The organism is Caballeronia sp. LZ032, assembly GCF_031451315.1.
Lineage (GTDB): Bacteria > Pseudomonadota > Gammaproteobacteria > Burkholderiales > Burkholderiaceae > Caballeronia.
This window is the reverse complement of sequence record NZ_JARUXP010000001.1, coordinates 2,232,866-2,288,161: the sequence shown is the minus strand read 5'-3', so window position 1 is coordinate 2,288,161 and position 55,296 is coordinate 2,232,866. Positions and strand designations below refer to the sequence as shown.

The 55,296-nt window shown below is 63.8% G+C and carries 55 protein-coding genes and 1 pseudogene (2 of these 56 only partly in view); 36 read left to right on the top strand and 20 right to left on the bottom strand.

Annotation, left to right across the window (positions count from 1 at the left end):
* The 3 genes in view from QCE69_RS10740 to QCE69_RS10730 are tightly spaced (each overlapping or abutting the next) and all read left to right on the top strand, a layout consistent with a single transcriptional unit that may run on beyond the window.
* On the top strand, positions 1–627 hold the final stretch of the coding sequence (locus QCE69_RS10740; protein ID WP_309930639.1) for an MFS transporter. The gene continues 681 nt to the left of window position 1, outside the view; the window shows 627 of its 1,308 coding nt (coding positions 682–1,308); the start codon falls outside the window, past its left edge; its stop codon occupies positions 625–627.
* On the top strand, positions 624–1,301 hold the full coding sequence (locus QCE69_RS10735) for a response regulator transcription factor (RefSeq protein WP_309812846.1): 678 nt from the start codon (positions 624–626) through the stop codon (positions 1,299–1,301). Before QCE69_RS10740 ends, QCE69_RS10735 begins: the two co-directional genes overlap by 4 nt.
* The gene (locus QCE69_RS10730) at positions 1,282–2,649 is read left to right on the top strand and encodes a sensor histidine kinase (RefSeq protein ID WP_309930637.1); all 1,368 of its coding nucleotides are present in this window, start codon (positions 1,282–1,284) and stop codon (positions 2,647–2,649) included. The genes QCE69_RS10735 and QCE69_RS10730 overlap by 20 nt, the downstream gene beginning before the upstream one ends.
* On the opposite strand, the gene QCE69_RS10725 is transcribed toward QCE69_RS10730, so the two are convergent.
* The gene (locus QCE69_RS10725; RefSeq protein ID WP_309930636.1) at positions 2,627–3,556 is read right to left on the bottom strand and encodes a LysR substrate-binding domain-containing protein; all 930 of its coding nucleotides are present in this window, start codon (positions 3,554–3,556) and stop codon (positions 2,627–2,629) included. The two genes, QCE69_RS10730 and QCE69_RS10725, sit on opposite strands and share 23 nt — an antisense overlap.
* Before the next feature lie 142 nt (positions 3,557–3,698).
* Here QCE69_RS10725 and QCE69_RS10720 point away from each other — a divergent pair, with 142 nt between their 5' ends.
* The gene (locus tag QCE69_RS10720; RefSeq protein WP_309917836.1) at positions 3,699–4,094 is read left to right on the top strand and encodes a RidA family protein; all 396 of its coding nucleotides are present in this window, start codon (positions 3,699–3,701) and stop codon (positions 4,092–4,094) included.
* On the opposite strand, the pseudogene QCE69_RS10715 reads toward QCE69_RS10720, so the two are convergent.
* A pseudogene (locus tag QCE69_RS10715) lies at positions 4,091–4,246 on the bottom strand (LysR family transcriptional regulator); the annotation flags it as partial. The gene QCE69_RS10720 and the pseudogene QCE69_RS10715 overlap by 4 nt on opposite strands.
* Positions 4,247–4,495: 249 nt before the next feature.
* On the opposite strand from QCE69_RS10715, the gene QCE69_RS10710 reads away from it, so the two are divergent.
* Positions 4,496–4,651, top strand: coding sequence for a cupin domain-containing protein (locus QCE69_RS10710; RefSeq protein WP_409021179.1), 156 nt, complete (start codon positions 4,496–4,498; stop codon positions 4,649–4,651).
* Between the two features lie 15 nt (positions 4,652–4,666).
* Here QCE69_RS10710 and QCE69_RS10705 read toward each other — a convergent pair whose 3' ends face one another.
* Entirely contained in the window at positions 4,667–5,572 is a 906-nt protein-coding gene (locus QCE69_RS10705; RefSeq protein ID WP_309930634.1) for an NAD(P)/FAD-dependent oxidoreductase, read from the bottom strand.
* A 93-nt stretch (positions 5,573–5,665) separates the two neighbouring features.
* Between QCE69_RS10705 and QCE69_RS10700 the strand changes: the two genes are divergently transcribed.
* From QCE69_RS10700 to QCE69_RS10690, 3 genes are all read left to right on the top strand, one after another.
* Complete coding sequence (locus QCE69_RS10700; protein ID WP_309917829.1) at positions 5,666–6,112, top strand: Rrf2 family transcriptional regulator; 447 nt, start codon at positions 5,666–5,668, stop codon at positions 6,110–6,112.
* A gap of 203 nt (positions 6,113–6,315) precedes the next feature.
* Positions 6,316–7,830: a CotH kinase family protein gene (locus tag QCE69_RS10695; protein WP_309917826.1), complete on the top strand. Its 1,515-nt coding sequence runs from the start codon at positions 6,316–6,318 to the stop codon at positions 7,828–7,830.
* Positions 7,831–8,032: 202 nt separating this feature from the next.
* Positions 8,033–9,385 carry an MFS transporter gene (locus tag QCE69_RS10690; protein ID WP_309917823.1) on the top strand — a complete coding sequence of 451 codons (1,353 nt, stop codon included), beginning with the start codon at positions 8,033–8,035 and terminating at the stop codon, positions 9,383–9,385.
* Between the two features lie 41 nt (positions 9,386–9,426).
* Here the strand turns inward: QCE69_RS10690 and QCE69_RS10685 are convergent, their stop codons facing one another.
* Positions 9,427–10,491, bottom strand: a complete 1,065-nt coding sequence (locus QCE69_RS10685) for an Ldh family oxidoreductase (RefSeq protein ID WP_309930633.1) — start codon at positions 10,489–10,491, stop codon at positions 9,427–9,429.
* 184 nt (positions 10,492–10,675) lie between these two features.
* Here QCE69_RS10685 and QCE69_RS10680 point away from each other — a divergent pair, with 184 nt between their 5' ends.
* Positions 10,676–11,671 (top strand): LysR family transcriptional regulator, encoded by a 996-nt coding sequence (locus QCE69_RS10680; RefSeq protein WP_309930632.1) that lies wholly within the window; start codon positions 10,676–10,678, stop codon positions 11,669–11,671.
* On the opposite strand, the gene QCE69_RS10675 is transcribed toward QCE69_RS10680, so the two are convergent.
* The gene (locus QCE69_RS10675; protein ID WP_409021178.1) at positions 11,637–12,530 is read right to left on the bottom strand and encodes a LysR family transcriptional regulator; all 894 of its coding nucleotides are present in this window, start codon (positions 12,528–12,530) and stop codon (positions 11,637–11,639) included. The two genes, QCE69_RS10680 and QCE69_RS10675, sit on opposite strands and share 35 nt — an antisense overlap.
* 153 nt (positions 12,531–12,683) lie before the next feature.
* Here QCE69_RS10675 and QCE69_RS10670 point away from each other — a divergent pair, with 153 nt between their 5' ends.
* From QCE69_RS10670 to QCE69_RS10645, 6 genes are all read left to right on the top strand, one after another.
* Complete coding sequence (locus tag QCE69_RS10670; protein WP_309930629.1) at positions 12,684–14,258, top strand: altronate dehydratase family protein; 1,575 nt, start codon at positions 12,684–12,686, stop codon at positions 14,256–14,258.
* 33 nt (positions 14,259–14,291) lie between these two features.
* Positions 14,292–15,215, top strand: a complete 924-nt coding sequence (locus QCE69_RS10665) for a dihydrodipicolinate synthase family protein (protein WP_309930627.1) — start codon at positions 14,292–14,294, stop codon at positions 15,213–15,215.
* Between the two features lie 68 nt (positions 15,216–15,283).
* Complete coding sequence (locus tag QCE69_RS10660; RefSeq protein ID WP_309812896.1) at positions 15,284–16,579, top strand: MFS transporter; 1,296 nt, start codon at positions 15,284–15,286, stop codon at positions 16,577–16,579.
* A gap of 14 nt (positions 16,580–16,593) precedes the next feature.
* Positions 16,594–17,811 (top strand): alpha-hydroxy acid oxidase, encoded by a 1,218-nt coding sequence (locus QCE69_RS10655; RefSeq protein ID WP_309930626.1) that lies wholly within the window; start codon positions 16,594–16,596, stop codon positions 17,809–17,811.
* Positions 17,808–18,758, top strand: coding sequence for an NAD(P)-dependent oxidoreductase (locus QCE69_RS10650; protein ID WP_309917800.1), 951 nt, complete (start codon positions 17,808–17,810; stop codon positions 18,756–18,758). Before QCE69_RS10655 ends, QCE69_RS10650 begins: the two co-directional genes overlap by 4 nt.
* A gap of 90 nt (positions 18,759–18,848) precedes the next feature.
* Positions 18,849–19,487, top strand: a complete 639-nt coding sequence (locus tag QCE69_RS10645; protein WP_309930625.1) for a cysteine hydrolase — start codon at positions 18,849–18,851, stop codon at positions 19,485–19,487.
* Positions 19,488–19,502: 15 nt separating this feature from the next.
* On the opposite strand, the gene QCE69_RS10640 is transcribed toward QCE69_RS10645, so the two are convergent.
* Positions 19,503–20,267 carry a haloacid dehalogenase type II gene (locus tag QCE69_RS10640; protein WP_309930624.1) on the bottom strand — a complete coding sequence of 255 codons (765 nt, stop codon included), beginning with the start codon at positions 20,265–20,267 and terminating at the stop codon, positions 19,503–19,505.
* Positions 20,268–20,481: 214 nt separating this feature from the next.
* Here QCE69_RS10640 and QCE69_RS10635 point away from each other — a divergent pair, with 214 nt between their 5' ends.
* The 4 genes from QCE69_RS10635 to QCE69_RS10620 all read left to right on the top strand — a co-directional run bounded on the left by QCE69_RS10635 (position 20,482) and on the right by QCE69_RS10620 (position 24,459).
* Complete coding sequence (locus QCE69_RS10635; protein ID WP_404987849.1) at positions 20,482–22,101, top strand: amidohydrolase; 1,620 nt, start codon at positions 20,482–20,484, stop codon at positions 22,099–22,101.
* A complete protein-coding gene (locus QCE69_RS10630) occupies positions 22,098–23,084 on the top strand; it encodes a GTP-binding protein (RefSeq protein ID WP_309930622.1) in 987 nt (328 codons plus the stop codon). Before QCE69_RS10635 ends, QCE69_RS10630 begins: the two co-directional genes overlap by 4 nt.
* 41 nt (positions 23,085–23,125) lie before the next feature.
* Positions 23,126–23,794 (top strand): MarC family protein, encoded by a 669-nt coding sequence (locus QCE69_RS10625; protein WP_309812925.1) that lies wholly within the window; start codon positions 23,126–23,128, stop codon positions 23,792–23,794.
* 98 nt (positions 23,795–23,892) lie between these two features.
* Complete coding sequence (locus QCE69_RS10620; RefSeq protein WP_309930620.1) at positions 23,893–24,459, top strand: FcoT family thioesterase; 567 nt, start codon at positions 23,893–23,895, stop codon at positions 24,457–24,459.
* A gap of 14 nt (positions 24,460–24,473) precedes the next feature.
* On the opposite strand, the gene QCE69_RS10615 is transcribed toward QCE69_RS10620, so the two are convergent.
* The 3 genes from QCE69_RS10615 to QCE69_RS10605 form a co-directional block, all read right to left on the bottom strand.
* Positions 24,474–24,743, bottom strand: a complete 270-nt coding sequence (locus QCE69_RS10615) for a DUF1488 family protein (RefSeq protein WP_309812929.1) — start codon at positions 24,741–24,743, stop codon at positions 24,474–24,476.
* 210 nt (positions 24,744–24,953) lie between these two features.
* A complete protein-coding gene (locus QCE69_RS10610) occupies positions 24,954–26,522 on the bottom strand; it encodes a hypothetical protein (RefSeq protein WP_309930618.1) in 1,569 nt (522 codons plus the stop codon).
* On the bottom strand, positions 26,519–27,454 hold the full coding sequence (locus QCE69_RS10605; protein ID WP_309930617.1) for a glycosyltransferase family 2 protein: 936 nt from the start codon (positions 27,452–27,454) through the stop codon (positions 26,519–26,521). Before QCE69_RS10605 ends, QCE69_RS10610 begins: the two co-directional genes overlap by 4 nt.
* A gap of 336 nt (positions 27,455–27,790) precedes the next feature.
* Between QCE69_RS10605 and QCE69_RS10600 the strand changes: the two genes are divergently transcribed.
* Entirely contained in the window at positions 27,791–28,486 is a 696-nt protein-coding gene (locus QCE69_RS10600; RefSeq protein WP_309917775.1) for a class I SAM-dependent methyltransferase, read from the top strand.
* A gap of 83 nt (positions 28,487–28,569) precedes the next feature.
* Entirely contained in the window at positions 28,570–28,941 is a 372-nt protein-coding gene (locus QCE69_RS10595) for a GtrA family protein (protein ID WP_309917771.1), read from the top strand.
* Here the strand turns inward: QCE69_RS10595 and QCE69_RS10590 are convergent.
* Complete coding sequence (locus QCE69_RS10590) at positions 28,935–29,165, bottom strand: hypothetical protein (RefSeq protein ID WP_309930616.1); 231 nt, start codon at positions 29,163–29,165, stop codon at positions 28,935–28,937. The two genes, QCE69_RS10595 and QCE69_RS10590, sit on opposite strands and share 7 nt — an antisense overlap.
* A 215-nt stretch (positions 29,166–29,380) precedes the next feature.
* Between QCE69_RS10590 and QCE69_RS10585 the strand changes: the two genes are divergently transcribed.
* From QCE69_RS10585 to QCE69_RS10575, 3 genes are read left to right on the top strand one after another with little or no spacing between them, the layout of a single operon-like run.
* Entirely contained in the window at positions 29,381–30,277 is an 897-nt protein-coding gene (locus tag QCE69_RS10585) for a glycine betaine ABC transporter substrate-binding protein (RefSeq protein WP_309930615.1), read from the top strand.
* 25 nt (positions 30,278–30,302) lie between these two features.
* Entirely contained in the window at positions 30,303–31,655 is a 1,353-nt protein-coding gene (locus QCE69_RS10580) for an MmgE/PrpD family protein (RefSeq protein ID WP_309930614.1), read from the top strand.
* A 38-nt stretch (positions 31,656–31,693) separates the two neighbouring features.
* Positions 31,694–32,656: a LysR family transcriptional regulator gene (locus QCE69_RS10575; RefSeq protein WP_309917763.1), complete on the top strand. Its 963-nt coding sequence runs from the start codon at positions 31,694–31,696 to the stop codon at positions 32,654–32,656.
* 47 nt (positions 32,657–32,703) lie between these two features.
* Here QCE69_RS10575 and QCE69_RS10570 read toward each other — a convergent pair whose 3' ends face one another.
* From QCE69_RS10570 to QCE69_RS10560, 3 genes are all read right to left on the bottom strand, one after another.
* Positions 32,704–33,042, bottom strand: coding sequence for a chaperone modulator CbpM (locus tag QCE69_RS10570; protein ID WP_309917761.1), 339 nt, complete (start codon positions 33,040–33,042; stop codon positions 32,704–32,706).
* 5 nt (positions 33,043–33,047) lie between these two features.
* A complete protein-coding gene (locus tag QCE69_RS10565) occupies positions 33,048–33,977 on the bottom strand; it encodes a DnaJ C-terminal domain-containing protein (RefSeq protein WP_309930612.1) in 930 nt (309 codons plus the stop codon).
* Between the two features lie 105 nt (positions 33,978–34,082).
* On the bottom strand, positions 34,083–35,330 hold the full coding sequence (locus QCE69_RS10560) for an acetyl-CoA hydrolase/transferase C-terminal domain-containing protein (protein ID WP_309930611.1): 1,248 nt from the start codon (positions 35,328–35,330) through the stop codon (positions 34,083–34,085).
* A gap of 191 nt (positions 35,331–35,521) precedes the next feature.
* On the opposite strand from QCE69_RS10560, the gene QCE69_RS10555 reads away from it, so the two are divergent.
* The 4 genes from QCE69_RS10555 (at position 35,522) to QCE69_RS10540 (ending at position 39,335) form a co-directional block, all read left to right on the top strand.
* Entirely contained in the window at positions 35,522–36,469 is a 948-nt protein-coding gene (locus QCE69_RS10555; protein WP_309930609.1) for a LysR substrate-binding domain-containing protein, read from the top strand.
* 244 nt (positions 36,470–36,713) lie between these two features.
* Positions 36,714–37,580 (top strand): helix-turn-helix domain-containing protein, encoded by an 867-nt coding sequence (locus tag QCE69_RS10550; protein WP_309917748.1) that lies wholly within the window; start codon positions 36,714–36,716, stop codon positions 37,578–37,580.
* A 7-nt stretch (positions 37,581–37,587) separates the two neighbouring features.
* Complete coding sequence (locus tag QCE69_RS10545; RefSeq protein ID WP_309930608.1) at positions 37,588–38,385, top strand: IclR family transcriptional regulator; 798 nt, start codon at positions 37,588–37,590, stop codon at positions 38,383–38,385.
* Between the two features lie 113 nt (positions 38,386–38,498).
* The gene (locus QCE69_RS10540) at positions 38,499–39,335 is read left to right on the top strand and encodes an enoyl-CoA hydratase/isomerase family protein (protein WP_309930606.1); all 837 of its coding nucleotides are present in this window, start codon (positions 38,499–38,501) and stop codon (positions 39,333–39,335) included.
* 42 nt (positions 39,336–39,377) lie between these two features.
* Here QCE69_RS10540 and QCE69_RS10535 read toward each other — a convergent pair whose 3' ends face one another.
* Both QCE69_RS10535 and QCE69_RS10530 read right to left on the bottom strand, forming a co-directional pair.
* Positions 39,378–40,250: a MaoC/PaaZ C-terminal domain-containing protein gene (locus QCE69_RS10535; protein ID WP_309930604.1), complete on the bottom strand. Its 873-nt coding sequence runs from the start codon at positions 40,248–40,250 to the stop codon at positions 39,378–39,380.
* 16 nt (positions 40,251–40,266) lie between these two features.
* Positions 40,267–41,184: an SDR family oxidoreductase gene (locus tag QCE69_RS10530; protein WP_309930602.1), complete on the bottom strand. Its 918-nt coding sequence runs from the start codon at positions 41,182–41,184 to the stop codon at positions 40,267–40,269.
* Between the two features lie 238 nt (positions 41,185–41,422).
* On the opposite strand from QCE69_RS10530, the gene QCE69_RS10525 reads away from it, so the two are divergent.
* Entirely contained in the window at positions 41,423–42,577 is a 1,155-nt protein-coding gene (locus tag QCE69_RS10525) for an acyl-CoA dehydrogenase family protein (protein WP_309930601.1), read from the top strand.
* 87 nt (positions 42,578–42,664) lie between these two features.
* A complete protein-coding gene (locus QCE69_RS10520) occupies positions 42,665–43,066 on the top strand; it encodes an SgcJ/EcaC family oxidoreductase (RefSeq protein ID WP_309930600.1) in 402 nt (133 codons plus the stop codon).
* A gap of 21 nt (positions 43,067–43,087) precedes the next feature.
* Here the strand turns inward: QCE69_RS10520 and QCE69_RS10515 are convergent, their stop codons facing one another.
* Both QCE69_RS10515 and QCE69_RS10510 read right to left on the bottom strand, forming a co-directional pair.
* On the bottom strand, positions 43,088–44,284 hold the full coding sequence (locus QCE69_RS10515) for an acetyl-CoA C-acetyltransferase (RefSeq protein WP_309930598.1): 1,197 nt from the start codon (positions 44,282–44,284) through the stop codon (positions 43,088–43,090).
* 117 nt (positions 44,285–44,401) lie between these two features.
* A complete protein-coding gene (locus tag QCE69_RS10510) occupies positions 44,402–45,301 on the bottom strand; it encodes an alpha/beta hydrolase (RefSeq protein WP_309930596.1) in 900 nt (299 codons plus the stop codon).
* A 176-nt stretch (positions 45,302–45,477) separates the two neighbouring features.
* Here QCE69_RS10510 and QCE69_RS10505 point away from each other — a divergent pair, with 176 nt between their 5' ends.
* Genes QCE69_RS10505 through QCE69_RS10495 form a run of 3 tightly spaced genes read left to right on the top strand, consistent with a single transcriptional unit; the run spans position 45,478 to position 47,989 of the window.
* Positions 45,478–46,227: an electron transfer flavoprotein subunit beta/FixA family protein gene (locus QCE69_RS10505; RefSeq protein WP_309930595.1), complete on the top strand. Its 750-nt coding sequence runs from the start codon at positions 45,478–45,480 to the stop codon at positions 46,225–46,227.
* 2 nt (positions 46,228–46,229) lie between these two features.
* The gene (locus QCE69_RS10500; protein WP_309930594.1) at positions 46,230–47,171 is read left to right on the top strand and encodes an FAD-binding protein; all 942 of its coding nucleotides are present in this window, start codon (positions 46,230–46,232) and stop codon (positions 47,169–47,171) included.
* Positions 47,168–47,989, top strand: coding sequence for a CoA ester lyase (locus QCE69_RS10495; protein ID WP_309930592.1), 822 nt, complete (start codon positions 47,168–47,170; stop codon positions 47,987–47,989). Before QCE69_RS10500 ends, QCE69_RS10495 begins: the two co-directional genes overlap by 4 nt.
* Positions 47,990–47,992: 3 nt before the next feature.
* Here the strand turns inward: QCE69_RS10495 and QCE69_RS10490 are convergent, their stop codons facing one another.
* The 3 genes from QCE69_RS10490 to QCE69_RS10480 are packed head-to-tail and all read right to left on the bottom strand — an operon-like array spanning position 47,993 to position 51,166.
* Positions 47,993–49,171: a CaiB/BaiF CoA-transferase family protein gene (locus QCE69_RS10490; protein ID WP_309930590.1), complete on the bottom strand. Its 1,179-nt coding sequence runs from the start codon at positions 49,169–49,171 to the stop codon at positions 47,993–47,995.
* A gap of 12 nt (positions 49,172–49,183) precedes the next feature.
* Positions 49,184–50,344 carry an acyl-CoA dehydrogenase family protein gene (locus QCE69_RS10485; protein ID WP_309917711.1) on the bottom strand — a complete coding sequence of 387 codons (1,161 nt, stop codon included), beginning with the start codon at positions 50,342–50,344 and terminating at the stop codon, positions 49,184–49,186.
* Between the two features lie 15 nt (positions 50,345–50,359).
* A complete protein-coding gene (locus QCE69_RS10480) occupies positions 50,360–51,166 on the bottom strand; it encodes a MaoC family dehydratase N-terminal domain-containing protein (RefSeq protein WP_309930588.1) in 807 nt (268 codons plus the stop codon).
* Positions 51,167–51,428: 262 nt separating this feature from the next.
* On the opposite strand from QCE69_RS10480, the gene QCE69_RS10475 reads away from it, so the two are divergent.
* From QCE69_RS10475 to QCE69_RS10465, 3 genes are all read left to right on the top strand, one after another.
* A complete protein-coding gene (locus tag QCE69_RS10475) occupies positions 51,429–53,393 on the top strand; it encodes an FAD-dependent oxidoreductase (RefSeq protein WP_309930586.1) in 1,965 nt (654 codons plus the stop codon).
* A 218-nt stretch (positions 53,394–53,611) separates the two neighbouring features.
* Positions 53,612–54,814, top strand: coding sequence for an ABC transporter substrate-binding protein (locus QCE69_RS10470; protein WP_404987840.1), 1,203 nt, complete (start codon positions 53,612–53,614; stop codon positions 54,812–54,814).
* A gap of 21 nt (positions 54,815–54,835) precedes the next feature.
* Positions 54,836–55,296, top strand: the 5' portion of a protein-coding gene (locus tag QCE69_RS10465) for a branched-chain amino acid ABC transporter permease (protein ID WP_309917702.1). Its footprint extends 415 nt past the window's final position; 461 of the gene's 876 nt are visible here — the first part of the coding sequence; it begins with the start codon at positions 54,836–54,838; its stop codon lies beyond the right edge, outside the window.

Sequence of the window (55,296 nt, the reverse complement as noted above, 5' to 3'; positions counted from 1 at the left end):
ATCATGAAGTCGATGGTGCAGAACGCCGGCTTGATTCTCGGCGGCATGGGGCTCGTCATCATGACCACGGCATCGTTCTATCTGATCACCACCTACACGCCGACCTTCGGCAAGAACGTGCTGCATCTGTCGTCGATGGATTCGCTCATCGTGACCGTCTGCGTGGGTCTCTCGAACCTCATCTGGCTGCCGGTGTCGGGCGCGGTGTCGGACCGTTTCGGACGCCGTCCCATCCTCCTGCTCTTCACCGTGCTGACCATCCTCACGGCCTATCCGGCGATGCAATGGCTGGTCGCGGCGCCTTCGTTCGAGCGGCTGCTGGCGGTGGAACTGTGGCTCTCGGTGCTCTATGCGTGGTACAACGGTGCGATGGTGGTCGCGCTCACCGAGCTGATGCCGGCGCACGTGCGCACGACCGGTTTCTCGATGGCCTATAGCCTCGCCACGCTGGTGGGCGGCTTTACGCCGGCCATCTCGACCTCGCTGATTCACTTCACCGGCGACAAGGCCGCGCCCGGCGCGTGGATGGCCGTGGCGGCCGTGTGCGGCGCGGTGGCGACGCTGGTGCTGTACCGCTCGCGCGAGGCCCGCAACGGCTACAGGTGGCACGGCGTGACCGAGCAATGAAACTGCTGCTGATCGAAGACAATCATCAACTGGCGCACTGGCTCGCGAGAACCCTGACCGACGAGGGCTTTCTCGTCGAGCACGCGCCGGACGGCGAAGCGGCCGAGGCGTCGCTCGCCGGCACGCGCTACGACGTCGTGCTGCTGGACCTCAACCTGCCGGGGATGTCGGGCAAGGCGGTGCTGCGGCGCATGCGCGACGGCGCCAACGACACGCCCGTGCTGGTGCTGACGGCCACGGGCGATATCGGCGAGAAGGTCATCTGCCTGAGCGACGGCGCGGATGATTACGTCGTCAAGCCCTTCGATGACCGCGAACTGGTCGCGCGCATCAAGGCACTGGCGCGGCGTCACGCGCCGGTGCGCTCGAACCGCCTGCGCTGCGGCACGCTGCTGTACGACATGGACCGCCGCCAGTTCTTCGTCGACGACGACGCGCTCTCCCTCACGCCGCGCGAGCACGCGGTGCTCGAAGCGCTGATCCTGCAGGCCGGGCGCACGGTATCGAAGGCGGTGCTGGCGGAAGCGGTGGACGACCGCGATGCGCCGCCGAGCGGCGATGCCATCGAAATCTATATCTCGCGGCTCAGGAAGAAGATCGAGAAGAGCACGGCGGCGATCATCACGCTGCGCGGGCTCGGCTATCTGCTGGAACATGAAGAGCCGCACGCGTAGCCTGCGCACGCGGCTGCTGCTCTGGCTCATCGTGCCGATGACGGCCTTCGGCCTGATCGCGGCCTGGATCACGCATGCCAACGCGCGCCGCACCGCCGACCTGCTGCAGGACGCGGCGCTGCTGGCCGCCGCCCGCGTGCTCGCCGCCGATGTGCGCTGGAGCGGCGACGACCTGGTGGCGTCGGTGTCGCCGAGCACGATCCAGATCGTCGGCACGCCGGAGGGCGATCAGGTGTTCTATCGCGTGCAGATTGCAGGCGGCGCGGTGATCGCGGGCACGTCCGATTTTCCGGGCCTGCCGCTCGCCGGCCTGCCGCAGTGGTACGACGCGCGCGTATCCGGACTGCCGGTGCGCGCGGTGTCGCTGACGCGGCCGATGTTCGACGCGGGACGCACCGTCGAGGTGGTCGTCTCCGTGGGACGCACGCAGGCGGCGCGCGACGCGCTCGTCGCCTCGCTGTGGAAGCCGCAGCTCGCCTATATCCTCGGCAGCATCGCCGTGGCGATGGCGCTGATCTGCGCGGGTCTCGCGCTGGAACTGAGGCCGCTGGAACGGCTCGCCGCCGCGCTCACCGCGCGTCCCCGGCAGGGCCGCAACCGCATCGACGCCACCGATCTGCACGCCGAGTTGCAGCCGCTGGTCGCAGCCTTCAACGCGTCGCTCGATGTCATCGAGCAGCAGAGCGCGACGCAGCGGCGCTTCATCGCCGACGCCGCGCATCAGATTCGCACGCCGCTCACGCTGCTCGGCTCGCAGCTTCAGTACGCGCGCCGTCAGCACAATCTCGACGAAGTGCGCGAGACGCTCGCGGCCATGCATCACAGCAATCGCGCGATGGTCGCGCTGATCAATCAGTTGCTGATGCTGGCGCAGGCCGAGTCGGCCGATTACACGCGGTTCGAGCGAGAGTCCGTCGACCTGAAGGACGTGATCGCGCGCGCGGTGGAGAAGCTGGCGCTGGCGGCGAGCCGTCGCGACATAGAACTGGCCGTGTCCTTCGAGGACGCCGCGCTCGTCGTCAGAGGCAGCGAGCCGTTGCTGTCGGCGGCGCTTTCCAATCTTGTCGATAACGCGATCCGCTATTCGCCCGACGGCACGCGCGTCACGGTCGAAGCGCGGCGCGTGGACGATGCGGTGTTTGTATGCGTCCTCGACGAAGGTCCGGGCATTCCGGCGGAACTGCGCGAGCGGGTGTTCGAGCCGTTTTTCCGGGCGTCGGAGGAAGAGGGCAGCGGACTCGGACTCGCCATCGCGCGGGAGATCGTGCGGGCGCATGGCGGGATGATCGAGATCGGTGAAGCTGCGCCGAAGCGGGGCGCGAAGTTCACGGTGATCCTGCGGGGGTGACGGCAAGCGGCGGCGGGCCGCCGTCCGCCACGGACTGCCCCTTCAGCCAGTCGAGCACGGCCTGCGCGCTCGCGGACAGCGTCCGTTCGCTGGAGACGGCCAGATGGTACGTATGGCCGTCGATGCCCGGTCCGAACGGCTGATGCAGATGGCCGGAAGCCAGTTCTTCCGCAACCAGCGCCTGGCTGACCAGCGCGATGCCCTGACCGGCCACGGCTGCCTGAATCGCGTGGCCTTCGTCCGAGAAGCGCAACTCGCCCGCCGATTTCGACACCGCCAGACCCGCCTCGGCAAACCAGCGCTCCCAGGTGGGATTGCGCGGATCGGAGCGATGCCAGTCGAAGCAGATCAGCGGCCAGCGCGCGAGATCATCGACTGAACGCACGCCGAGACGCGGATTGGCCACCGGCGCGAACCAGTCCGCGAACAGCGCTTCGGTGATGAGGCCCGGATAGGGGCCGCGTCCGTAACGAATCGCGATGTCGATGGCGGTCGAGCGCAGATCCACGGGTTCATCCGAAGCCTGCAATTGCAGGTCGATGCCCGGCAGGCTGTCGCGAAACCGCGTCATGCGCGGGACGAGCCATTTCACGGTGAACGCGTTCGTCGCCGAGATGACCACGCGCGGCCGCTGACGCAGCTGCGTCAGCCGGGCGAGCGCCGCCTGGAAAGCGTCGAAACCGTCGCGCAAGACCGGATAAAGCTGCGCGCCCGCATCGGTCAGCGTCACCCGGCGCACCTGACGGCTGAACAGCGACGCGCCGATCTGCTGCTCCAGGCCCCGGATCTGATGACTGATGGCCGTCGGCGTGACGGCGAGTTCGTCGGCGGCGGCCTTGAAGCTGCCGAGGCGAGCGGCGGCTTCGAACGCGCGAAGCGCTGAGAGCGGCAGGGAATGTCGGTGCATGGGCGCTTCGGTAGGCTCGGGATAGATGAGATCGGCTCATCTTACAGCTGACTATTCGTCCTTTGTCAGGCGTGTATCGCATGAGTATCGTCTTCTTGTCGGCGACACTTCCGCCGCCGATATACATGAAAGGAACTCAATCATGCGCGAACGCGTCATCACCCGTCCCGATCCCTATGAGCCCTTCCTGCTGTCGCAGGGCATCAAGGCCAACGGCTGGCTGTTCATCTCCGGCCAGGCCGGCGCGGACGAGGACGGGCAGATCGTGACGGGCGGCTTCATGGCGCAGGGCGAACAGGCCTTCGCCAACTTGCGGCGCGCGCTCGAAGCCGGCGGTGCGAGCCTGCATGATGTGGTCAAGGTGACGATCTTCGTGACCGACATGGGACACTTCGAAGACGTCGTCGCGCTGCGCCGCAAGTTTTTTTCGGCGCCTTATCCCGCCGATACCATCGCCGAGATCCGCGCGCTCTACACGCCCGAGGCGATGATCGAGATCGAGGCGATCGCCGTGGTGCCCGGCGCGGAAGACCGCTAAGCGCCTCCGTCGTCCTGAAACGTGCGTGCCATGAAGTCGACGAACGCGCGAATCCGCGTCGACATCTGGTGACGTTGCAGGTAGACCGCGTAGATATCGGCGTTGGGCGTTTCGTAGTCGGTCAGCACGGGCACGAGGCGGCCACCGCGCAAGTCACCGAAGCGGTCTGCGCACTGCTTCAGAAAGTCGCGGCCGCGGCCTGACAATCTTATTTCGAGCGCCGGCTCCGCGAGGGCACGGCGCCGCCTCGTCCGGAGGAGACACATGCAGAACGACATCGAAGCGCGCGTATCGCGCAAGCTGATGTGGCGCATCATTCCGCTCGTCATGCTGCTGTATTTCGTGAGCTTTCTCGACCGCGTGAACCGTTCAAGGAGCACGAAGGCGAGGAGTTTCTCTTCGTGCATCGCGGCAAGATTGAAATGGAGTTCGCCACGCACAAGGTCGAGCTCGCGACGGGCGACTCCATCTACTTCAATGCACAGATTCCGCACCGGATTCGCTCGGTGGGTGCGGCGGTGGCCGAAGTGCTGCTGATCGTGGCAACCGATCTTTGATGGTCCGCCTGCGGCCTACAACCCGAAGATGAGCGATCGATGCGCGGCGACGCCCGCCGTCACGCCGGCGGCCGAGGCGAACGTTGCGTTGGCCCACTCCGTCGCTGCATCGCCTGCGGCGAAGACGCCCGGGACGCTCGTCTGCTTGCCGTCGTCGACGACGAGGAACGGCCCGAGCGCGCCGTCCTTGAGCGCGCATCCGAGTTGCTGCGCGAGCGGGCTTGCCTGGTGCGTCCGGGGCGCCACGAAGAGCGCATCGATGCCGACGACGCGACCATCGGCGAGACGCACTCCGGTCATCTCCGGCGCATTGCCCAGCACCTCGACGACGCGCGACGGTTCTATCCGCACATGACGAGCTTCGAGCAATGCAGTTTCGTCGGCTGTCGGTTCGACGATGCCTTGCGTGAACCATGTCGTCGGTCCCCAGTCGGGAACCAGCATCGCCTGATGGAATGAAAGCGGGTGCGTCGCCAGCACGCCCAGCTGCTTGTCCGCGACTTCGTAGCCATGGCAATACGGACAATGCAGCACCGAATGTCCCCAGCGTGCTTCGAGTCCCGGCAGGGCAGGCAGGTCATCGCGCATGCCGGTAGCCAGAATCAGGCGGTCCGCGCTCGACGAAGTTCCATCCGCACACGTCACCACGAAACGTCCGGCTTCGTGTTCGGCAGTGAGCGCTTCGGTGATCGCGACTCGCGCAGTCGGGTAGGCCAGCAATTGTGACCTTGCGTCGCGGATGATATCGGCCGGCGTCTTGCCATCCTGTCCGAAGAAGCCGTGCGAATGCGGCGCGAAGCGGTTGCGCGGCCGCCCTCCGTCCAGCACCAGCACGCGCCGTCTGGCACGCGCCAGCTGCATCGCCGCCGAGAGTCCCGCAAAGCTCCCGCCGATCACGATCACATCGAAGTGCGTTTCCATCTGATGTCCTCTCAAGTAACTTCACGAGTTTCATGATAGCCGCATGCTACACTTTCATGCAACTTCAAAAGTTTCGTGAGATGATCGTCCGACATGAGAACCGATAGCCGCCTGTCACGCGTCCTGCATGCATTGATTCACCTGAAGCAGGCGGATGGACCATTGACCTCCGAAGCACTCGGCGAAATGCTCGGCACGAATGCGGTGGTGGTCAGACGCTTGTTCGGCGGGCTGCGGGACAGCGGTCTGGTTGCTTCGGAGAAGGGGCATGGCGGAGGGTGGGCGCTGGCGCAACCGCTCGAAAAGATCACGCTGCTGGATGTTTACCGGGCGGTGGGCGAGCCGCCTCTGTTCTCCGATCTGGTCTCCGAAGATCATCCGGAATGTCTCGTCGAACAGGCCGTGAATGCGCATCTCTCGGCCACCCTGCGCGACGCCGAAGCGGTCATGCTGGCGCGCTTCGAAAAGCTCACGCTTGCGGCGCTGATGCGCGGCGTCAGGCTTCCGGTGTCACGCGGGAGGGCTTCTGGCAAGCGCTGATAACTTCTTCGGTTCGTAACTTTTCCCGCATCGCGAACGGCAATGCTATTGCTCGGTAAATGACGATTCAAATGTAATAGTTCAGTAACCTTCCAGTAACACTCCGAACGTTTCCCTATAGTCATCAAACTGTCATCAACGCGCTATTGAGGCGATCTTTCGTCATCTCATAGCTTTGAATAACAAGGACGGTTTGGAGAATCATGCTGGAAATGTTACCGGGCACACAGACCAAAACGCGCAAGCCTCTGTCGTCGTCGACGCTTGCATCCATGCTCTTGTCGGTTCTTCTCGTTGCCTGCGGGGGCGGAGGCGGCAGCGATGGTTCATCGACTCCTGCAACCAGCGCAAGCGGATCACCGACGAGCTCAGCGAGTGCAACGCCGGAAGCGTCGGCACCTGCTCAAGGCGGCAGCACTGCGCCGGATGACAATCCGCAGGCGAACGACTCCGGATCGTCGACACCGCCTGCCGATAGCGGTACGACTCCAGGCGCAGGCACTGATACCGGCGCTTCAACCCCGGCCACGTCGGACAACGGCGCGTCCACGCCGGTCGTCATCGGCAACATCCTGCTGCCTGCCAAGGTAAGCATCACGACAGACGGCGCCGCACCCATCGCCGACAAAGTGAACTATGTCGGCGCGACGATCAGCATCGCGCAAACCGACAGCAACTATGTCTATTCAGGGCGGGCCTCCATTCGCGGACGCGGCCATAGCACCTGGGACATGCCGAAGAAGCCGTACAAGATCAAGCTCGACGAGAAGGCCGGCTTGCTCGGCTTGCCCAAGGACAAGAACTGGGTCCTGCTGGCGAACTACTCCGACAAGACCTTGTTGCGCAATCGCGCGGCCTTCGAGCTGGGCAAGCGGCTCGGCATGGACTGGACACCGCGTGATCTGCCTGTCGAAGTGACGTTGAACGGCGAATACCTGGGTGTCTACGATCTGGTTGAATCGGTCCGCGTGGACAAGAACCGCGTCAATATCGCTGACACCGATAACACCGTTGCTCCGGAGAATACCGGCTTCATTCTGGAGATCAACGAGCGTCTGGATGGCGATTCGTGCTGGACCACGACGCATGGTGTGCCGCTCTGTATCGATACGCCGTCGCCTGCGTCGGATGCACAGGCGGCCTACATCAGGCAATACGTGCAGGCCGCCGAGGATGCGCTGTTCTCGGATTCCGCCACGGATGCCGCTTCCGGCTATGAAAAGTACTTCGACGTCACCGCGCTGATCAACTGGTATCTCGTCAATGAGCTGTTCAAGAACCAGGATGCGCAAGGTTATGCGAGCATTTATCTCTACAAGGATGTCGGCGGCAAGTTGAAATTTGGTCCGCTTTGGGATTTCGACATCGGCGCCGGCAACGTCAACTATTCGGGCGCGCAGTATCCGCTTGGATGGTGGATCGCGGACAACAAGTGGATCTCGCGCATGAAGAGTGTGGATCCCACCTTCGAGACGCGCGTGCGGGCCAAATGGGTGGCAGCGAAGGCCGCGCAGATCGATACCTTGCCTGCGTATTTCGATACCAGCGCGGCGGCGCTCGTATCGAGCGGAGGCGAGGCGCGCAACTTCCAGCGCTGGCCCATTCTCGACCAGTCGGTGTGGCCGAATCCGGTCGTGACCGGCTCTTATCAAGGCGAGATCGACTATGTGAAGAACTGGCTCCAGCAACGCACGACCTGGCTGGACGAGAATCTCTGATCCTGCATTGGGACCCGGGCGCCAGGCGCGCTCGGGTTTGCCCCTAGTTCGCGATAAACAAATGGAATTGCTTCGCGAGGAATATTGATTGGATTTCTAACGGTCGCGGACCTATTGTGCGTCAGTCCAATGCCGCAATGCGCGCGTGCGGATCGATAAAACGGCCTCGCCGATTAGAACAAAACATCCAGGAGACTTTCCCATGGAGCAATCCTCCACGGCGCCGCGCGTGCCGGAGTCGGACGCCGGCGGCGTCCAGAACCTCGCTTCCAGCGATCAGGCCTCACCCCGGATCAAGCGCATCCAGCGTACCGCGCTGGCCCTGCTGCTTTTGAGCGGCGTCATCAATTACATCGACCGCGCCACCCTGTCCATCGCCAATCCGCTGATTCGCCAGGATTTGGGATTGTCCGTCGCTGAGATGGGCTTGCTGCTGTCCGCTTTTCTGTGGGCCTATGCGTTTGCACAATTGCCGGCCGGCGCACTGGTCGATCGCTTCGGCGCGCGCGTCATGCTCGCCGTCAGTCTCGCGACGTGGTCGGTGGCGCAGGCGTTCGGCGGCGTCGTGACCAGCTTCAGCCAGTTCTTCGCTGCGCGCATGGTGCTCGGCGTCGGCGAGGCGCCGCAGTTTCCGACGAGCGCCAAGGTCGTGCGCGACTGGTTCGGCAAGAAGGAACGCGGCGCGGCCACCGGCATCTGGAACAGTTCATCGACGCTCGGCACCGCGATCTCCGCGCCGCTCCTCACCGTGGTCATGCTGACCGTGGGATGGCGCTGGATGTTTGGCATCATGGGGATCGCCGGTTTGGTCGTGGCGCTGTGCTTCTATCTCGTGCATCGCGATCCGCGGCAAGTGGACCTGACCCACAGCGAGCGCGCTTATCTGACCGACGTCGAAGGAGAAGCCCAGACGCGTCCGACCTGGAGCGACTGGCGTCGCCTGTTCGAGTTCGGCACGACGTGGGGCATGTTGCTGGGGTTCTTCGGCACGATCTACGTGCTGTGGCTCTATAACGCGTGGCTGCCGACTTACCTGCAAATGGAGTTTCACCTGACCATCTCCAAGTCCGGATGGATCGCGGCGGTGCCCTATCTGTTCGGCGTGGTGGGCAGCCTTTCCGGCGGGAAGATCTGCGACGTGCTTGCGCGCCGGGGCGTATCCGCGATCAACAGCCGCAAGTATCCGATGGCGGCCTCGCTGGCCGGCGTCGCGGTGTTCACGGTCCTGACCGGTCTCACGCACAGCGCAACCATGGCCGTCATCTTCATCTCGATCTCGATGTTGCTGCTGTACGTATCGAGCAGCGCGGCCTGGGCGACGGCATCGGTGGCGGCGCCCGCCAACTGCACCGCGTCCATCGGCGCCATGCAGAACTTCGGCGGCTACTTCGGCGGTGCGCTGGCGCCGGTGATCACGGGCTTTATCGTGCAGCAGTCGCACTCGTTCCAGCCCGCGTTGTTCGTGGGCGCAGGCGTGGCGGCGGTTGCCGTCATCGGCTACTGGCTGCTGGTGCGTGGCCCCATTCCTCCGGCTGCGCTCAGCCGGGACGCATAACCTCAGTGCAACAAGCGAGAGCCCTGGGCTCTCGCTTGCCTTCATCCAGCCAGGACTTCGGGAAGCCGGATGTCGTAGCGCTGCGCACAGGCGACAAGTGCCGGTGCGATGGTCGGATGCAATGCCACCCCGTCGCGCAGTTGCTCGCGCTTGAGCGCGAGTCCACGATCACCCGGCATGCGCACGCTCGACGTGCCGGGACGCGGCGGGTTATCGCGGCACGCTTCGCCGAGCCAGTCCATCTGCCGTGCGAATGCGGCGGGGCCGCCGAACGCCGCCGGATCATAAAGCGACAGGAAGACGGTGGCGCCCCAGCCATCGGCGGGATCGGCCCGGCCGTGACCTGCAAGACCGCCCGTCAGCGCCTCGATCAATAGCGCCAGCCCGAAGCCCTTGTGTCCGTACGTCATGCCGCCGACCGGAAGAATGGAGCCCGGCGGATCGGCTGACAGCACGCCGGGATCGCCGCTCGGATTTCCCTCTGCATCGAGAAAACAGGCTTCCTCGAAGACTTGCCCGGCCTTGTGCTGGCGCGCGGTCATCCCGTTCGTCACGGTCGATGCCGAGATGTCGATCAGGAACGGCGTGCCCGACGTGGGGATGCCCGCTGCGATCGGATTGGGCGTGAAGACCGAGCGCGTGCCGCCGTGAGGCGCCACGCTCTGCACGGCGGGATCCGAACTGCCGAGCACGATCAGGAAGCCTTCGGCCGTGGCCTTCTCCAGATAACTGGCCAGGCACGCGATATGGTGACTGCGCCGGATCACCAGCGTCGCGCTGCCATGCTCGCGCGCCTTCGGCACCAGCGCATCGATGCCGCTCAACACCAGCCAGGGGCCGGGAAGACGGCGGCCATCCCATAGCAGGCTTGCGCCACGCTCCGAGATGACTTCGGGTTCGCCGGAGCAGGTCATCGTGCCACGCTCGATTTCGCCGATATAACCCGGCAGCAAGGCGAGGCCATGTGTGTCGTGTCCCATCAGGTCGCCGTCCAGCAGCGTATGCGCGACCGCCTGCGCCTTGACCTCTTCCATGCCGGCCTTGACCAGCAGACGCCGCGCGAAGTCCTGCAATGCATCGGCGCGATATCGGACTCGTGCATTCATCGTGATTGTGTCCGTAAAAGTGATTGGTGTGATTGGGGCGATTGTTCGGAGACTGCCGCTTGCCTGATTGCGGGAAGCCGGTCTGATTGTCCTTTGGGCTTTCGATAAAGGTCCAATCGCGAATTGCGTAAAATCAATTCCATCTGGTTATGAGTCGGCGTTTCCCTTTCTAGGTCTTACCCTTATGCCGCAAGATTCCACGCTGTCCGCTGCGCAAGTGCTGCCCAAGCTGCGCTTCAGGCATCTCCAGTTGCTGGAGCTGCTTGGACGCACGCGCAACCTGCGCATCGCGGCCGAGCAGATGCATGTTACCCAGCCGGCCGCCACCAAGATCCTGAGCGACCTGGAAGCGCTATTCGGCGCGCCGCTGTTCGAGCGGCTGCCGCGCGAGATGCGGCCCACGGACCTCGGTCTGCTCTCGGTGCGCTATGCCACCACGACGCTGTCCAATCTCGGCAAGTTCTCGAACGAGTTCGCGACGTTAAAGAACGGCGGGTATGGTCATCTCACGGTGGGCTTCATTCCGGCGTCCGCGGCCCAACTCGTGACGGCCGCGATCAAGGAGCTTCAGCGCAGGCGGCCGAGACTCATCATCAGGCTGGTCGAGCAGAGCAGCGATCAACTCGCCACCTGGCTCGAAGAAAGGCGGCTCGACGTCATGATCGGGCGGCCCACCGAGCCGCGCCATCAGGCGCTATTCCATGTGGTCGATCTGCTGGCCGAGCCGGCGCGCGTGGTGGTCGGGCGGCATCATCCGTTGCTGAAGCGGCGGCGCATGGAGATTGCCGATCTGGGCGAATGGCCGTGGATCCTGTACCCGCAGGGCACCGCCATGCGGCTGCTGTTCGAAGAGACGTTCGCGGCAACGGGCTTGCTGCCGCCGGTGGGCATCGTGGAGACGCCGTCGATCTTCACGACGCTGGAACTGCTGCAGGCCACCGACATGATCTCCCTGCAACCCCAGGCGGCGATGGATAAATACGTGAAGCACGGGCTGCTCGGCTATCTCGACGTGCCGATACGGCGGACGATGTCGAACTACAGTGTGCTGACGCGGAAGGAAGACACCATTTCGCAGGCGGCGGAGGAATTCGTGGCCATCGTGCTGGGCATCGCGGCGCAATGCCAGCCGGAGGCTCGTTCGCTCAGTCTCGCGCCCCCTCCCTCAGCAGCTCGATAAGGCGCGCGGCAATCGGCGAAAGCACGCTGCCGCGCCGCGTGACAATCCCGAAGGTCTGCGACGGCGAACGCAGCGCGATCGGCAGGATGCTCAGCATCTTGTGGCGCGCGAACATTTCGGCGATATCGGTGGGCAAGAGCGAAGCGAGATCGCGTCCCTGATTGAGCAGCGCGACCGTCACGAACGTGGAGGCGGTCGAGACCGTATTCGGCGGCATGTCGATGCCGGCCAGATCCATCTCGCGCTCCAGCAGTTCGCGCAGCGGCATCTTGCTCGGATAGGTCACCCATCGGCAATGCGCGAGGTCGTGCATGTCGAGCGGCTTGCGCGAACGCGGCGCCGAGCGATAACCCACCACCACGGACAAGGGCTCGTCGGCGAGCTTCACATAGCGGTACTTCGCCGGTTGGGCGCTGACCGCCGAGCGCCCGATGACCAGGTCGAGCCGCCCTTCGTCGAGCTGGGTCAACATGCGCGCGCTCGTGTCCTCGACGATTTCAATGGTTACGTCCGGCCGTTCCGCGTGCAGCGCATCGAGCGCCGGCACGACGTGCGCGGGTATCGCGCCCATGATCGCGCCGATGGACAGCCGTCCGCCGCGCCCCGCCTTGATATCCGTGAGGTCGTGGCACAACTGCGTCAGGTCCGTCGTCAGCAGCCTGGCATAGTCGATGACGCGCCGCCCGTAAGCGTTCGGGATCATGCCGGAGGCGGAGCGTTCGAAGAGCGCGGCATCGAGCATGGTTTCGAGTTCATGCAGGGCCTTGCTGGCTGCGGATTGCGTGATCGACATCACGACGGCCGCCTTGTGCAGCGACTTGTGTTCGTCGAGCGCGATCAAGAGTTGCAGTTGCTTCATGCGCAACCTCGACAGCAGCATTTGGACGGTCTTCATCGGCGAGTAGAAAAAGTGATCGGGGGATGGAAACAATTCAATATACAGGGGCCGAAGGGCGCCCGTATATTGAGCCCCGGAGACAATCACCAGAGACCCGCCAGACGGGCCAGTTCAATGCACGATACCCACGCATCTTCCGGCGGCGTCATCACTGAAGCCGCTGCACGCCCCCTTGTCATCCGCCTGCATCGTGACGACGACGTCGTCATTGCACGGGAACAGCTCATCGGCGGCACCCGTCTTCCTGCCGAGAACATCGTCGTATCCGGACTGATTCCGCCGGGCCACAAGGTGGCGACGCGCAGCATCGCTGCGGGCGAAGCGGTCAAGCGCTATGGCCAGATCATCGGCTTCGCGAGCCGCGCGATCGAGGCGGGCGAGCACGTTCATATCCATAACCTCGCGATGGGCGAGTTCGATCGCGATTACGCGTTCTGCGTCGATGCCCGTCCTACGCCTCGCGCCGCCGAACCCGCGACCTTCGACGGCATCGTGCGCGCCGATGGCCGCATCGCCACGCGCAACTACATCGGCATCTTGACCTCGGTGAACTGCTCCGCCACCGTGGCGCGGGCTATCGCGGATCACTTCCGCCGCGACACGCATCCCGATGCGCTTGCCGCCTTCCCGAATGTCGACGGCGTCGTGGCGCTCACGCACGGCGTGGGCTGCGCGGTGGACCCGGAAGGGGAAGGGCTCGCGCTCCTGCAGCGCACGCTCGGCGGCTATGCGGTGCATCCGAACTTGGCGGGCGTGCTCGTGATCGGGCTGGGCTGCGAGACGAACCAGATTGCGCGCCTCCTGGAGACGCAAGGGCTCGAGGAAGCGCCTTCGTTGCAGACCTTCAACATCCAGGAGACGGGCGGCACGGCGAAGACGATCGCGCACGGCATCGAACGCGTGCAGGCGATGCTCGCGGCGGCGAATCGCGTGGAGCGTCAGCCGGTGCCGGCGTCGCATCTGGTCGTCGGGCTGCAATGCGGCGGCTCGGATGGTTACTCGGGCATTTCAGGCAATCCGGCGCTGGGCGCGGCAGTCGATCTGCTGGTGGCGAACGGCGGCACGGCGATCCTGTCGGAGACGCCCGAGATCTACGGCGCGGAACATCTTCTGACGCGCCGCGCGGTGAGTCGCGCAGTGGGAGAAAAGCTCGTCGCACGGATTCACTGGTGGGAAGACTACTGCGCGCGCAACCGCGCGGCGATGAACAACAATCCTTCGGCGGGCAACAAGGCCGGCGGCCTGACGACGGTGCTCGAAAAGTCCCTCGGCGGCATTGCGAAGGCGGGCGAATCGAATCTCGTCGAAGTGTATGAATACGCCGAACGCGTTGCTGCAAAAGGCCTCGTGTTCATGGATACGCCCGGCTACGACCCGATCTCCGCGACGGGACAGGTAGCGGGCGGCGCCAACCTGATCTGCTTCACGACGGGACGCGGTTCGGCCTACGGCTGCGCACCGACGCCTTCACTCAAGATCGCCACCAACGACGCGCTGTGGAACCGCCAGGCGGAGGACATCGACCTGAACTGCGGTCCCATTCTGAGCGGCGAGAAGAGCATCGAACAGATGGGCGCCGAGCTTTTCCAGATGATGCTCGACGCTGCCTCCGGCAAGCGCACGCGCAGCGAGATTCACGGCTACGGGCAGAACGAATTCGTGCCCTGGCAGATCGGCGCGATCACGTAAGCGCATTTCACTTCACTCTTACACGTCAACAGCATGTCAAACGATAGCCACTATCGCGGCGTCTTTCCGGTCGTCCCGACGATTTTCAACGACGCAGGCGCACTCGACCTCGAAGGCCAGAAGCGCTGCATCGACTTCATGATCGATGCGGGTTCGAACGGACTGAGCATTCTCGCGAACTTCTCCGAGCAGTTCGTCCTCACTGACAATGAACGCGACGCCGTCATGCACACGGTGCTCGAACACGTGGCCGGCCGCGTGCCGGTCATCGTCACGACGACGCACTTCAGCAGCGAAGTCTGCGCACAGCGCAGCCGCGCCGCGGAAGCCGCGGGTGCGGCGATGGTGATGATCATGCCGCCGTACCATGGCGCGACCATCCGCGTGACCGAGAAGGGCATCTACGAGTTCTTCAGCAAGGTGTCCGACGCGCTCCGCATTCCGATCATGATCCAGGACGCACCTGTCGCGGGCACGCCGCTGTCCGCGCCGTTCCTCGCGCGCATGGCGCGTGAGATCGAGCACGTGTCGTACTTCAAGATCGAGACGGCGCAGGCCGCGGCGAAGCTGCGCGAGCTCATCGAGCTGGGCGGCGACAGCGTGATCGGTCCGTGGGACGGCGAGGAAGCCATTACGCTGATGCCCGATCTCGATGCGGGCGCAACGGGCTCCATGACCGGCGGCGGTTATCCGGACGGCATTCGCAAGATCGTCGATGCGCACGCGCGCGGCGATCGCGAAACGGCGGCCGCGCTGTATCAGCAATGGCTCCCGCTCATCAACTACGAAAACCGCCAATGCGGGCTTGCCGCCTGCAAGATCCTGATGAAGGAAGGCGGCGTCATCGGCTCGGAGGCCGTGCGTCATCCGCTGGCGCCCGTGCATCCGAAGATCCGTGAAGGCTTGCTCGAAGTCGCGCGCCGTCTGGATCCGCTCGTGCTGCGCTGGGGCCGCTGAACACCTTTCGCCCGCAATAAGGGCACACCGCTACGGCTTACTTCACAAAAACAATCAGGAGACAGGACATGGATGTGTCCGGTGTACAGACCGCCCGAATGACGAGCGTGCGATGGAAGATCTTTCTTCTTCTGCTGCTGCTCGTATCGATCAACTATATCGATCGCGCGGCGCTGTCCGTCGCGATGCCGGCAATCGCGGCGGAATTCGATCTCTCGCCCGAGCGGCAAGGGCTCATCCTCAGCTCGTTTTTCTGGACCTATCTTTTCATGCAGGTGCCTTCGGGCATGCTTGCCGACCGCCTGAAGCCGCGCGCGCTGATCGCGTGGGCGACCATCGGCTGGGGCGCGTTCCAGGCGCTCGGCGCCCTCTGCACGGGCTGGTTCGCGTTGCTGCTGACGCGTCTTGGACTCGGCATCACGGAAGCGCCGATCTATCCGGGCGGCGGCAAGCTCAACGCGCTCTGGCTCACGCAGAACGAGAAGACGCGCGGCGCATCCATCGTCGATGCAGGCAGCGCGCTCGGCTCCGGCGTGGGCGCAGTGGTGGTTGCAACGCTGATGACGTGGTTCGGTTCGTGGCGCGCGGCGTTCGTCGTGGCGGGCGTCGGTACGATTCTCTGCGGCATCTGGGCTTGGTGGTACATCCGCAATACGCCGCGCGAGCATCCGTCGATCAGTCAGGCGGAAATAGATTATATCGAGCGCGCGCATGCGGAAGAAGATGCACGAGAGCCTAAGACCGCAGCGGGCGGCTCGATGCTGCGCTTCTTCGGTTTCCGTTCCGTGTGGGGCATGTGCGCGAGCCACACGTGTACGAACCTGATCTTCTTCGGCCTGATGACCTGGCTGCCGACCTATCTCTACAAGGCGCATGGTTTCGATCTGAAGTCGCTCGGCGGCGCGACCTTCATCATCTTCTTCGCGGGCTTCGTCGGCGAAGTGATCGCCGGATCGCTCGCGGACAAGTGGAAGGCGGCAGGCGGCAGTTCGAACCTGGTGTATCGCAGCATGATGATGATCGGCGCGTTCGCGGTAGCCGCGTCCATGCTCGGTGTCGCCAACGTGCGCGCACCGTTCGCCGTGGTCGGGCTGTTGTGCGTCGCGCTGTTCTTCCTGCGCTGGTGCGGCGGCTGCAACTGGGCGACGCCTGCCATGCTCGCCACCCGTGCGCGCACTGGCACGCTGAATGGCATCATGAATTTTGTAGGCAATATTGCGGGCATCTTCGTGCCGATCTTCATCGGCTATATCGTGCAGACGACCGGCTCGTACTTCCTCGCGCTGATGTTCTTCGTCGCCGTCGCGGTGTTCCAGATGATCGTGGTGCTGGCGATCGACTATCAGAAGAAGCTGCCGGTTTGAGGACAGACGAGAACATGCAGCGTCGTCTTTATTCCGGCAATGACCCGCGCCGCGCGCACAGCATCGAGGACTTGCGCGCGATGGCGGCGCGGCGCGTGCCGAACTTCTGCTTCGAATACGTGGAAGGCGGCGCGGAAGAGGAGGCCACGTTGCGGCGCAATCGCGACGTGTTCGCGGAGATCGCGTTCAGGCCGCGCTCGCTCGTGGATGTCTCGAAGCGCGACATCAGCATCAATCTCTTCGGGAAGCGCAGCGCGGCGCCGTTCATGATCGCGCCGACGGGTTTCAGCGGCTTGCTGTCACACGAAGGCGACATCGCGCTGGCAGGAGCGGCGGCTGCAGCCGGCATTCCGTTCATCCTGAGCAATGCGTCGACGGTGCCGCTCGAACGCGTGATCGAGCGCGCGGGCGGACGCGTGTGGATGCAGGTCTACATGTACCGCACGCGGGACTTCGTGGCGAAGCTCGCGGAGCGCGCGCAACTTGCAGGCGTCGAAGCGCTTGTAGTGACCACCGACAGCGCCATCTACGGCAAGCGCGAATGGGATCTGCGCAATTACGCGCGTCCGCTCAAGCTCGACCTGCGCAATACGCTCGATGTGCTCGCGCATCCGCGCTGGATGCTCGACGTGTTATGGCCGCACGGCATGCCGCGCTTCGCCAATCTCGGCGATCTGCTGCCGCCGGGGCAGGACAGCGTGCGCGGCGCGGCGTCGGCGCTGGCGAAGGAACTCGACCCTTCGTTGTCGTGGGAGGATATTCGCTGGCTGCGGGATCGCTGGCCGGGACGGCTCATCGTGAAGGGGCTGCTGCATCCGGACGATGCGGTGCGCGCCGCGTCGCTGGGTGCGGATGGCATCGTGCTGTCGAACCATGGCGGACGACAACTCGACGGTTCCATCTCGGCCATGGACGTGTTGCCCGACGTCGTCGACGCCGTGAAAGGACGTCTCGCCGTGATGCTCGACGGCGGTTTCAGGCGCGGCGGCGATATCGTCAAGGCCATGGCATATGGTGCGGATGCGGTCCTCGTCGGCCGTGCGACGACGTATGGACTCGCGGCGGGCGGCCGTGCGGGCGTGGATCGCGCGATCGAGATACTGAAGACGGAGGTCGATCGCGTGATTGGCCTGCTGGGCTGTGGGAGCATCGGCGCGCTGGATCGGCAGTATGTGAAGTGGAGCCTGCGTGCAGAAGCGCTCGAACAGGTACATGAGATGGAGTTGCAATGAACGTGACTGGACAGGAAACGACATCGGGGGCGCGCATCGAGCGCGTCGGCATGGTGGGATTGGGACTGATGGGCAGTGCCATCGCGGTCCAGGTGCTCAATAAGGGGTTCAGGCTGTCGGCGCTCGCGCATCGCAGCCGCACGGCGATCGATGCGCTCGTCGCTCAGGGCGCAACCGAAAGCGCTAGTGCGGCCGAGCTTGCGCGCAACGCCGATGTCATCATCATCTGCGTGACCGGCACGCCTCAGGTGCGCGATGTCGTGTTTCGTGAAGACGGGCTGCTTGCGGGCGCGCATGAAGGGTTGATCGTCATCGACAGCAGCACATCCGATCCCGAGTTCGCGAAGGAAGCCGCCGCCGCGTTTGAAAGGAAGGGCGCATGCTTTCTCGATGCGCCGGTGAACCGCACGCCGAAGGAAGCGCGCGAAGGGCGGCTGAATGTGCTCGTGGGCGGGGAGGCGGGCGTGCTCGATCGCGTGCGTCCATTGATGGCCGCGTACGCGGAGACCGTGCATCATCTCGGCGGCCACGGCGCGGGCTATTGCGCGAAGCTGGTTCATAACTTCATCGCGCAAGCCAATGGCGCGATTCTCGCGGAAGCCTTTGGTACGGCAGCGAAGGCCGGTCTCGACCTGCACGAATTCGCCGCTGTGTGCCGCCTGAGCGGGGCGCACAGCAAGACCTTCGATCGCATCGTGCCGTATCTGCTCGAAGGCGACGACAGCGGTCAGCAGTTCGCCATCCGCAATGCCGCGAAAGATATGCGCTCGTATGCGCAACTCGCGTCGGCGCAATCGTCGACGGCGGTGATCGCGGAAGCAGTGCGGCAGATGTATGTGCTGGCGACCAATCTCGGGCACGGGGATGCCTATGTGCCGCGCATGTTCGATGTGTTGCGGGAATTGAACGGGATGCCGGTCTCGTCTTCCGCTGATGTGCAACGCTAGCCGCGCGGCCGGAAGCGTGTCAGCCGAGTGTCGGCGTAAAATCTTCGGTCTGGCGCCGACCCGCCTCGATCCTGCCGACCCGGAGACATCATGCGTGCCGTGCTGAGTGTGCTATGCGCCTTCTGGCTTTTCTCTTCCTCCAACAGTGCGGCACAGGCCGACATCATCGCTTCATGGCAGTCGACGCAGATGCCGCCACCGCCGCTGTTGAAGCCGTTCACCGTGACCGATCCTGCTCACGCAGCCTTGCTGCTGCTGGATTTCGATACCAGCACCTGCAACACAAAGGAGCGTCCGACCTGTGCGGCCTCGCTGCCGTACGTCGAAGACCTGCTCAAGAAGGCACGCCGCGCGAACCTGATGATCGTCTATAGCCTGACGAGCACGGGCACGATGCAGGCAGTGCCGCCGTCCATCACTGCTATCGGGGATGAAACGGTGGTGCAGTCGGGCGTCGACAAGTTCTTCGGAACGGATCTGGAAGCCGCTCTGAAGTCGAGGGGGATTCAGACGGTGATCGTGACCGGCACCATGGCGCACGGCGCGGTGCTGTACACCGCAAGCGAAGCCGCGTTGCGCGGCTTCAAGGTCGTCGTGCCGACCGACGGCATGTCGAGCAAGGACCCGTTCGGCGAAGTGTCGGCAGCGTGGGTGCTCGCGAATGCGCCGGCTGGCGTGAGCAGGAACGTCACGCTCAGCCGGTCGGGCATGATCGGGTTCGGGCAGTAGGGCGTCTCGGCCCTTTCAGCGGTCCAATAGCTCGGCTAAAGCAGTCAGGCTCGGGGCGAACGCGTCGAACCAGGCTTCATCGCTCGTATCCGGGTTGCCGCCCGGGCCGAATTCCAGCGGCCGGGGAATGAACGCCACGCGGAAGCCGAATGCCTTTGCGGCCTCGAGGTCGTACTTGTGGCAGGCCACCATCAGGATAGCGTTTGCATCCAGACCGAAAGATCGCTGCGCGAGCGCGTACACCTTCGGATCAGGCTTGGAAGAGCGCACCAGTTCGGCGGTCAATACGCAATCGAACGGCAGATCGTGCTGCTTGACGATGTGGATGAGGGACGACATCGAGCCGTTTGAAAGCGTCGAAAGCGTGTATCGATCGCGTAACTGCATCAGGCCCGGCCGCGTATCCGGCCAGGGCTTCAGCGTGCTCCACGCCGCGCTCAGTTCAGTGCGATCCTGCTGCGTGAATGCGTCTTCCCACAACGAGGCATGTAAAGCCGTGTCCAGCGTTTCCCGATAGATCTGGTCCGTCGAGCGCCAGCTAGCCGTCCCGTTGATGACCTGATCCAGCTGAACGCGATACGCGTGACGCCAATGCGCCAGCAAGCCGGACCACGCGGTGGCCGTCGCGTCCTTCACGGCGAACTTCGATCCAGCCTCGACAATCGTGCCGTAGAAATTCAGCAGCGTACCTTGCATGTCGAATGCGATGGCCTTGATGCCGCGTGGATCGAGCTTCGAATAGGCACGGGTCGCCGGGGATGATGCGGTGCTCGTGTTCATGCTTTCCTCTCTGCGGGTCGTCTGCTGGTTTCAATCAGTGTTCACAGAGTAGCGGCCATTAATTAAGCTGGATTTACGCAGACGAATCCAGAGTACGGGATCCAGATAATTTTCAACTCATTCATGGCAATCAGCATAGGGAGTGTTATCCGAGAAGGTTGGTATGCCATGCGTCATCGTGGTTGATCTGATCTTTTGAACTCCGAGGTGAATGATGAGCGTGACGAGCACGAATATCGAAGTAGGCGAGGAGATGGTCGCGGGTTTCGCGAAGAAGGGTCTCAAGCAATTGAAGCCCGCGACGCAGCGAGACCGCGGCGAGGGCCCTTTTCACCGGCTCGTGCTGCGCGGCGCGACCGTGATCGACGGCACCGGAGCGCCGCCGTTCGGTCCAGCGGACATCGTGATCGAAGACGGCAGGATCACTGACATCGCCGTGGTCGGCGTCCCTCACAAGCCACTGAAACAGGACGGACGTCCCGCAGCAGGAGACAGGGAAATCGATTGCACCGGCAAATACGTGACGCCGGGCTTCATCGACAGTCATGCGCATATCGGCACGCCCTTTCACGCCGAAAACGGCGAGATGATGCCGGCGGACTACATCTACAAGCTGTGGCTCGCGCATGGCGTCACGTCGGTGCGCGAGACCGGGTGCATGAACGGACTCGCCTGGACGCGCGAGCAAAAGGCGGCAGCCGAAGCCAACCGGATCGCTGCTCCGCACCTGTATCCCTATGTGTACTTCCCTGCCGTCAACGATTACCTGAAGGCCATCTACAGTCCCGAGCAGGGCCGTGAATGGCTGCGGGCAGCGCGCGACAAAGGTGCGGAAGGCGTGAAGTTCTTCGGTGCGCCGCCCGCGATCATGCAGGCGGCACTCGACGAATGCCGCAAGCTGGGCCTGCGGGCGTGTTGCCATCATGCGCAGTCATCGGTCGGCAGCATGAATGCGTTGAGAACGGCGCGCTGGGGCCTGACGAGCACCGAGCATTCCTACGGCATTCCAGAAGCCCTGTTCGATGGACGCTCGCTACAGGCCATCTCCGACGACTACAACTATAACGACGAGTACTTGCGCTTCTCCACAGCGGGCCAGACCTTCCTTCAGGCAGCAGAACCAGGCTCGCAGAAATGGAACGATGTGCTCGACGCCTTCCTCGAAGCGGGGCATACGTTCGTGCCGACGCTGAACGTCTATGACGGCAATCGCGATGTCATGCGCGCACGTCGCGCGGAATGGCACGATTCCTACACGGATCAGACGACGTGGAAGTACTTCCAGCCCCAGCGCGGCGGACACGGTGCGTACTTTTACCGCTGGTCCGTGAAGAACGAGGTGGAATGGCGCGAGAGCTATCGCATCCTGATGCACTTCCTCAACGACTACAAGAACCGCGGCGGGCGTGTCTGCCCCGGAAGCGATTCGGGTTTCATGTACCAGATCTACGGATTCGGCTACATCCGCGAACTGGAATTGCTCCAGGAAGCGGGCTTCCTGCCTTCCGAGGTATTGCGTGCCGGGACTTCGCATGCCGCGGACCTGCTGGGTATTGGCGAAGAGGCGGGCGTGCTCGAAGTAGGACGGCGCGGCGACGTGCTGGTGCATCGCGAGAATCCTCTGGCGGATTTCAAGCTTCTGTACGGAACCGGCGCGATGCGCCTCAACGACGATCTCGGCACGGTCGAGCAGAAGCGTGCGCTGGAACTGACCATCAAGTCCGGTGTGGTGTTCGATGTCGATGAACTGCTGCACGACGTTCGCGAGTTGGTCGCGACGACCTGGCCCAAAGGCGCGACGCCCTTCCACACGGCGACGGAGCAAGCGAAATGAACGGGCACGGCACTCAATTCGTGGTGCTCGCCGGCATGCTCGGCAGCGGCAAGACGACCTTGCTCGAAGCGCTGCTCGCCGATGACGAAGCGGCTGCCATGACCGCCGTGATCGTCAACGAAGTCGGGGCGATCAATATCGACGGTGCGGTGCTGTCGGAGTCGGCGCGCGGCATTCCCATGGCAACGCTCAGCAACGGCTGCGTGTGCTGCTCGTTGACCGATGACCTCGTGACGACGATCGAAGATCTCGTCGACACACGCGCGCGAAACGGACAGCCTGCGTTCGAACGCATCGTGCTGGAGTGCAGCGGTTTGTCCCGTCCGGGACAGGTGATGCGTTCGTTGAGTCCGCTTGCTTCGATGGGGCTGCGCATTCATATCGTCGCGACCTATGATTGCAGCCGCCCGCCGCTTGACACGGAGGATTTCGACAGCGTGTCGGCACAACTCGGCGCCGCGCATACGATCGTGCTGACGAAGACGGACTTGATCGGCACGGAACAACGGCGGCTCGCACGGGACAATGCCCATCGGCTGAATCCGCTGGCGCGTGTCGTCGATGCCGATACGGCCGCGATGCGAGCCACGGAAGCGTTTCGCGAAGTGCAGGGGGCCACGGCGTTCGACTGGACTGCGCGGGGATTCAACAGCCATGCACCGCGCGCCTTGCTGCATCCGCGCGTGCGGGTCTTTTGCGCGCGCTTTCGCCGCGCAACGGAATGGGAACAGACCCTGGACTGGATCGAAGACGTGTCGGGCGCGCTCGGCGAGCGCCTGTTGAGGATGAAGGCCATCGTTCCCGGTCCTTCGGGCGAAGACCGCGTGCTCTTGCAAAGCGTGGGCACGACGTTCTCCCAGCCGCGTCGTCTGGAGGGTGCTTCCGACATGGCCGCCATCTTCATCGTCAGGGACTGCGGGCTCGGTGATTTCGAAGCATTCGCCCTGGACGGATCGATTCGCTGGACCTCGCTGCAAAGCTGACGCGCTTTCACTGGACACAGAGGGACAACGGACCCGCCATCATGTCGATGTTGAACGAATTTTCCAAGTCGGTATTGCTGATCGTCACGACGCTCTTTCCGATCATCAATCCGCCTGCTGTTGCATTGATCGTATTGAGCATGGTGCGGGGCGCCAGCGACCGGGATCTCGCGGAGCTTGCGCGCCGGATTGCCATCAACGGTTTCGTGATCCTGCTCGCCTCCTTGTCGGTCGGCGCGTATGTGCTTTCGTTCTTCGGCATCTCGGAGAACGTGTTGCGTGTTGCGGGCGGCGTCGTCATTGCCATGGCAGGCTGGGGCCTGTTGCAGGCGCCCACTGAGGACAGCACGGCGGAGGAGGTCGCGCCGGCGGCCGACCGCGCGGCATCGCTGCGCACCAAGGCGTTCTATCCGCTGACCTTGCCCATTACCGTCGGGCCCGGATCCATCGCGGTGGCCATCGCACTGGGCACCGGATCGCCGCACGCAGGTCTGCAGCCAGTACACCTGGCCGGCGTCGGCGTCGCACTGGTGCTGCTGTGCCTGAGCATTTTCCTGTGCGTGCGATATTGCGGGCGGCTGGAAAAGTTGCTGGGAAAAGTGGGCACCCAGATCGCGATGAGACTCTTCGCGTTTGTCCTGTTCTGCATCGGCGTTCAGCTGTTGTGGATCGGCGCGTCCGGGTTGATCGAAAGCCTGAAGCTGCATTGACGTCCGGCGCGCAAGCAGGCAAGCAGGCGAGGGGATCATTCCTCGCTAATTGTCGCTACGTAGACTGAATCTACGTAATCCGACCCGAGGAAAGAATCATGCTCGCGCCACTGAAACCACTCGAATCCCCGCTCTTTCAATCCGATAACTTTCGACCCATTCCGGCATTCCTGAGAGACGCCATTCTCGAGCCTTACAAGGCGGAATGCGTTTATATCGACAGGGCTTTCCGGGATATTTCGGTTGATCATGAATTGGTCGCGTTTGCCGAAGTCTGCGTTCCCGAGACGTTCTATGGCTCACAGACCGGTCACTTCAACGCGGTGGAATCGCTACTCTGTCTCAATCAGATCGCGTTTCTCACGATTGCCGACTTCGTGACCGATGATGCCCCTCATGCTTTTCGCGAGGCTATCGGCACGGCGGATCTTCAGAGCTTCAAGGAGAACGTGCTGACGCGCACGTTCATCACGTCCGTGAAGACACAGTTCAGGCGCACGCTGGATGGCCGGAACGTCGTCATGCGCTTCTCGTTCACGAAAATGCGCAAGCATGCCGGCATGGTGTTCATGGCATCGGAGTTTGAATTCACCGATGCGCAAAGCGCCCCGAACAAGCCGCCCGCCTTCTTTGGACAAGCGACTTTTGCGATTCCGGTGATGTGAAGATGAACAGCGAGCTAAGCCTCGCCGAGGTCATGCGCCGTCAACAGGATCCGCGAGCCGCGCAAGACGCGGCTCTTCTTGTCGGCGGCTTCCAGAATCCGTTTGAGTCCGCGCTCGAACACCGACAGCAAGGTTCGCTCGTCCGAAGTCCGGCGCTGCAGGAAGTGTCGCTCCAGTGCGTCGCGCGTGACCGCGCACGTAATGGCCTTGCCGCGCGACCGCAGCGTGAAAGTGATGAGGCGCCCCTCGGCAAAGAACCGCGGGCCGCCCTCTAGTGCAAGCATTGCATCCTCGACGTTACATTCGACTGCGACGGCCTCAAACCGTGCGCAGAAGGATTCGTGTCATATGCCTGAAGAGCTATTGACGATGGCGCAGGTTATCAAGAACAAAAATCGCGCGCCATGCGGAAAAAAATAATCGCCTAGTGCGCTCGGGAAGTATGGAACGGCGGCCGGTCTGATGTTTCTTCTCGCAGTCATCGAGTCGCGCATTCACCGGCATGCATGCCGCTCATACAGCGCCCACTTTCCCTCACGCGCAAGCAAGGCCACATCGCACTCGCCATTGGCGAAGTAATCGGCGGGCAAGGGCTCTGCCGACCGGACGAAGATATAGCGATACAAGCGGCCGTTGTCCTGCTTCCAGTCGAACGAGCCTGGAAAGCGATCCAGTTGTGACGCATGCACAGGCAATTGCGCCGGCCTGAAACGCACGATCTGCGGAAGGAACTGGGCGAAGTTCGGATCGACGAAGCCGTGCTTTTCCGCCTGATACCACAGCGCCTGATGCTGATACGCGAACGGACTCCAGTAGGCATCGCTGGCTCCGTCCATCACCAGATTGAGCGCGCGCTGATTCGGCTCCGTTCGGGACAGCAGTTGCTCCAGCGGCGCGATTTCCACCGCGAAACGATGCAGCCGGACCGCCTGATTCGCGAGGAAGATCCAGCAGCCCGCAATGATGACGACTTGCATGACGAAGCCGCGCCTGTCGCGCTTCACGCCGGCAACCGGTTTCGGCGCGACGAACATCAGCGCATAGACGGGCAGCAGAAAGAGCGCGAAGCGCTGATAGAGATACGCCGTGCCGAGCGCGAGGTTCGGCACGGCCAGCCAGATGAACCCCATGACGATCATCGGCACCAGCACCGCGCGATCGGGATTGATACGGTCCCGCCAGAGCCACGGCGCGATGCCCATCAGCACGAAGAGCGGCAAATAAACCGCGCTCCATTTCGTGAGGCCCCACACCATCATCGGAAACAGCAGCAGACGTTTGCCGCCGGTGTCCGACCAGCCCCAGTCGACCTTCGCGACATTGTCGATGGTGTGGCCGAGAACCGGATCGCTGGCGTGACTCCAGAGCGTATAGACGATGCACAGCAGGCCGAGCGGCACGAATGCCGCGAGCGCCAGCAGTTTGCCCCGGATCTGGCGCGGCTTGACGAGCGCAAAGCCCGCACCGATCCCGCAAGCGAACAGAAAGACGAGACCGTGACAGAAGAACAGCGCCACGCCCGCGACGAACACGCCCACGCCGCGGCTGAACGAAGGCTGCGTGGCGGATCGATGGGCGAGCCACATGAACAGCATGCCCACCGGCGCCGCTACCAGAAACGTATAGAAGCCCCATGCAAAGGCAAAGCCGAAGAAACCGGGAATGAAGAGCACATCGAGCCGCGGGTCGCCGTGCAGATGCCTGCGAAAGCCAACGCACGACATGACGAAGCCGACATACGCGATCATCAGGACGAGCTTGAGCGCTGACGAGATCGACATCACGTAAGTGAGCGGCAGCGCCAGACCATAGCCGATCAGATAGGGCGTGAAGAGATTGATGCGCACGAGGCTCTGCCACGCCGACGCATGATCGATCAGGTCGCGCAGCAGCATCACCTGCGCGGCGTGTTGCGGCAGATCGACGAGCGGCGGCCGTGGCGCGATCCAGAACAGCAAGGCTCCGCCGAGCAGCGTCACGATGAACAGCGCTCGCGGCATCCACTCGAGCAATGAACCGCTGCGCGATACCGACGCACTCGCGGACGACCCAAGCATATTCATAAGGTTCGTTCGATGATGAAGCGCGGACGATGCTTCGTCTCCGCATAGGTCTTCGAGATATACCCGCCGATGACGCCGAGGAACAACAACTGGATGCCGCCGAGGAAATACATCGGCACCACGGTGGACGCCCAGCCGGGCACGGCCAGATTGGTGAAGAGACGCGCATACACGGCCCATGCGCCGAAGCACAGCGAGCCAAGCGCGAGGAGCGCGCCGATCCGCGTGCTCCACTGCAAGGGCACGGCGGAGAACGACGTGATGCCGTCAAACGCAAAGGCCAGCATTTTCGCGAGCGGATATTTGCTCGTGCCCGCGAAGCGCGCGGCGCGCTCGTATTCCACGATTGCCGTCCTGAATCCCAGCAGCGGAATGATGCCGCGCAGGAAGAGGTTGACTTCCTGAAACTCCTTGAGGGCATCCAGCGTCTTGCGGCTCATCAGGCGGAAGTCGGCATGACCGGGCAGGATATCGACGCCGAGCGCCTTCAACACCTTGTAGTAGTTCCGCGCGGTGAAGCGCTTGAAGAACGTATCGCTCTTCCGCTTGTGCCGCACGCCGAAGACGATCTCCGCGCCCTTTCGATGCTCTTCGAGCATGCGCGGAATGGCTTCGATATCGTCCTGGAGATCGGCATCGAGGCTCACGAGCACATCGCCTTCCGCAACCAGCAGGCCCGCGAGCAATGCGTTCTGATGCCCGCGATTGCGCGACAGCTTGATGCCCCGGCAACGCGCATTGGATGCGTGCAGGGTCTCGATGATCGACCAGGTCCGGTCGCGCGAACCATCGTCTACAAAGGTGATCCTGCTCTCGTCACTGACTAGGGACGCGGCAATGAGACGCTCCAGAAGCGCAAGCAGACGCGAGCACGTTTCCGTGATGACTTCTTCTTCGTTGTAGCAGGGTACGATGAGATTCAACGTCGTCATAGGCGGAACCCCTGATGCCCAAGGCGTTGGGCGACGTGCAACGCGAATGGATTTCCCGTGATGGCAAGGGACGGACGCGGCAATGCAGCCTTTGATGTCGAAGCGGCACGCGCGATGCAGACAAATGCGGTACATGAATGTCACGTACATACTAAGCGCAGTGCGAAATCAAACACAAGAATTTCATGACTCGATCCGTGTCTTATGCATATGAAAGAAGTTGTAAGCCAAGTACATCTGATGAATCATCACGACATCGTCGAACTGCGCATTGCGCTACAGTAACGGGTAGTCCGGATAGGGCAGACGAATGAATGAAAGGGAGAGAGCACGCGTATGGACAAGGCCGAATTCGATAGCTTTGCAGACGAATATCTCGCGTTGCATACAAAAAATATTTCAGCATCCGGAGAAGGTCCGGCGTTCTTTGCCGAGTACAAGATTCGCGATATCGCCGAGGAAATGGAACGCCGCAACGCGGTGCCCGCGCGCATGCTGGACTTCGGCGCGGGCGTGGGCACGTCGGTGCCGTGGGTGCGCCAGTATCTGCCTGCCGCGCAGCTGACGTGTGCGGACGTATCGGAGCGGTCTCTGGAGCTTGCGAAGAGCCGTTTCGCGGATGACGCACGCTTCGTGCATTTCGACGGGCGCACGCTTCCGTTCGAGCCCGGCGAATTCGACCTCGCCTATGCGATGTGTGTGTTTCATCACATCGATCATGCCGAGCATGTGAGTCTGCTGCGTGAATTGCATCGCGTGGTCGGTGCGCGCGGCACGCTCGTGATATTCGAGCACAACCCTTATAATCCGCTGACCGTACGCGCGGTCAATACCTGTGAATTCGATGTCAATGCCAGGCTCATCACCGCGTCCAGGATGCAGCGCGCATGCCGTGATGCCGGTTTTACCGATGTTCAGGTGCGCTACCGTATCTTTTTCCCGCACGCACTCGCCGCGTTGCGTCCGCTGGAAAAATATCTGACTCACGTGCCGCTTGGTGCGCAATATGCCGTGTACGCAACCGGTGCCTGATTCCGTGTTGCAGGCATCCCCACGCTCACCACTCTGACTTCTCATCAATGATTGCGAATGCAACTTCCAGTCGCAATGTCCGCTTGCAGTTCCTGAAGTATCTGCTGGTTGGAGGCGTGAACACCGTGCTCGCAGGCGCCATCATCCTGGGCGTGCAGGCAGCGGGCGCACGGCCGGTGATCGCGAACATGATCGGTTACGGAGTGGGTGTCGCGATCAGTTTCGCGCTCAACAGCAAGTTCACGTTCCAGACTGCCGCCACGCGTCACGCGGCACTCCGCTTCCTCGTCGTGGTGCTCGTTTCGTATCTCGCGAATCTCGGCGTGGTCCTGCTCGTCCTGCACATCACGCATGCGCCCTACTTTGCACAGTTGAGCGGCATTCCGGTGTATGTCATCGTGGGATTCATCGGCAACAAATATTGGGCGTTGCGCGAAGGGCCCGCGCCTCAGTAGCCGCGCCCGCTATTTGTCCGCTCGCAGCACGCAAACCTCCTGGCATGCTGCGCAGAACGCTGCGCCATCATGTCGGACTCACCGGCTTCTTCCAGCTTTCGCCTCGCATAATCGCGCGTGGTGTCGAGCGGACGACACTGCACACTGTCGCCGCGCACTTCGGCTGAGAGCATCGATTTCGTGACGAGACTCGCCACGGCCTCCACGATGCCGGCCGAGGTCACCCTTCGTCCGATAACCAGATTAACGGCCTTTCAAATCAGTATTAGATTTGCTTAAGCTGCCGCGTTAATTTCACTTTTCCGGCTCATGACATTAGTATCAGCTCACTATGTACCGCACAGATTCTTTTGTCGATTCAGATGACAAGGGTGTCGTTGCGATGAGCTCCTTCGCCAAGGCAGCCATATCCCGCCTTTTGATGACAGCGAGAAAAGCCATGAAGAATTCATTTCTCAGGAAGTTGTGTGCACTGCTGTTCGTTCTGGCGACGCTCTCTCCACCGGTCTCCGCCTGGTCGAAAACGGTCGTGATTGGTGGGAAGAATTTCACCGAGCAGCAATTGATGGCGGAACTCACCGCGCAATTGCTCGAAGCAAGGGGCTTTTCCGTCGACAAGAAAGTCGGCATGGGAAGCATGGTGCTGCGTCAGGCTCAGGAGAATGGGCAAATCGATGTGTACTGGGAATACGTCGGCACTGCGCTGAACAACTACGACAAATTCACCGACAAGCTGAGCGCGCAGGACATGTACCGCAAGGTCAGCGAACTCGACGCGCCGAAGGGTCTCGTCTGGCTCGCTCCATCGAAGGTCGACAACGTCTATGCGTTCGCGATGAATCAGGACGAGGCGAAGAAACTGGGTATCGCGTCGATCAGCGATCTCGCCAAGGTAGTGCGCGGTGGCCAGTCGATGATCTTCGCCTGCAACTCGGAGTTCTACGGCCGCGCGGATGGACTGCGTCCGCTCGAAAAGACCTATGACTTCAGCTTCGGTCCCAGCGAGATCATGCGGATGGATTCGGGCCTCACGTATCAGGCGCTGAAGGACCGGCAAGTCAACGTCGCGCTCGTGTTCACGACAGACGGCCGCATTCCCGCGTTCAATTTTGTGGTGTTGAAGGACGACAAGGGGTTCATCCAGCCGAACACACTCGCGCCGGTGGTGCGCAAGGCAACGCTCGATGCCAACCCGACGCTCGCGCCCACGTTGAACGCACTGGCCGCCCGGCTCGACACGCCCACCATGATTCGCCTCAATGCCAGCGTCGATCTCGAGAAGAAATCGCTGCAAGACGTGGCTCGCGCCTTCCTCCAGCAATCCGGACTGCTCTGATCACATGGCTGGCGCCGCACATTCCATGAAAGCATCCACGACTGGCTTCATTCACGAACTGACTTTCGATGATCTGCCCGACCACGTCGTGGAGCAGGGCAAGCTATGCCTGCTCGATCTGTTCGGCGTCGCGATGATGGGTCGGCGCACGGACTTCTCGCGGATCGCCAGCGATCATGCCGTTGAGTTCTTCGCAGCGGGCAGACTGCGGTCGCGTCTGCTGTTCGACGGACGCCACGCGAGTCCCATCGGCGCGGGTCTGGCCGGGGCGATGACGATCGACAGCTGCGACGGCCACGACGGGCACGCGGAGACCAAGGGCCATGTCGGCGTGACCGTGATAGCGGCGCTGCTCGCGCTGGCCGATCTGCAACGCGACATGAGCGGCCGCGAATTCCTGACCTGTCTCGCGCTGGGCTACGAGGTCGGCACACGGGCCGGCATCGCGCTGCATGCGAGCGCGTGCGACTACCACACGTCGGGCGCCTGGAACGCGCTGGCGGCGGCGGCGCTGGCGGCGCGGCGGCTCGGGCTCGATGCGAACCAGACGCGCGAAGCGCTCGGCATCGCGGAATATCATGGTCCGCGCAGCCAGATGATGCGCTGCGTCGATCATCCGACCATGGTGCGCGACGGATCGGGCTGGGGCTGCATGGCGGGTCTGAGCGCGGGCTTCCTGGCGCAGCAGGGCTTCACCGGCGCGCCCGCCATTACGGTCGAGCAGGAAGCGTCGCGCGCATACTGGAACGATCTCGGCGAGCGCTGGCGCATCATGGAGCAATACTTCAAGCCGCAGCCGGTGTGCCGCTGGGCGCACCCGGCCATCGACGCGGCGCAGCGGCTCAGGCAGGATCACAGCTTCACAATCGGCGAGATACGCGCCGTGCGCATCCAGACGTTCCACAACGCGATCCGTCTCGATCATCCCGAGCCCAGGACCACCGAAGTGTCGCAATACAGCTTGCCGTTTCCGGTGGCGGTCGCGCTGAAACACGGCGCCGTTACCCTTGACGCGCTTCAGGGCGCAGGACTCGAAGATCCCGAGGTGCTGCGCGTCAGCCGCCTGATTCGCGCGGAAGAGCATCCTGGATTCAATGCGCAGTTCCCGCAGCAGCGTTACGCGAGCGTGACGGTCGAGCTGAACGACGGGCGGCGGTTCGATTCAGGTCCGACGCAGGCGCTCGGCGATCCTGATCTGCCGTTCGGCGCCGCGGCGTTGCGCGACAAGTTCCGGCGCTTTGCCGAAACGGCCTGTGACACTCAACACGCACGCGCGCTGGAGTCGCGGGTCGATAACCTCGCGGACAGTGGCGAGACCGTGGCGCCGCTGCTCGAACTGGTGCTCGACACGATTCGCGTCATGCCCGTCGAACGATGAGAAACCGGCCACGTTCTTCCGAATTCCGGAGATAACCCGTGAGCGATTCATCGCGACTCGATATCCGTGCCTTGCGCGTCTTCGACGCCGTCGCGTCGAGCGGAAGCATCTCCGCGGCGGCAAGCGCGCTCGGCGTCACGCAGTCCGCCGTTTCGCAGGCGGTCGGGCAGATCGAAGAGATTCTTGGCACGAAGGTGCTCGACCGCAGCCGCCGTCCGGTGCTGCTCACGCCTGCCGGCATCGCGCTGCGGCGGCACGCGCAGACGGTCGTCGAAGAGATGGAGCGGCTGCTTGCGGTGGTCCGTGAAGCGGACCTGACCGGCCGGCCGGAGATCCGCATCGGCATGATCGATTCGTACGCGGCCACCGTGGGCCCGGCGGTGGTCAAGCACACGATTGCACAGGGCAATCAGGTCGTCCTGCGTGCCGGGTTCGCCGACAGTCTCTCGCTTGCGCTGCTGCAACGGCAACTCGATCTGATCGTCACCTCCGATCCCATGGACGATATGGATAACCTCGTGCGGCGGCCGTTGTTCGTGGAGCCGTCGCTGCTCGTCGTGCATGCGGCGCGGCGCGAGCAATACCGTTCAGCCGATCTTCAGACGCTGGCGCGCGAGTTGCCGTTCGTCCGCTTCAGCAAGCGCTCGCACTATGGCGCGGTGACGGAGCGGTATCTGCGGCGCCGTGGCGTGAGCGCCGATCGCCATCTCGAGATCGACGCGGCGGACGTGCTCCTGGCGATGGTCGCGGCCGATCTGGGATGGTCGATCTGTCCGGCCCTCGCGTTGTTGCAGGGGCGGGCGCATTTGCAGGACATCGCGGCCATCCCGGTTGCCGATCCGCCGCTGGTGCGCACGATCTTTCAGGTTTCGCGTGCGGGCGAATACGAAGACACGGCCGAATTTCTCTACCAGACCAGTCGGCGGGTGCTCGAGAAGGGCGTGTTCGCCGAGATCCGGGCGCGGCTTCCCGACGTTGGGGCGAAGCTGCATCTGAGCTAGGGACGATCGGAGAACGAGTAGGCCATCAGCCGCCGCTCACGGCATGTTCAAGCGGCGTCGCGGGCCTGGCCGTGGTTGCCGTAACGCGCAAGCTGCTTGCGCAATGCCTCGATCTGATCGAGCAGATCCAGCGCGAGTGCGACGCCCGGCGCGTTCAGCTCCAGATCGCTCTTCAGGCGTTGCGCGGTGATGGCGCGGCGCAGGCACGTGCCGCTGAACCGCCATTCCTCCACGCGCGCACCCTGCGGCTCGAACGCGCCTTCTTCGACCCATTGGGCGAAATCTTCGTGCGATGCACCCGTGATGCGGCACAGCTCGACCATCGTGAACTCGATGCGTTCCTCGACGATCTCACCGTGCAGATGAGAAGGATCGTTTCCATTCATGAGGGTCACCTGTAGAAATGGGCGCGCGGGTCGAAATCGAGCGCCTTACGCATCTCGGCGTAGGCGGCCTTCCTGGCGTCGGTATCCGCGGGAGGCAGGACGATGCCCAGCATCACGTAGAAATCGCCGGGAGGATTGCCGGGAATGCCTCGACCCTTGAGCCTGAGACGCCTGCCAGCCGACGATCCCGCGGGAACCGTCACGGTCACGTCGCCCGAGGGCGTGGGCACGACGACTTCCGCACCGAGCGCGGCTTCCCAGGGCGCCAGCGGAAGATCGGAGGTCACGTCTCGTCCGTCGATACGATATCGCCTGGGCGTCTCGACGGAGATCTCCAGATACAGGTCGCCGCGCGGCGCGTTGCCCATGCCAAGGCCGCCCTGACTCGCGAGCCGCAGACGCTGCCCGTCGAGAATGCCTTTCGGTATGGCTACGTCGAGCGTGCGCGTCTGATACGTGACGCGTCCTTGATCGTCGATCACGGGCGTCTGCAGGGACAAGGTCCGTTGCGCGCCGTTGTAGATGTCTTCGAGGCTGACGGTGACCTTGGCATGAAGATCTTCGCCCGGCCACTCGGGCGTGTAGGAGCGTGCCGACTGGCGCGCATGCCTCCCGAACAGATCGCTGAAGAAGTCTTCGGCAGCCTGGGCGTCGCCGTCGCCATCGCTGCCATATGCGCCGTTCGCCTCCGGGCGAGGGCGGATTTCCTCGCCGTCCTTGAAGCCGGTGCCGAGTGCGTCGAACGCCGCTCGTTGCTCGGGATCCTTGAGAACCTGATACGCCTCGCCGATCTCCTTGAAACGCGTCTCGGCGTCAGCCTCCTTGCTCAGGTCCGGATGGAACTTGCGCGCGAGCTTTCGATAAGCGGTCTTGATCTCCGCTTCCGTCGCGTTTCGCGGAACGCCCATGAGGGCGTAATAGTCCTTGTATTTCATCGTTTCCCTTATCGTCCGGTCAATCGACTTCGGGTAGATGGCCTGTCGGCTAGGCGTGACAATCGATGGCCTACTATACAAGGAAGCAAGGAAACATGTTTCCGGCTAACCCTCGTTCCGCGCCTGCCGTTCCAGTTGCTCGCGGTGATCCGGATGCGCGATCGCCATCATGCGCGGGATGCGTTGCGAGATCGACAGCCCGCGCAGATCCGCGATGCCGTATTCGGTGACGATCACGCAGGCGTCGCTGCGCGCGATCGTCGTGGGACCGGAGAGTTGCGCGACGATACGGCTGTGCCGGCCCGCCGTCGAGGGCATCGCGACGATCGGCACTCCGTTGCGGCTGGCCTGCGCCGCACGCAGAAAATCACCGACCCCACCGACCGCGCCGACATACGTGCCCGCCGCGACTTCGGCGTTGATCTGTCCGGTCAGGTCCACTTCGACGGCGGAGTTGATGGCGGCGAAGCGATGGATCTGCGCGAGCACGCTGGCATCGTGCGTGTACTCCGTGCCGCGCAGCTCAACCGCCGGATTGCGATGCGCGAAGCGGCGCACCCGTTCCGAACCGATGATGACGCCGCCGATCGTGATGCCCGTATTGATCGTCTTCCGCGCATTCGTGACGACCCCCGCTTCGCACAGGGCCGCGATGCCGTCGCCGATGCTGCCCGTGTGCACGCCGAGATCGCGCCGGTCCGCGAGTTGCGCGAGCACTGCATCGGGAATCGCGCCGATGCCGGTCTGCAAGGTCGCGCCATCTTCAATGAGACTCGCCACATGCCCGCCGATGGCTGTCTCGACCGTCCCCGGCATGGAGGCGGGCGGGTTGGCGAAGACGGCGTCGGACTCCACGAGCAAGTCGAAATCCGCCCGGCGCAGATAAGGTCCGCCATGCGTCCACGGTACATCACGATGCACCTCGCCGATGATCACGCGAGCGCGCTTCAGCGCTCCGACCAGATACTCGCGCGCGAGGCCCAGACTGTAGCGTCCTGATGAATCGGGCGGCGACACCTGCAGCATCACGACGTCGATACGTAACGATCCGCTGCTCATGAGCCCGGGCAGTTGCGAGTAATGCGCCGGGAGAATGTCGAGCAGTCCCGCGCGCGCAAGCGTGCGATTCGCGCCGCTGCCGCAGTAGGCGAGGAAATCGAAGGCATCGGCGTGTTCGGGCGCGAGCACATCCGCGAGACCGATGCCCAGGAAGAGCCGGGTCCGTCCGATGCGATGCCGCTGCGCGACGAGCGCGCGCATCAACGTGATCGGCTCGGCGTGCGATTGCCCCCACATGACGGTATCGCCGGCACGGATCACGGCGGTGAGATCGAGGGTCGCTGGGTCGTGCATGAGGTCGTCGTGCGAAGTTGGCTTGATGTTGCCCGGGTGGGCATGCCAGCGACACGTTAAGTGCTCTCCCGGTCCGATGTCCATGCAGCAAGCACATGCGTTCCGTCCTTTGAAACCCCGTTGAAAAGCGCCTTCCTCGAGCGATCCATGCAAGAATGCACGCACCTCTTCACGATGCTTCAAGACACTGCATGGACGTCCGTCAGCTTCGCTATTTCGTTCACATCGTCGATTACGGAAGTCTAGGCAAGGCTGCGGAAAAGCTGTTCGTCGCGCAACCCTCGCTCAGTCAGCAAGTCGCGCGGCTCGAAGAAGAACTCGGCGTGGCGCTCCTGTTGCGCAGCAATCATGGCGTGACGCCGACCGCCGAAGGGGAGGCGCTGTACCGTCATGCGCGCGTCGTGCTGCGGCAGATGGAGCAGTTGCGGCAGGAAGTCACGCAAGGCGGCGTCGCGGCGTCGGGCACCGTGGCCATCGGCTTGCCGACGACGATGGCGTCCGTGCTCGCCGTGCCGTTGTTCGAGCGCGTGCAGGACATGTTTCCCGCGATCCGCCTGCAGTTCTTCGAAAGCATGAGCGGATATCTGAACGAACTGCTGGCGAACGGCCGCCTCGATCTGGCCATTCTGTTCCGCGAATCGGATACGCCCGGCATCGGCAGCGTGCCCGTGTTCGACGAAACGCTGTATCTGCTCGGCGAACCGGGCGGCGATATCGGCGCGCGTTCCGGCACATGTGCGCTCGCGAAACTCGGCGGCGTGAAGCTCGTCGCGCCGGGCGTGTCCAACGGCCTGCGTATGCTGATCGAACGTGTCTTCGCGAGCGAGAAGATCGATCTGAACGTCGTGGCCGATATCGATTCCTTGCCGTCCTTGCTGCTGATCGCGCATTCGGGCCGCGCGTGCACGATACTGCCGGCCTCGGCCGTCGCGCAGCTCGATCCGGCCCGCATGCCGCGCATGCGCAAGATCGTCGAGCCCGTGATCCGCCGGCCCGTGAGCGTTTGCTGGCCCAACAGCATGCCGATGCATGCGGCCACCGTCGCCGTTCGCCGGACCTTGCTGGGTCTCATCGCCGAGCTGGTCGAACGCGAAACGTGGAAGGGCGTGACGCTGCGCGAGATCGACCGCTCAATGTGAGCGGGCCGCATCGCCTTTGCTGATACGTGTCTTCAGGACGTTCACGCGGCGGAACGGTCCGTACAGTGAAAACCCCTATAGGCACCCGCACCCACCCGCTAAGGGTCGATCACACTGGCTGCACGGGATATTCCGGTCAAGAATGGGCCTTTCAAAGCACGGAACACATTCGCAGGGCGATTGACGTGCTGCGCGGGAAATCCTGTAATCGAACGCATCGGGCCGAACCTCCCTGGAGCCAATCATGTCGACGCAGCCGAGCCGGATCGCCACGCCACGACCGGAGATCAACCGCCCGGCCTGGAATGCGGCACTGCTGGACAGCACGCATGCGGGACGCGATGGCGCAAGCCCGGCCATGGTCGTGCCGCTCGCGCGCAGTCTCGCGATACTCGGCGCCTTCACGCCACAGGAGCCGTGGCTCGGCAATCAGGAAATCGTCTTCGAGACCGGCATTCCCGCGCCGACCGTGTCGCGCATGCTGCGCTCGCTGGTCGCGCTCGGCTTCCTGCATTACGCGCCGGCGCAGCGCAAATACCGGCTGGCGGCATCGGTGCTCTCGCTCGGTTATGCCGCCATCGCGCAGTCCAGCGTGCAGCGGCTCGCGCGCCGGAGCATGCAGGCTTTCGCCGATGCGAGCGGCACCTATGTCGTGCTCGCCGCGCGCGACCGTCTCGATGTGATCGTGCTCGAAACCTGCGCGAGCAAACCCGCCACGCTCGATCTCGATCTGCATGCGGGCGCGCGCTTGCGCATCGCATCATCGCCAATGGGCTGGGCGCTGCTCGCCGCGCTGCCGGAACTCGAACGCTTCTATTTGCTGGGCAATGTCGAACGTCGTGCCGGCCGCGACTGGCCGCATTTGCGGCGGCGCATCAGCGAGGGCATTTCGCAGACTCACAATGCGGGCTACTGCACCTCGCTCGGCGAATGGGAACCGGATCTCGCGATCGTCGCCGCGCCGCTGCTGATCCGCGACCAGACGCCGCTCGTGCTGGCATGCATCGGGCCGAGCGCGAAGCTCGGGCGCGCCCGCATCGAGCGCGAACTGGGTCCGCGCCTGGCCGCGATTGCGCAGCACGTGCAGGAGCAGGTCCCTTTCGATGAATGAGGCGAGCATGAACACCGTTGCCGAATCCACGCTTGCCGCGCCCATTACGCTTACGGTCGAACGCGGGCTCGAAGTCCTGCGCGCGTTTCGCGCCGAGCGCGCGCCGCTGTCGAACGCGGAACTCGTGCGCCGCACGGGCTTTCCGAAAGCGACCGTGTCGCGCATCACCGCCACGCTGATCCGCGTAGGCTTCCTGAGGCGCGTGAGCGGCGGACGGCAGTTCGAACTGAGCGCGGGCGCGCTGAGCATCGGGCATGCTTATCTCGAGGCGAATCCCGTTGCGGGCCTCGTCAATCCCTTCCTTCAGAAGCTCGCCGACAAACTCGAATTGTGCGTGGCGCTGGCTGTGCCGGATCATCTGGACATGCTGTATATCGCGTGCAGAACGAGCGCGAAGATCGCGACCCTGCGGCTGGGCGTCGGCACCTTGCTGCCGATGGAAACCACCTCGGTCGGTCGGGCGCATCTGTATGCGCTGCCCGAGACGGAGCGACGCGAGCGTATCGCGGCGATCCTCGCGACGCCGGGAAAGAATGCGGACGTGGTGCGCAAGAACCTCGAGACCGCATTCGACGATCTGCGCACCACCGGCGTCTGCATGGCGGTAGGCGAATTCCAGCGCAACGCGTATGGCATTGCCTTGCCGCTGACGGTGGGCCGCACGCGCACGCTGATGTCGCTCAACTGCGGCGCGGTCGAACTCGAACCGGACATGGCGGCGATCCGCAAGCGCGCGATTCCCGAGTTGCACGCCGCCGGACAACGGCTGACGCAACTGCTCGCCGATGTCGACTGCGAGCCCTGACGCGCGGCACGCACGCTTCCAACGCACGGAACGAGACGTCCCGCTGCATTGACGCCGCGCGATGCGATCATCACGATGGATTCAACTCATCTGCGAAGAGGAAGAGGGAATCCATGCCAGAGCAATCGAAGTCATACGCGTCGTATTCCACGCTCGCGTTCGATCGTCCCGCGCGCGGGGTCTTGCGCATCACGCTGAATCGGCCGGAGCGTCTCAACGCACTCGATGCCCGCGGTCACGACGAACTCGCGCGCGTCTGGCGCGATGTGGACGAAGATCCCGAAGTCGGCGCCGTGATCCTGTGCGGCGCGGGCCGCGCGTTTTCCGCGGGCGGCGACTTCGACATGGTCGAGGAAATGATCGACTCGTTCGATGCCCGCATGCGCGTCTGGCGTGAAGCGAAGGACCTGGTCTACAACATCATCAACTGCTCGAAGCCGATTGTCTCGGCCATTCACGGCTCGGCAGTCGGCGCGGGACTGGTGGCCGCGCTGCTCGCGGACATCTCGGTGGCGGCCCGAACGGCGAAGCTCGTCGACGGGCACACGCGGCTGGGCGTAGCCGCCGGCGATCATGCGGCCATCATCTGGCCGCTGCTGTGCGGCATGGCGAAGGCGAAATACCACCTCATGCTGTGCGAGCCGGTGAGCGGGGAGAAGGCCGAGCAGATCGGGCTCGTCTCGCTCGCCGTGGACGACGCCGAGCTTCAGGACACGGCGCTGGACGTTGCCACGCGCCTCGTCAACGGTGCGCCTTCCGCCGTGCGGCTCACGAAGTACGCGCTCAACAACTGGCTGCGCCAGGCCGGTCCCACGTTCGATGCATCGCTCGCGCTGGAGATGCTGGGTTTCGGCGGCGCGGAAGTGCGCGAGGGTGTCGCGTCGTTTCGCGAAAAGCGTGCGCCTCAATATCCGCTCGACACGCCGGTCTCGCCCGCAAGCGGTGCATGAAGCGAAGGCGCGTGCCGCACAGGCGCGGCACGCTCTCTCTTCTCATTCGATTCGAGCCTCGCCATTGTTCAATACGATGACATCGCGCTCCAGCGATCTCGCCCGAAAGCGCAGCATGGCCCCGTGCCTGTGCCATATCTCGACGCGTATCGTTTCGCCGGGATAAGCGGGCGCGGAGAAGCGCGCGAACAGCATCTTCAGACGCGTGGCATCGTAAGCGCAAACGGCGCGCAGAATCGCATGGCCGGCTATTCCGTACGTCGCCAGCCCGTGCAGCACGGGACGATCGAAGCCCGCGGCGCGTGCGCTCACCGGGTCGGCATGCAGGGGATTCAGGTCGCCGTTGAGCCGGTACAGCAAGGCACCCTCCGGACGCACCGGCAGATCGCAGACGAGGTCGGCCTGGGTGTCCGGCATCGGAGAGAGCGCGGGCAGGGGCGCATCGCCGGCTTGGCCACGCGCGGAAAAGCCGCCATCGCCGCGACAGAAGTTCAGTTGCTCGACGCGCGCCAGCACTTCACCGTTTGCGGCATCGATGACGTCGCGCGACGTCAGCACTTGTGCACCCTTGCCTTCGCCTTTATCGACGACGGACTGCACGCGCGTACGGCCGATGATCGTGGCTGCGGCGGGCAGCGGCCGCAACAGCGTCACGCGCTGCTCGCCATGCACGACCTTCGCGTAGTCGATGCCGGTCTCCGGATTGCGCATCCACAGGCCGGGAAAGCCGAGCACGGCGGCCATGGTCGGCGCGGCGACGAGTTCGGGGCCGTAGGTGAACTTCAGCGCACGCGTATCCAGCGGCTCGCTGCCGAACGCGACGCTCAGCGCGTAGATCGCGCAGTCACGCTCGGTGTAGGTTTGCCGCACGTCGTCGAACGCCCAGTTCCTGAGCGTGTGATAGTCGATTGCCAAGGGTGTCTCCGTCGCGTTACATCGGGTCCCAGCTGAACACGTCGCCGGAGCGATCCATCGGCACGAAGGATGCCTTCAGCGCCGGCATGCCGTGCTCGGCGATGGCTTCGGGCGTCCAGCCATCGCTGCGATGCACGGAGCGCACGGGACGCGGCTGGCTCATCAGGAAGATCTCGTTGTTGCGCACGGTGAAGATCTGGCCGTTCACGTCGCGCGCGGCGTCGCTCGCGAGATAGACCGCGAGCGGCGCGATCTTCGCGGGCGTCATCTGCTTGATCTTCTCGACGCGCGCGGCCTGTTCGGGCGTGTCGGTCGGAATCGAGCTGACCATGCGGCTCCATGCGAACGGCGCAATGCAGTTCGAGCGCACGTTGAACTTGCCGAGATCGAGCGCGATGGACTTCGATAACCCCGCGATGCCCATCTTCGCCGCGTTGTAGTTGGCCTGCGCGAGATTGCCGATCAGGCCGGAGGTCGAAGTCATATGCACGAATGCGCCGCTTTCCTGTTCCTTGAAGCGGTTCGCGGCGGCGCGGCTCAGATTGAAGCTGCCGTACAGATGCACCTTGAGCACCGCATCCCATTCGTCATCCGACATCTTGTGAAAGAAGCGGTCGCGCAGGATCCCCGCATTGTTCACGACACAATCGATGCGGCCGAACGCATCGAGCGCCTGTTCGACGATGCGCGCGCCCGCGCCGCTGTCCGCCACGCTGTCGATGTTCGAGACGGCCTCGCCGCCCGCTGCGCGGATCTCTTCGACGACGCGCTCGCCGGGCGAGCTGTCGCGCCCGGTGCCTTCGAGCGATGCGCCGATATCGTTGACCACCACGCGCGCGCCATAACGGGCCATCAGCAATGCGATATCGCGGCCAATGCCGCCGCCCGCCCCCGATACGATCACGACCTTGTCTTCCATAGTGCGCTTCGTCATGTCTGTCTCCGTTGAATCCATGGACGTTCGTCATGACGATGATGCGCGGCGCAAGCGCATGTCAATGCGCTATCTCTTGCCCTTCCGTACATCGAAAGGCAGCTGCATGACCGAAGCATGGCGTACCTGCTTGTGACGGATCCAGAGTACGGAACGGCGCAGGGCAGGCCGTTGACGCCTGCATGAACGGATCGCAGCATGGACTGCATCATCCCTGCATTCGGAGAGCCCGCAGACCATGATCCGCGACATCGAAACGATGAACGTGTTACGCGACAACATCGCGCGCTTCGTGCGTGAACGACTGATTCCCAACGAAGCGCAAGTTGCCGACACCGACGAGATTCCGCAGGACGTCGTCGACGACATGAAGGCAATGGGTCTCTTCGGACTCACGATTCCCGAAGCCTACGGCGGCCTGCAACTCACGATGGAAGAAGAGGTGCTCGCGATGTTCGAGCTCGGGCGTGCATCGCCCGCGTTCCGCTCGCTGATCGGCACGACGGTCGGTATCGGCTCGCAGGGCATCTTGCTCGACGGCACCGAGGAACAGAAAGAGCGTTATCTGCCGCGTCTTGCGACGGGCGAGATCATCGCTTCGTTCGCGCTGACGGAACCGGAGGCCGGATCGGATGCGGCGTCGCTGCGCACGACAGCGATCCGCGACGGCGACGACTACATCGTGAACGGCACCAAGCGCTACATCACGAACGCGCCGCAGGCCGGCATCTTCACGCTGATGGCGCGCACCGATCCGGAGGACAAGAGTTCGGGCGGCATCTCGGCGTTCATCGTCGAGGCCGGATCGCCAGGCCTGAGTTTCGGCAAGCGCGACAAGAAGATGGGCCAGCGCGGCGCCCATACCTGCGACGTCATCTTCGACAACTGCCGTGTGCCGGCCGCGAATCTGATCGGCGGCGTGGAGGGCAAAGGCTTCAAGACCGCGATGAAAGTGCTCGACAAGGGGCGCATTCACATCGCGGCGATCTGCGTGGCGGTCGCGCAGCGCATGCTGGACGACACGGTGCAGTATGCGATCGAGCGCAAGCAGTTCGGTCAGGCCATCGGCGAGTTTCAGCTGGTTCAGGCCATGCTGGCGGACAGCCGCGCCGAACTGTATGCGGCGCGCTGCATGGTGGTCGATGCCGCGCGCCGTCGCGACGATGGCCTGAAGGTCAGCACGGAAGCCTCGTGCGCGAAGCTGTTCGCCTCCGAAATGTGCGGGCGCGTCGCGGATCGCGCAGTGCAGATCCACGGCGGCGCGGGCTACATGAGCGAGTACGGCGTCGAACGGTTCTATCGTGATGTTCGCCTGTTCCGCATTTTCGAAGGCACGACGCAGGTGCAACAACTGGTCATCGCACGCAACATGCTGCGGGAAGCGCGCCCGTAGCGGGGGAAGGCACGATGTTTCAGGCATAGTGACGGCGCGTGGCCCCTGTTTCCGCCCGCATCTCCCATGTCACGACGAGAATTGATCATGAACGAATGCCTGGATACGCTTCGCAGGGTTGAACGCGCCTGGAACGAAGCGGCCCGCAACTGGGATCCGCACGCGCTGACCGCGCTCTATGCGCCGGACGCGCTGTTCTTCGGCGGGCGCAAGGGCCAGTCTGCCGGAGCGCGCGCGATCCTCGCGTATTTCTCGTCGTATTGCGGGGTGATCGAATCGGCGACGCTCGCGTTGGTCGAGCAGCGCGTCATCCGGCTCGCGCATGACTGTTTCCTCGCGCAAGGCTACGGCGAGTTCACCTTCACGCTCGCCGGCAACAGAACTTCGCGATCGCGGCTGCGTACGACGCTCGTGATCGCATCGCACGATGCCGCGTGGCGCATTCGCCAGCATCATTTTTCGACCGAGCCCGACACGCCGCCCATCTGAACGGCGCGCTTCGCCTTCGACCTACGCCGCTTCGAAGAGGGCGGCCATGCCCTGGCCACCGCCGATGCACATGGTCTCCAGACCGTAACGCCCGCCGCGCCGCCGCAGTTCGTGCAGCAGCGTGGTCATCATGCGTACCCCGGTCGCGCCGATCGGATGACCGAGCGAAATGCCCGAGCCGTTCACGTTCAGGCGCTCCCGATCGTCCCATCGCCAGCCCTTCAGCACGGCAAGCGCCTGCGCGGCGAAGGCTTCGTTCAGTTCAACCAGATCGATGCGATCGAACGAGAAGCCCGTGCGCGCAAACAGTCTCTCGACGGCGGGAACAGGGCCGATGCCCATCAGCGCCGGCTCGCATCCCGCCGCTGCCCAGCCGACGAGATAGCCATGCGGCGAGAGTTCGAGCTCATCGAGCTTGTCCTCCGCGACGATCAGGCACGCAGCCGATGCGTCGTTCTGCTGACTCGCGTTACCCGCCGTGGTGATGCCGTCCTTCATGACCGGCTTGAGACGGGCGAGCGATTCGGCGGTGGTGTCGGGACGAATGCCTTCGTCGCGCGTGAACATCGACGGTTCGCCCTTTTTCTGCGGCACCGTGATGGGCACCACTTCGTCATCGAACTTGCCCGCGTTCCATGCCGCCGCCGCGCGCTGATGGCTGAGTGCGGCGAACGCGTCGGCTTCGGCGCGGGTGATGCCGTATTCGCGCGCGAGATTCTCGGCGGTTTCGACCATGCCGGAGATATGGCCGAAGCGATCTTCCGGCTGCGAGCGCTCGCGCCCGCGTTCGAGCCGGTCGTGAAAGCGCACCGAGCCCGAGCGTTTGCCCCAGCGCATGTCGGTCGTGTAGTACTCGATGTTGCTCATGCTCTCCACGCCGCCCGCGAGCACGACATCGGCCGCGCCGCTCTGCACCATCATTGCCGCAGTGACGATGGCCTGCAAGCCGCCGCCGCAGCGCCGGTCGAGCTGCATGCCGGGCACGCTGACGGGCAGGCCCGCGTTCAACGCAGCCCATCGGCCGATGCAGGGTGTCTCGCCGTTCGCGTACGACTGGGCGAACACGACATCGTCGATGCGCGCCGGATCGATGCGCGTGCGTTCCAGCACTGCCTGGATCACGGGCCGCGTGAGGTCTTCGACCGGCACGCCGCGCAGACTGCCGCCGAATGCGCCAACCGGCGTTCGCAGGGGTGAGACGATGGCTGCTCTTCTCATGAGTCGTCCTTCGATGGGGATTAACGATGCGTTCGCTCACGATGCGAGTCCGCACGTTCCATCGTCAAGGACGGGGCGGGCATATTTCCGTACTTCGACAGCCCGGGCTCGCCGGCCTCAGGCGTGCCGATCTTCGACCGGCACGTTCCGCAGAAGAAAGTCGATCGCGACATGGCCGAAGCGGTCGTTGCGATCGCCCGCCACCATATGCCCGGCCTCCGCGACGTTGACGTAATCCGCGCGCGGGCACAGCGCGAGAAACTCCCGCACGCCTTTCTCGCTGACGACATCGGAACTGCCGCCGCGCACGAGCAGGGCCGGCACGGACACGGCGCGCGCACAGGCCGACAGGCGGGCGTGCCGTCCTTCGATATCGAGCGGCCGCTGAATGAAGCGCGGGTCCCAGTGCCAGCGATAGCGTCCGTCGTCGCCGAGCCGCACGTTCTTCGCGAGGCCATCGAGATTGGGCCGGCGGGTTTGCGTCGGACGATATTCGCTGATGGCGTCGGCGACGGCTTCGAGCGAATCGAAGCCGTCCGGACGCTGGCGCATGAAGCTGCGAATGCGATCGACGCCGGTGGGCTCCGTGTACGGCACGATATCGACGAGAATGAGCGCGCTCGCCGGGACATGGCCTTCGCCGATGGCGACGAGACTCGTCGCGCCGCCCATCGATGCACCGATCAGCACCGGCGGCGCGCTGGTCTCCGGGCCGCGTACCTGCTCGATCACGCTGCGGAGGTCCTGCGCAAGCGCGTCGAGACTGTAATCGCCGTCCTCGCTCCAGCCGGAATCGCCATGCCCGCGGGCATCGTAGGCGACGGCAAAGTACCCCGCGTCACCCAGCCGTGCACCGGTTTCGCCCCACGCGTGGCGCGTCTGCCCGCCGCCGTGCAGCAGCACCACGAGCGGGCTTTCCGGGTCGCCCCATGTGTCGGCGGCGAGCGGAATGCCCGAGGCGGATTTCCAGACATGCATCGGCTGCGGTGCGCCCGCGAGTCGGCTTCCTGCGCTCATCTTCGTGTCCTCTCGATGTGTGGGCTCTTGTCGTGACGCGTTGCAAGAAACCGGCCTGCCCGCGTCATAGGGCGAGTCTATGACGGGCAAAACAAACTGGTATTTGCGCGTCCGTCGGGCGGACGTTCAAATGGAGCCTCGATAAAGCCCCGTTCACGATCTGCAAGGAGACGCCATTGAAGATACTTGTCCCAGTCAAGCGCGTGGTCGACTACAACGTGAAGGTCCGCGTGAAGTCGGACCACTCCGGTGTCGACATCGCCAATGTAAAGTTGTCGATGAACCCGTTCGATGAAATTGCCGTCGAGGAAGCAGTGCGTCTGAAGGAAGCGGGCGTTGCTGCGGAAGTGATCGCGGTTTCGTGTGGCGTCGCGCAAGCCCAGGAGACCTTGCGCACGGCGCTGGCGATCGGTGCGGATCGCGCGGTGCTGGTGGAGACGGCGGAAGAGCTTCAGCCGCTCGCCGTCGCGAAGATTTTGAAAGCGCTGGTCGATCAGGAAAAGCCTGAACTCGTCATTCTCGGCAAGCAGGCTATCGACGACGACTCGAATCAGACGGGGCAGATGCTCGCTGCCTTGGCGGGCCTGCCCCAGGCGACGTTCGCGTCGAAAGTCGTGATCGCAGACGGACGCGTCACGGTCTCGCGTGAAATCGATGGTGGCGCGGAAACGCTTTCCTTGACACTCCCCGCCGTGATCACCACGGACCTGCGTCTGAACGAGCCGCGTTATGTGACGCTGCCGAGCATCATGAAGGCGAAGAAGAAGCCATTGAGCACGGTGACGCCTGCGGATCTGAATGTGGACGTTGCACCGCGTCTGAAGACATTGAGGGTCACCGAGCCTGCGAAGCGCAGCGCGGGCATTACCGTGCCGGACGTGAAGACGCTGGTCGACAAACTGAAGAGCGAAGCCAAGGTAATCTGAACATGACGATTCTGATCATTGCGGAACACGACAACGCGTCGATCAAGGCAGCGACGCTCAATACGGTTGCGGCTGCAACTAAAATCGGCGGCGACGTGCATGTGCTGGTCGCGGGATCGAACGCGCAAGGCGCAGCCGATGCCGCGGCGAAGATCGCAGGCGTAGCCAAGGTGCTGCTCGCTGACGCGCCTCAACTCGCCGACGGCCTCGCGGAAAACGTCGAAGGCACGGTGCTGAACATCGCGAAGGACTATTCGCACATCCTGGCTCCCGCCACGGCGTACGGCAAGAACATCGCGCCGCGGATCGCCGCGCATCTCGACGTCGCGCAGATCAGCGACATCACGGCCGTCGACAGCGCCGACACTTTCGAGCGTCCGATCTATGCAGGCAATGCCATTGCTACAGTTCAATCGAGCGATCCGATCAAGGTCATCACGGTGCGCGCAACCGGCTTCGATCCGGTCGCAGCCGAAGGCGGCAGCGCAGCGGTCGAGAAGATCGAAGCCGCCGCCGATGCAGGCATCTCGCAGTTCGTGAGCCGTGAAGTCACGAAGCTGGACCGTCCGGAACTGACGAGCGCGCACATCATCGTGTCGGGCGGCCGGGGTCTCGGCAGCGGCGAGAACTACACGAAGACACTGGAACCGCTGGCGGACAAGCTGGGCGCGGCGCTGGGCGCATCGCGCGCGGCGGTCGATGCCGGTTACGTGCCGAACGACTTCCAGGTGGGCCAGACGGGCAAGATCGTCGCGCCGCAGCTGTACGTGGCGGTCGGTATCTCGGGTGCGATCCAGCACTTGGCCGGCATGAAGGACAGCAAGGTGATCGTTGCGATCAACAAGGACGCGGAAGCGCCGATCTTCAGCGTGGCCGATTACGGTCTCGTCAGCGATCTGTTCAGCGCGGTGCCTGAACTCGTGCAAAGCCTGAACGACCGATGACCACGATGCCCAACCCGACCCGTCATCGTTCGCTGCTGTTCGTCCCCGGCAATCGTCCCGAGCGATTCGCGAAGGCGCTGAACAGCGGCGCCGACGCGGTCATCCTCGATCTGGAGGATGCCGTCGCGCCCGAGCGCAAGGACGAGGCGCGCGCAGCCATTGCCGCGTGGCTCACGCCCGGGCGCCCGGTGCTGATCCGCGTGAACGCGCGCGACACGCCCTGGTTCGAACAGGACGCGCGGCTCTGCACCGTGCGCGGCGTTGCGGGCGTCGTGCTGCCGAAGGCGCAAAGCGCGACGGACGTGATCGAACTCGTCACGCGCACACGCAGCCGCATGCCCGTGTTCCCGCTGATCGAGAGCGCCGAAGGCATGCATCGCGCGCTGGAGATCGCGCGTGCGCCGCATGTGCATCGGCTGATCTTCGGGACACTCGATTTCTGCGCCGATCTGAACATGGCATCCGATGGCAGCGAACTGGACCCTTACCGCGCGCAACTCGCATTGATCTCCCGAGTCGCGCACATCGGCGCCCCGATCGACGGCGTGACACCCGCCATCGACAACGAAGCCGCACTCCACGCCGACACGCTCAACGCAAAGCGACGCGGCTTCGCGGGGAAAATCTGCATCCATCCGAAACAGGTCGATACCGTGAACCGATGCTTTGCCGCCAGCGAAGCGGAACTCGCCTGGGCAAGGGAAGTGCTCGAAGCGTTCGCGCAAGCGAATGGCGCGGCGGTTGCGGTGCAGGGAAAGATGGTCGATCGGCCCGTCGTGATGCGTGCGCAGGCGATCCTCGATACAGCGCGTTCCTGATGATCAGATCGCGCCCTCGGCGCGCAGGCGTTCGATCGAACGCGCATCGTACCCGAGCTCGCCGAGTATGGCTTCGGTCTGCTCGCCGAGCGCGGGAACGGCATCCATACGCGGTTCATCCGCCGCGCTCAAGCCCGGTGGATAGAGCGCGGCGATCTCGCCCACGGGCGTGCGAACGCGCGTCCACCGGCCGCGCGCGTCGAGCTGCTCATGGCGCCAGACGTCGTGCATGTCGTTCATGCGCGCATTGGCGATACCCGCTTCTTCCAGCCGCTCGATCACCTGCGCGGCGCTCATGTCCGCAAATGCCTCGACAATGGTGCGCGTGAGTTCGTCGCGATGCCGGGCGCGGCGGCTGTTGGCGCAGTACCTCTCATCCATTTCGAGTTCGGGACGGCGCAACACGATCTCGCAGAACTTCTTCCATTCGCGCTCGTTTTGCAGGCCCAGCATGACGGTCTTGCCATCGCCGGCCTGGAACGGACCATAAGGGAAAATCGTCGCATGCGAGGCGCCGGCCGGGCGCGGCGGCGTCTGTCCGTCGATCGCGTAGTAGAGCGGAAAGCTCATCCATTCGACCATGCTTTCCAGCATCGACACGTCGATACGCTTGCCGCGGCCCGTCTTGCCGCGCTCGATGATCGCGCCAAGGATATTCGTGTACGCATACATCCCCGCGGCAATGTCCGCGATCGAGCACCCCGCCTTCGCCGGCTCGCCGTCGGAACCCGTGACGCTCAGAAACCCCGACTCGCTCTGGATCAGCAGGTCGTAGGCTTTCTTGTCGCGCAGCGGGCCATCCGCGCCGTAGCCGCTGATGTCGCAGACGATCAGGCGCGGATAACGTGTGCTCAGCGTGTCGTAGTCGAGGCTCAGCCGCTGCGCCGCGCCGGGCGCGAGATTCTGCACGAACACGTCGGCATCGGCGAGCAGCTTGTCGACGATCTCGAGCGCCTGCGGCTGCTTGACATCGAGCGTGATGCTTTCTTTCGAACGATTGGTCCACACGAAGTGCGACGACAGTCCCGAGACGCGTTCGTCGTAGCCACGCGCGAAGTCGCCGGCGCCGGGACGTTCGATCTTGATCACGCGCGCGCCCATGTCGGCGAGCTGGCGCGTGCAGAAGGGCGCGGCGATCGCCTGCTCCAGCGTGACGACCCTGATGTCTTGCAGCGGACGCATGACGAGGCTTCCTCAGAAAGAACGTGGCAAGCCGAGAATATGCTCGGCCACGTACGACAGAATGAGGTTGGTCGAGATCGGCGCGACCTGATAAAGCCGCGTCTCGCGGAACTTGCGCTCGACATCGTATTCCGCAGCGAAGCCGAAGCCGCCGTGAAACTGCAGGCAGGCGTTGGCCGCTTCCCACGATGCATCGGCGGCCAGCAGCTTCGCCATGTTCGCCTGCGCCCCGCAGGGCTGGTGCGCGTCGAAAAGTTCGCAGGCCTTGAAGCGCATGAGATTGGCCGCTTCCACGTTGACATACGCGCGCGCAATCGGAAACTGCACGCCCTGATTCTGGCCGATGGGCCGGCCGAACACGACGCGCTCCTTCACGTATTCGCTGACCTTGTCGATGAACCAGTAGCCGTCGCCGATGCATTCCGCCGCGATCAGCGTGCGCTCCGCGTTCAGGCCATCGAGGATGTATTTGAAGCCCATGCCTTCCTCGCCGATCAGGTTCTCGGCGGGGATCTCGAGATTGTCGAAGAAGAGTTCGTTGGTCTCGTGATTCACCATGTTGATGATCGGCTGGACCGTGAGACCGTGCCCGACCGCCTCGCGCAGATCGACGATGAAGATCGACATCCCTTCGCTCTTCTTCTTCACGTCGGCGAGCGGCGTCGTGCGCGCGAGGAGAATCATCAGGTCGGAATGCTGCACGCGCGAGATCCAGACCTTCTGGCCGTTGATGACATAGCGGTCGCCTTTCTTTTCCGCGGTCGTCTTGATCTTCGTGGTGTCGGTGCCGGTGGTCGGCTCGGTGACGCCCATCGATTGCAGACGCAATTCGCCCGACGCGATCTTCGGCAGGTAGCGTTGCTTCTGCTCCGTCGAGCCGTGCCGCAGCAGGGTGCCCATGTTGTACATCTGGCCGTGGCACGCGCCGGAATTGCCGCCCGACCGGTTGATCTCCTCCATGATGACGGACGCCTCGGTGAGACCCAGGCCCGAGCCGCCGTACTCCTGCGGAATCAGCGCGGCGAGCCAGCCCGCTTTCGTCAGTGCATCGACGAATGCTTCGGGGTAGCCGCGCACTTCATCGACCTTGCGGAAGTATTCGTTCGAGAACTGCTTGCAGAGGTCGCGCACGGCGTCGCGAATGTCCTGATATGCGTCGTTGGTTTCGATCATGATGGGTGGTATGCGTTAGTCGAGCGTGGCGTGAGCCGTCATGCCAAGCCAGCCTTCCTGGTCCTTCGACCATAACTCGATGGACTTGCCATCGGCGGACGGCTGGCCGCACAGATGCAATGCGTTGCCGGCGAAGCAGGGACGCAGCGCCTTGAAGGAAAACTCGCGCACGATGGCATCCGGCCGTTGACGCCTGAGCAGGTCCATCAGCAGCGTGGCGATCAGCGGACCATGCACGACGAGGCCGGCATAGCCTTCCGTTCCCGTGACATAGGGCGTGTCGTAATGAATGCGATGGGCGTTGAAGGTCAGCGCGGAATAGCGGAACAGCAAGGTCTCATCGGGCATCAGCGTGCGCTGCCACGCTTCGTCGGCGGGTGCGGCGGTGGGCGCCGACGCCGTCGTGCCCGCTTCGCGATACACGATGTCGTGTTCTTCCTCGATCGCCAGCGTCCCGTTGCTCTCGATGCGGTGCGCGACCGTCACGAAGCCGAGCCGGCCGGTTCGTCCCTGCTTCTCGCGCACATCGAGCACGCGCGACTCGCGTGTGATGCGTTCACCGACGCGTACCGGGGCCGGAAACCGCAGGCGTCCGCCGGCCCACATGCGGCGAGGCAAGCCAAGGTCGGGAAGAAAGCCGCCTTTCTGCGGATGGCCGTCCGCCGCGATCAGCGTTTGCCTCACGGTCGGCCGGAAGAAGATCCAGTGCCACAGCGGTGGCAGCGCTTCGCCGTCAGCCGGCGACGCCTCGTAGTCGAGCGTGGCGGCGAGTGCGGCCACCGAAGTCGGCGCGACGATATCGACCGCGCATTCCTTGTTCATTCGAATCCTCCGTGCGCGCATGCGGCGCGTCCGTCGCCAGCGGTTGTCCAAGCCCCACTTTAAAGCGCTGACCGTCCAGCAGGGAAATACCGATTTGGTGTGCCCGCCATAGGACGAGCCTATGTCTTTGTCCGCCAGGAGTGGGTTCCGAGGTACGGAACAGCGGTCGCGCAGCGGTTGCGCATGTTCATTCCCGGTCTTCCAATGGATGCGTTCGCGTGACCGGCGCGATTCCGGGCATCGCGAGAACCAGGATACGCACATGTATGAACGAGTGTTGTCGCCGATCCGCATCGGCGCGGTGGAGATTCCGAATCGCATCGTCAGGACAGCGCATGCCACGTCCTTCTCACGCGAGTACATCAATGACGATCTGATCGCCTATCACCTCGAACGGGCGAAAGGGGGCGCGGGACTGTCGATCATCGAAGGTGCATCCGTGCATCATTCGTCGACTTTCGCGCTGAGCGTACGCGACGACGGCGCCATCGCACCGATGCGCCGGCTGGTCGAGGCGATCGCGCCTACCGGCATGAAGCTGTTCCAGCAACTCTGGCACGGCGGCTATACGGACCCGTCGGCGAGTGGCGGTTTGCCCTGGGCGGCATCGGCGCTGCCGGGGCGTTATGCGGTCGCACCGCCGGTTCCGATGACCACCAACCAGATCGGCGAACTCGTCGAAGCGTACGCGAAAGCCGCCGTGCGCGTCGAGGAAGCGGGCATGCAAGGCGCCGAGATACTCGCGGGCAACGGCTATCTGTTCTCGCAGTTCTTCTCGCCGGTGCTGAACCGGCGCACCGACATTTATGGCGGCAGCTTCGAGAACCGCATCCGCTTCCTGCTGGAAGCCTTGCGCGCCGTTCGCGCGGCGACGTCGCCGGGGTTCGCGCTCGGCATGCGTATCGGCGACAGTTCGGACCAGCGCATCCTTTCGGCGCGTGAGACCAATGCGATCGCGTTGCGCGCACAAGCCGAAGGGCTGATCGACTTCGTCAACATCACGCATGGCGACTATTACTTTCATGTCGATCGCTACGCGGGCATGGATCAGCCCGTCGGCTATCAATTGCCGTTCAGCGAGGACATCGGCAAGGACGTGACCGTGCCGCGCATCATCGTCGGCCGGTACGCGACGCTCGACGACGCCGAACAGGCACTCAAGACCGGCGCGGCCGATCTCATCAACATCGTGCGCGGCATGATCGCTGACCCGATGCTCGTCGTGAAGTCGCGCGAAGGGCGGGGCCATGAAGTCAGGCCGTGCATCGGCTGCAACCAGGGCTGCATCGGCGGGGTCTTCAGCGGACGGATGGGATGCGCGGTGAATCCCGCGGTCGGACGTGAGGCGAGCTTGTCGGACGATACGATCGTCAAGACCAACAATTCGCGCCGCGTGCTCGTCGTCGGCGGCGGTGTCGCCGGCATGGAAGCGGCGCGCGTCGCGCTGCTGCAAGGACATCGCGTGACGCTGGTCGAAGCGATGGCCGATCTCGGCGGCTTGCTGAACTACGCGCGACGCATGCCGAAGCTGCACGCCATCGGCGACATCGCGATCTGGCTGGAAAACGAGATCTATCGGCTGGGCGCGGACGTGCGTCTGTCGACCTACATGGACGCCGCCGACGTGCTCGCCGAACATCCCGACGTCGTCATCGTGGCTACCGGATCGCAGCCCGCCGAAGCGCATGAATTCGTACAGACGGCCAGCCCCGCCGCGCAGGTGCGGATCGCACCGGATGCGCGCGTGCTGACATCGCTCGACCTGATCACGGATAGGGAGAAGGCCTATGGCGACACGGCAATCGTCGTCGACGACGTCGGGCACTATGAGGCGATAGGCTGTTGCGAGATGCTGATCGAGCGCGGCGTCAAGGTGACCTATGTCACGCGCCATCTGATGTTCGCGCCCGCGATGGAAGCGACGGGCCGCACTCAGTCCGCGCTGCAGCGCTTCCACAAGGCCGGCGACTTCCGCATCGTCACGCAGGCGGAACTGGTATCGGTCGGCAAGGGCCGCGCCGAGATCAAGCCGCTGTTCGGCGCCAGGACCGAAACCATCGACGCGGACACGGTCGTGATCGTCGGCTATCGCCAGTCGCAGAACGAGCTCTGGCTGGCGTTGCGTTCGCGCGTGGCGCAACTGCATGTCGTCGGCGATGCGCTCTCTGCGCGCGACATCCAGCCGGCGATTCGCGAAGGGCATCTCGCCGCGCGTTCGATCACCTGAATCGCGGCGTTCAAGCACCCGCACATTCGTTCCATTCGATGAATCATCGCGCGTTCGGGCTCGACGCCCGTCCGGCTACGCGCGCGCGTGCTCTGCACGACACACAGCGCGCGCAGCCGAATTCCAACGTACGGATCACTTCGCATGGCCCGATTGACCCGCGCAGGCCGCGCTCGTCAAATGAGCCCACGATAAAACGAAACCATCAGGAGACACACATGAAGCGCAAGACGATCGAACGCGCATTGATGCTCTGGTTCGCCGCACTGGGCGCGACGCCCGGCGCCTTCGCCGACTCGCCGAACGTCATCAAGATCGGACTGTCCGTGCCTCTCTCGGGCTCGGGCGCGAACTGGGGCAAGGGCAGCGAATGGCTGTGCAAGGCGGCCGCCGAGGAAATCCGCAAGGCGGGCGGCGTGAAGGTATCGAACACGGTCTACAACTACGAGTGCGTCGCGTACGACAACAAGTACAACGCGGCGGACGGCGCGAAAGTCGCGCAGACCTTGCTGAGCCGCGACGGCGTGAAGTATATCGGCGGCAGTCTCGGCACCGCGCCCTCGCGCGCGCTGCAGTCGCTCACCGAGCGTGAGGGCGTGCTGTTGTTCACGACCGCCTGGGGCGCCAGCATCAAGGGTCCAAAATATCCGCTGACCTTCACGCAGATGAATACGCCGATCGAAATCGCGCCGCCGCTGGTGCGCTACGTGAAGCAGGCCAACCCGAAGATCCAGAGTGTCGCGCTGCTCAATCCCAACGACGCCACCGGCCAGGAAACGGAGAAGCTCGCGCGCAAGGCCTGGGAAGCGGTCGGCGTGAAGGTCGTCGCGAGCGACTGGTACGAGCGTGGCACGACGGAATTCCAGCCGGTCGCCGCCAAGCTCGCGGGCCTCAAGCCGGACGTCGTCGATCTGTGTTCGAGCCCGCCAGCCGATGGCGGCCTCGTCTTCAAGGAAATGGATGCGCTGGGCTGGAAGGGCGTGAAGGTGGTCGAAGTGGGCACCGGCGCGGACGGGCTGCTCGCGACCGGCGGACGCGCGGCGAACAACGCGTACATGGGTGCCGCGCTGACCTTCGACGGACCCGGCGTGACGGCACGCCAGCGCGAGCTGAACGAGGGCGCGCGCAGCGTGACGGGCGAGTCGCTGAACGCGATCCAGGTCGGCTTCTACGATTCCGTGAAGGCGCTCAAGGCCGCGATGGAAAAGGCGCAGAGCATCGACCCGACGGTCGTCGCCGGCACCCTGCCGGCCATTACCTTTGATTCGTTCTACGGTCGCGCCGCGTTCGGCGAGAAGTCCGTGTACGGCAGCCCGCAGCAGATTCTCGTACCGGTCATCGTCACGCAGATCCAGGGCGACAAGCTGGTGGAACTGGCGCGCATCAGCCCGGATGAGCTCAAGCAACGCACCGGCCAATAAACCAGGTCATCGCCGAATATCATGCAGACACTCTTCCAACTCACACTGACCGCGTTGCAGATCGGCTCGGTGTATGTGTTGTTCGCGCTCGGGTTGACGCTGATCTTCGGCGTGCTGCGTATCGTGAACTTCGCGCACGGACAGTTCTTCACGCTGTCCGCGCTGATCGTGTCGGTCGCGATTCCCTGGCTCGTCATGCGCGGCGTGCCGGTGCAACTCGCCTATCTCGGCGGCTTCGTCGCGGGCGTGGTGCTCGCCTCGGGACTCGGGGCCATCGTGTTCCGCTTCGCGTTCCGCCGCTTCCAGCGCGATCTCGCCGGCTCGTTCATCCTGTCGGCAGGCTTCGTGCTGCTGTTCGAAGGGATCTTCCGCGAAGTCTTCGGCGGCGCGGTGCGCTCCGTGCCGCCGCTCGTCGGCGGCAATGTCGAGCTGTTCGGCGCGACCCTCGCCGCGCAGCGGCTGCTGCTGTGCGGCGTGGCCGT

What these genes read in the sequence shown, in the direction of transcription:
- QCE69_RS10695 (WP_309917826.1), top strand. Translation starts at nt 6,316, where the DNA reads ATGCTGGAAATGTTACCGGGCACACAGACCAAAACGCGCAAGCCTCTG.
- QCE69_RS10680 (WP_309930632.1), top strand. Translation starts at nt 10,676, where the DNA reads ATGCCGCAAGATTCCACGCTGTCCGCTGCGCAAGTGCTGCCCAAGCTG.
- QCE69_RS10725 (WP_309930636.1), bottom strand. Translation starts at nt 3,556, where the DNA reads ATGCACCGACATTCCCTGCCGCTCTCAGCGCTTCGCGCGTTCGAAGCC.
- QCE69_RS10540 (WP_309930606.1), top strand. Translation starts at nt 38,499, where the DNA reads ATGCCAGAGCAATCGAAGTCATACGCGTCGTATTCCACGCTCGCGTTC.
- QCE69_RS10620 (WP_309930620.1), top strand. Translation starts at nt 23,893, where the DNA reads ATGCTCGCGCCACTGAAACCACTCGAATCCCCGCTCTTTCAATCCGAT.
- QCE69_RS10550 (WP_309917748.1), top strand. Translation starts at nt 36,714, where the DNA reads ATGTCGACGCAGCCGAGCCGGATCGCCACGCCACGACCGGAGATCAAC.
- QCE69_RS10660 (WP_309812896.1), top strand. Translation starts at nt 15,284, where the DNA reads ATGGATGTGTCCGGTGTACAGACCGCCCGAATGACGAGCGTGCGATGG.
- QCE69_RS10635 (WP_404987849.1), top strand. Translation starts at nt 20,482, where the DNA reads ATGAGCGTGACGAGCACGAATATCGAAGTAGGCGAGGAGATGGTCGCG.
- QCE69_RS10470 (WP_404987840.1), top strand. Translation starts at nt 53,612, where the DNA reads ATGAAGCGCAAGACGATCGAACGCGCATTGATGCTCTGGTTCGCCGCA.
- QCE69_RS10645 (WP_309930625.1), top strand. Translation starts at nt 18,849, where the DNA reads ATGCGTGCCGTGCTGAGTGTGCTATGCGCCTTCTGGCTTTTCTCTTCC.
- QCE69_RS10510 (WP_309930596.1), bottom strand. Translation starts at nt 45,301, where the DNA reads ATGAGCGCAGGAAGCCGACTCGCGGGCGCACCGCAGCCGATGCATGTC.
- QCE69_RS10565 (WP_309930612.1), bottom strand. Translation starts at nt 33,977, where the DNA reads ATGAAATACAAGGACTATTACGCCCTCATGGGCGTTCCGCGAAACGCG.
- QCE69_RS10500 (WP_309930594.1), top strand. Translation starts at nt 46,230, where the DNA reads ATGACGATTCTGATCATTGCGGAACACGACAACGCGTCGATCAAGGCA.
- QCE69_RS10630 (WP_309930622.1), top strand. Translation starts at nt 22,098, where the DNA reads ATGAACGGGCACGGCACTCAATTCGTGGTGCTCGCCGGCATGCTCGGC.
- QCE69_RS10610 (WP_309930618.1), bottom strand. Translation starts at nt 26,522, where the DNA reads ATGAATATGCTTGGGTCGTCCGCGAGTGCGTCGGTATCGCGCAGCGGT.
- QCE69_RS10625 (WP_309812925.1), top strand. Translation starts at nt 23,126, where the DNA reads ATGTCGATGTTGAACGAATTTTCCAAGTCGGTATTGCTGATCGTCACG.
- QCE69_RS10690 (WP_309917823.1), top strand. Translation starts at nt 8,033, where the DNA reads ATGGAGCAATCCTCCACGGCGCCGCGCGTGCCGGAGTCGGACGCCGGC.
- QCE69_RS10615 (WP_309812929.1), bottom strand. Translation starts at nt 24,743, where the DNA reads ATGCTTGCACTAGAGGGCGGCCCGCGGTTCTTTGCCGAGGGGCGCCTC.
- QCE69_RS10640 (WP_309930624.1), bottom strand. Translation starts at nt 20,267, where the DNA reads ATGAACACGAGCACCGCATCATCCCCGGCGACCCGTGCCTATTCGAAG.
- QCE69_RS10655 (WP_309930626.1), top strand. Translation starts at nt 16,594, where the DNA reads ATGCAGCGTCGTCTTTATTCCGGCAATGACCCGCGCCGCGCGCACAGC.
- QCE69_RS10600 (WP_309917775.1), top strand. Translation starts at nt 27,791, where the DNA reads ATGGACAAGGCCGAATTCGATAGCTTTGCAGACGAATATCTCGCGTTG.
- QCE69_RS10570 (WP_309917761.1), bottom strand. Translation starts at nt 33,042, where the DNA reads ATGAATGGAAACGATCCTTCTCATCTGCACGGTGAGATCGTCGAGGAA.
- QCE69_RS10475 (WP_309930586.1), top strand. Translation starts at nt 51,429, where the DNA reads ATGTATGAACGAGTGTTGTCGCCGATCCGCATCGGCGCGGTGGAGATT.
- QCE69_RS10650 (WP_309917800.1), top strand. Translation starts at nt 17,808, where the DNA reads ATGAACGTGACTGGACAGGAAACGACATCGGGGGCGCGCATCGAGCGC.
- QCE69_RS10720 (WP_309917836.1), top strand. Translation starts at nt 3,699, where the DNA reads ATGCGCGAACGCGTCATCACCCGTCCCGATCCCTATGAGCCCTTCCTG.
- QCE69_RS10700 (WP_309917829.1), top strand. Translation starts at nt 5,666, where the DNA reads ATGAGAACCGATAGCCGCCTGTCACGCGTCCTGCATGCATTGATTCAC.
- QCE69_RS10560 (WP_309930611.1), bottom strand. Translation starts at nt 35,330, where the DNA reads ATGCACGACCCAGCGACCCTCGATCTCACCGCCGTGATCCGTGCCGGC.
- QCE69_RS10480 (WP_309930588.1), bottom strand. Translation starts at nt 51,166, where the DNA reads ATGAACAAGGAATGCGCGGTCGATATCGTCGCGCCGACTTCGGTGGCC.
- QCE69_RS10525 (WP_309930601.1), top strand. Translation starts at nt 41,423, where the DNA reads ATGATCCGCGACATCGAAACGATGAACGTGTTACGCGACAACATCGCG.
- QCE69_RS10490 (WP_309930590.1), bottom strand. Translation starts at nt 49,171, where the DNA reads ATGCGTCCGCTGCAAGACATCAGGGTCGTCACGCTGGAGCAGGCGATC.
- QCE69_RS10495 (WP_309930592.1), top strand. Translation starts at nt 47,168, where the DNA reads ATGACCACGATGCCCAACCCGACCCGTCATCGTTCGCTGCTGTTCGTC.
- QCE69_RS10670 (WP_309930629.1), top strand. Translation starts at nt 12,684, where the DNA reads ATGCACGATACCCACGCATCTTCCGGCGGCGTCATCACTGAAGCCGCT.
- QCE69_RS10530 (WP_309930602.1), bottom strand. Translation starts at nt 41,184, where the DNA reads ATGACGAAGCGCACTATGGAAGACAAGGTCGTGATCGTATCGGGGGCG.
- QCE69_RS10555 (WP_309930609.1), top strand. Translation starts at nt 35,522, where the DNA reads ATGGACGTCCGTCAGCTTCGCTATTTCGTTCACATCGTCGATTACGGA.
- QCE69_RS10730 (WP_309930637.1), top strand. Translation starts at nt 1,282, where the DNA reads ATGAAGAGCCGCACGCGTAGCCTGCGCACGCGGCTGCTGCTCTGGCTC.
- QCE69_RS10515 (WP_309930598.1), bottom strand. Translation starts at nt 44,284, where the DNA reads ATGAGAAGAGCAGCCATCGTCTCACCCCTGCGAACGCCGGTTGGCGCA.
- QCE69_RS10580 (WP_309930614.1), top strand. Translation starts at nt 30,303, where the DNA reads ATGAAAGCATCCACGACTGGCTTCATTCACGAACTGACTTTCGATGAT.
- QCE69_RS10665 (WP_309930627.1), top strand. Translation starts at nt 14,292, where the DNA reads ATGTCAAACGATAGCCACTATCGCGGCGTCTTTCCGGTCGTCCCGACG.
- QCE69_RS10520 (WP_309930600.1), top strand. Translation starts at nt 42,665, where the DNA reads ATGAACGAATGCCTGGATACGCTTCGCAGGGTTGAACGCGCCTGGAAC.
- QCE69_RS10585 (WP_309930615.1), top strand. Translation starts at nt 29,381, where the DNA reads ATGAAGAATTCATTTCTCAGGAAGTTGTGTGCACTGCTGTTCGTTCTG.
- QCE69_RS10545 (WP_309930608.1), top strand. Translation starts at nt 37,588, where the DNA reads ATGAACACCGTTGCCGAATCCACGCTTGCCGCGCCCATTACGCTTACG.
- QCE69_RS10705 (WP_309930634.1), bottom strand. Translation starts at nt 5,572, where the DNA reads ATGGAAACGCACTTCGATGTGATCGTGATCGGCGGGAGCTTTGCGGGA.
- QCE69_RS10605 (WP_309930617.1), bottom strand. Translation starts at nt 27,454, where the DNA reads ATGACGACGTTGAATCTCATCGTACCCTGCTACAACGAAGAAGAAGTC.
- QCE69_RS10735 (WP_309812846.1), top strand. Translation starts at nt 624, where the DNA reads ATGAAACTGCTGCTGATCGAAGACAATCATCAACTGGCGCACTGGCTC.
- QCE69_RS10685 (WP_309930633.1), bottom strand. Translation starts at nt 10,491, where the DNA reads ATGAATGCACGAGTCCGATATCGCGCCGATGCATTGCAGGACTTCGCG.
- QCE69_RS10485 (WP_309917711.1), bottom strand. Translation starts at nt 50,344, where the DNA reads ATGATCGAAACCAACGACGCATATCAGGACATTCGCGACGCCGTGCGC.
- QCE69_RS10675 (WP_409021178.1), bottom strand. Translation starts at nt 12,530, where the DNA reads ATGAAGCAACTGCAACTCTTGATCGCGCTCGACGAACACAAGTCGCTG.